Origin of the sequence: Mesorhizobium sp. ORS 3428 (assembly GCF_001854785.1) — a bacterium.
In the GTDB taxonomy this organism is placed as follows: Bacteria; Pseudomonadota; Alphaproteobacteria; order Rhizobiales; family Rhizobiaceae; genus Mesorhizobium.
On the sequence record NZ_MDFL01000133.1, the window covers coordinates 1 to 56,560 of the forward strand.

The window sequence follows — 56,560 nt, forward strand, 5'->3', positions numbered from 1 at the left end:
GGAAGTGGCCGCGCGCGGCGGCAAGATCATCCTCATCACCGACGCCAGGGGCGCCGCCCAGGCGAGCCTCAAGACGATGGAGACGATCATCTTGCCGCAGGTGCCGGAGATCATTGCGCCGATCGTCTACGCGCTGCCGATCCAGATGCTCGCCTATTTCACCGCCGTGTTCATGGGCACCGACGTCGACCAGCCGCGCAACCTGGCGAAGTCGGTGACGGTGGAATAGCGAGATTCTGATTAGTCACCATCTTCGCGCGAACAGCTGGAGGTCGACCTAGGCTTACAGTGATCGCCGCTTCAAGACCTAGCGTCCAACCATTGGAAAATCCATTGCACCGATCGGCGGTCCGGACGAGACAATATGGCAATGGCTCCCGCCGACCGTTGCCGTTCAAAGCAACGAAGTAAGATTTATCGCTTATAAATCAAAGTGGTGGGCGATGACGGGCTCGAACCGCCGACATCTTCGGTGTAAACGAAGCGCTCTACCAACTGAGCTAATCGCCCGCTCCGGGCCGGACCTTTAAGCAGTTAGGGTCGCATTCGCAAGGCCAAATGAACGGGCAGCGCGCCCGCTTGCCTGAGGGATTTCCCCAGCGCCGGCGCACTTGTCAAAAAACCTTCTCCAGTTTGCTGTTAAGCTCACATGCTGCGCTTGACACCCGCAAACGAACCCCTTATCCAGCGCCCCAACGACGAACACGCCTGACACGTGCTCGTCAGTGCGCGGGTGTAGCTCAGTCGGTTAGAGTGCCGGCCTGTCACGCCGGAGGTCGCGGGTTCGAGCCCCGTCACTCGCGCCATTCAATTCTCGGAAATCATTGCATTTATTTGTCCTGCCGCTTCGGCACGGAAAATCGTTCGATTTCCCGTGTCGGCACCATCTCCGCAGGAGAAGGCAAATGACGGCCGCTGTTGCAATGCATGGTTGCGCCGAAGGCTGCGGGGCGGATGCTGGCGATGGTCCGGCCGGCGGGATGACGCTTGTCTGCCGCGTCTTTGAAACGGCCGGCGTCGGGTTCATCCCGAGAGCGGCGGCGCCCGCGTGAGGTGAGGAAGGCCTGATGGTCAAGCACTTCTCCCTGCGAATCCCTGAGAGGATGCGCTGCTCACGCCGGCGGTCGCTTTATGATGTGTGTGTTTGTGTTTACGTCAGCCGTTCGGATAGTAGCCGCCGTCGGCACCGTCACCCATATAGGTGCCTTGCCCGGTGGCATTCTGGAGCCGCTGATCCAGCTCATTGATCTGGCTCAGCGCCGAACGGCCGCCGGAAGTCAACGCGGTACGCTGGATGGTATCCGCCCGCRCCATCAGGTCGCGGGCCTTGTCCGGCGTGATCTTGCCGGCTTGCCTTGCCTGCCGGATACCCTGCCYCACATTCAGCAACTGATCCATCGCCGCTTTCTCTTTTGGATCCGCCTGCACCGATCCCGTGATCGTGGTGTCGACCGGTGGCCTGTGACGGTGCACGGCATAGGCGCTCGAAAGTGGTATGGCCGCGAGGATAGATGCGGCCGCGATGATTTTGGGCTTGATAGAGCGCATGATGATATCTCCCTATGTTGGAGGAAGCGGTAAGCCGCTTTCCAAAAATGGGCCGTCTGGTCTCGTCGTGTCGCGGTGGGGCCATTCATCGCCGGCGATTCTCGRCCCATAGCGGCATATAGAGGCCGCTCCGGCGTTGGAATGAGATGGAACGCAAACGTTACCCAATGTGATCGAGCGCTGAATCGTGGCTGCAAGTACGCCTAAAGGCGAGGTCCGTCAGCGGCGAGGAGGGCGTATATTTCCGCGTCAGCCGGTGCCGTGTTTTGCTCCCGAGCCCTCGCCGGTCAGGCCCGGCCGTGCTGGCCTCAACCACGCCAGAGTGCCGGGCCGCTCCCGCTGTTCATCTACTYACCAACAGATCATTTCATACCGGGCCACGCGTTAGCCAGCCTGTGCTCTAGCTTCTCCTCAGCTGCCTCAAGAAAGCTGGCTCCCGGTATCCCATAGCTGTCATCGCTGTTTTTTCAGGATGCCTCCCTTGCCCAGTTTCCCCTTCTCCGAAGCGGACCCGATTCAATATCCCGGTCCTCCACCGAAAAGTTCGGACGTGGTGATTGTCGGCGGCGGCATTATCGGCGTGACGACGGCGCTTTTTCTTGCGCGGCGAAACATCTCCGTGACGCTGGTGGAAAAGGGACGGATTGCAGCCGAGCAGTCCTCCCGCAATTGGGGATGGATCCGCAAGCAGGGACGCGATGCGGATGAGCTGCCGATCGTGATCGAGGCATCCCGTCACTGGCGGCAGTTGGCCGGGGAATGCGGCGAGGACATCGGCCTGAACCAGACTGGCGTGACCTACCTGGCAAGCTCGGAGCGCGAAATGGCGGGCTTCGAAGCGTTCATGAAGATCGCCGGCGTCCATCAGATCGATACACGCCTTCTGAATGTGCAGGAAACCGCGGGCCTCATCCAAGGCATGTCGCGCAGTTTCAAGGGCGCCATGACAACACCTTCCGACATGCGCGCGGAGCCTTGGGTGGCCGTGCCCGCACTCGCGCGGCTGGCAGCCCGCAAGGGCGTCAAGATCGTCGAGAGTTGCGCGGCGCGAACCCTGGAAATCTCGGCCGGCAGGGTCAGCGGGGTGTGGACCGAGGCGGGTCGCATCGAGACCTCCAGCGTTCTGCTCGCTGGCGGCGCGTGGTCTTCCCTCTTCCTGAGGAGACATGGAGTTTCCATTCCCCAGCTTAGTGTCAGGTCGACCGCCGCCGCGACGGAGCCGATGCCCGAAATCCATGCAGGCGCCGCGGCAGAAGAGCATATCGCTTTCAGGCGCAGACAGGATGGTGGATACACACTCGCCCCGGGGGGCAGTCATTTGCTCTATCTGGGGCCAGACGCCTTCCGGCACGCGACGAAATACCTGCCCGCCCTCATGGCCAATCCGTTTGGGTCACGCTATGCGTCGGCTGCGCCTGCGGGCTACCCTGATGGCTGGTCGACGCCGCGGTACTGGACGCCGGATTCCCAAAGTCCGTTCGAAAGGATGCGGGTGCTCAATCCCGCCCCCGAATCCTCCGGGCTCCGTTCGATCGAACGCAATTTCAGACGCCTTTTCCCGCAGCTCGGGACAGTTCGCATCAAGGCGAGCTGGGCCGRCATGATTGACGCAATGCCCGACGTCGTCCCCGTCGTGGATCGCGTCCAGGCGATCAGCGGCCTTGTCGTCGCAACAGGCATGAGCGGTCATGGCTTCGGYATCGGGCCGGGAATCGGTCGGATCGTCTCCGACATGATCCAGGGAAACGAAATCGGGCACGATCTGACGCGCTTWCGCCTGTCGCGCTTTTACGATGGCAGCGCCATGCGGCCGGGCCCCGCCCTCTGAATTGGGCGGCTCCGCTGCGCTGAGCTACTCCAGGCTTCGTCCTTATGGATGCGTTCCGAGTACATTAGCAGAGGCGTATATTCAATTTCAGCCGGTGCCCTCTTAGCGAAGTCCCCGTACTAAGTCCCCGCCGGTTAGGCTCGGTGCCCGTTACTCCCCAAAAACCCAAACAACGGGTACCGGGCCGCTMCCGTGTCAGGTCTTCGTCCGCCGATCCGGCGGAATCCTCCTATTTCGCCGAGCACTGGCGGGGTCGGTGGTGCTCTCGGCGCTGTGAATTGTGATATTTGGCCGGGTTGCGCTCCTGCTGGCAACATTGCGCAGCACGGATCGAAAAATTGAATAAAATCGACCTGTTGATAGCTACGCCCTCTTCCGGTTCACGCGCCATGATCGCGCGCGCTCAGTGCGGCCGACCACGACAATCAAGATATTCGTCCGTCCCGCACTAGGACCATTGATGAGAGGTACCAGACCTCAGGTGCAATTGCCGAATCGGCGGCAAAGGGACACTTTCCTCCTGCGCCGGCTACCCCGCCCCCCAGCCCACGCCGGCGCAGCCCGGCTTGCTGCTATGTGCCGATATTTTCCGCCAAAGCAGGCCGGGCTTTTCAAACCCTTGGCTGGTTAGTGTTGCGACTTCAGTCACGCTGTGCACGCGTTCGATCGACGACGCCAGGGACGTGGCTAAACTTGCGTTCCAGGAATTACCGCGGGCGRGTGAAAGCGTGTCTATCCCGATCGAAGGATCGACCAGGGCCTCGGCGATGTACGCCCGACCGCAACCAAGGCGCAACGCTGAAACTGACCAGCAAGATTCTCCAGCGGCGTTCCGTCTGGTTCACTCGCCCAATACGACCCCGGAGGCGACGATCTGGGCGATCCGGGCGGTGAGCTTTTCACGCTTCACAAGAGTGGGCTTCTCATAAGGCTTTTTCATCTCACCGTTCCGGAACCGGCGCCGCCCTCAATCGATCAGCACAGTGAACGCGTTCGCTCCGGTTGCGTTCCGGTCGGCGAGACGGCGTAAAGACAGCTGGAAGTCTCAAGCCCTCGCCAGCAACTCCTCGACTTCCTGGAGCGTGGGCATGGAAGGCGCCGTGCCATGGCGCGTCACCGAAATGCCGGCAACGGCGCAGGCAAAGCGCACGGCCTCCAGCGGCTCGACGCCCCTGGCAAGCGCCGCTGCCAGGCCGCCATTGAAGGCATCGCCCGCCCCCGTGGTCTCGACCACCGGGCCGGCATTGACCGCAGCGACATGCTCGGAACGGTCCTTAGTATGCAGCAGCGCCCCCTTTTCGCCGAGCGTCACGATGACAGTGCCGACGCCCTTCGCCAGCAGTGCGTCGGCGGCGCGGCGGGCATCGTCGACCGAAGAGACGCTGATGCCGGTCAACCCCTCAGCCTCGGACTCATTTGGCGTGACGTAGTCGCAGAGCGCGTAGATGCCGTCCGGCAGGCTGGCGGCCGGCGCCGGATTGAGGATGGTCGTCACCCCTGCCCCACGCGCGATCTCGAGCGCCTTCAGCGCCGCCGCGATCGGCTGCTCCAGCTGCGTGACGAAGACTCCGGCCGACCGGATAAGATCGGAATGCGCCTCGATATCGGCGGGCGAGATCAGCATCGCCGCACCCGGGCAGACGATGATGGCGTTGTTGCCTGTGCCCTCCTCGACGAAGATATAGGCCGCGCCCGTGTAGCTGTCGGGCGTGTCGATGACCGCGCTCTTCACGCCCGCCCCGTTCCACGTCTGCTTTGCCATGTCGGCAAAGGCGTCAACCCCCAGCCTCGTCAGGAAGGTGATGTCGGCGCCGAGCTTGCCGGCCGCCACCGCCTGATTCGAGCCCTTGCCGCCCGGTCCGAGCTTGAACGAGTTGCCGAGGATGGTCTCGCCCATCCGCGGCTGGCGGTTGGCGCGATAGGCGGTGTCGGCGACGAAGACACCCAGGATGACGACAGGCTTGCCGGCGGCCATAGTCTTACTCCGCATCCGGCGGAATGACGCCCTTGCGGAAGGCGAAGCAGCCATAGAAGCGCCGCTCGCCGGTCTGGATGACGCAATAGGCCTTTTTGGCGCGTTCATAGAAGGCGTAGCGCTCGATCGAAATCATCGGCCAGGACTTGCCCTCGGCCGCGTCGATCTCCTTCTGCACTTCCTTCTGCACGGGCGGGATCTCGTTCGGCTTGCCGACGATCTCCATGCGCGCGGCCGCATCGTTGACGAAACTGTCCAGCGGATAGAGTGACAGCACCGCCYTTACAACCTCGGCCGCCGGGGCATCGATGCGCAGCAGCCTGCCGAGCACGGTCTGCCTGGCGACGGAATCGGACGGGAAATTGGTGTCGGCGATGACCAGGTCATCGCCGTGGCCCATCGCCCGCAGCGCCTGGAGCACGTCGGCATTGAGCAGCGGATTGATCCCTTTGAGCATGGTTCCCCTCTGGAAGTCTGTTTGCGGTCAGAGACGCTTGCCGGTCCCAGCGTCGAAGAGATGGACGTGGTCGAGCCTTGGCCGAAGCTTCAGCGTATCGCCCGGCTTGAAGTCGTGGCGCTCGCGGAACAGCGCCACCATCTCGCCCTCACCGAAGCGCACGAATACCAAGGTTTCCGAGCCCGTCGGCTCGACCACCGAAATCGTGGACGCGACGCCGTCGGGATGAATCTCCAGGTGCTCCGGCCGCACGCCATAGACGATGGCCTGGCCGTCAGCCGCTGTGACGCTGGTGGGCATTGGAAAGGCCGAGCCCGCTATGTCGACCGTCGGCTTCTCACTCTTTTTCACCGTGCCCTTCAGCAGGTTCATCGCCGGCGAGCCGATGAAGCCCGCGACGAACAGATTGGCTGGCCGGTCGAACAGCTCCAGCGGCGCGCCGATCTGCTCGATGCGGCCGTCGCGCATCACCACGATCTTGTCGGCCATGGTCATGGCCTCGATCTGGTCGTGGGTGACGTAGATGGTTGTGGTCTTCAGCCGCTGGTGCAGCTCCTTGATCTCGGTGCGCATCTGCACGCGAAGCTTGGCGTCGAGATTGCTGAGCGGCTCGTCGAACAGGAACACCTGCGGATTGCGCACAATGGCGCGGCCCATGGCGACGCGCTGGCGCTGGCCGCCGGAAAGCTGGCGCGGATAGCGCTTGAGATACGGATTGAGGTCGAGGATGTCGGCGGCACGCTTCACCTGCTCGGCGACGATGGCCGGATCGGTGCCGCGCAGCTTCAGCGCGAAGGCCATGTTCTGCTCCACCGTCTTGTGCGGATAGAGCGCGTAGTTCTGGAACACCATGGCGATGTCGCGTCTGGCCGGCGGCAGATGGTTGACGACGCGGTCGCCGATCGAAATCGTTCCGCCGGAGACCGATTCCAGCCCGRCCACCATCCTCAGCAGCGTGGACTTGCCGCATCCCGAGGGGCCGACCAGCACGACGAACTGGCCGTCGGCGATGTCGACACTGACCTCGTGCAGAACCTTGACGGTTCCGAATGCCTTGGCCACATTGGTGATCGCAACTTGAGCCATCGTCTCCCCTATCTTTTCGGTGAAGCTAGCCATTGCCAACGGCAAGGGCAAGTCAGTATCTTATCGATAAAAAGCCATTGTTGTTGACAAGGTAATCGATTACGCGAATAGTGGCGAGTGCCAATCCGACCGCCGGTCCTTATCCCGAAAATCGGAGCTCCAGGCGACRCAGGGTGGGGTCCCACGTCCCCGTATGATATAGGAGAATCGTAGACGTTTCGGCGTCCGAGAGATTGGCAATTCAATTCACGACTGAAGTTCTGGGAGGAACCATGAGATGAGAGTCGATCTTTACGAAAAACTGGTACGCGCCGGGGCGACCCGCCGCGATGTGCTGAAAGGCGCGGCCAGCATGGCCRCAATGGCCGCGGCGTCCGGCGCAGGGCTCGGCGCGCTGACGAAGCCAGCGACGGYGGCCGACGATCTGCGGGCGAAAATCGTGCAGATCCCAGGGGTCGGCAAGGGCCAACCGACGGATGCCGACTTCCAGAAGGTCGGCGAGCTTTGCCTGGAAGCGACCAAGGCCAACGTCAAGCAAGGTGAATTCGCCGGCGTCCAGCTCACCTTCATGGGCCTCAACAACCAGAACCTGCACAACGTGCTGTTCCGCGGCTTCCTGAAGCCGTGGGAGGCCTATACCGGCGCCAAGATCAGCTGGATCGACCTCGCCCAGGCCGACTATAACGCCCGCTTGCAGCAGTCCATCGCAACCAAGACCGTCGACTTTGACATCATCGAGATGGGTGCGCCCTTCGAGGGTGATGTCTGCGGCAAGGGCCTCACTTCCGAAATGCCTGACTGGGTCAAGAAGCAGATCGACTTCGATGACCTCGTCAACTACCTGAAGCCGCCGGTCGGCACCTGGAACGGCAAGCAATATCGCGTGACCATCGACGGCGACACGCACAACTTCAACTATCGCACCGACGTGTTCTCCGATCCTGAGCTCGCCGCCGCATGGAAGGCCGATAGCGGAGACAAAGCCGGCCTGACGGAATGGGGCGTGCCGAAGACTTGGCAACAGGTGCAGGTTGTCACCAAGTTCCTCAAGGGCAAGAAGTTCAAGGGCCAGGACGTCTACGGCTATCTTGATGCSCCCAAGCCCTGGGGCGGCTTCGGCTTCTACTTCCTCGGCAGCCGCGCCAGCGCCTATGCCAAGCACCCGGATGACAAGGCCTGGCTGTTCGATATCGATACGATGAAGCCGCGCATCAACAACCCGGCCTGGGTGCGGGCCATCCAGGACGTGATCGACGCCCTGCCGTCGGAGCCGCCGGACCAGATCAACGCCGACCCGAACACCACCGGCTTCCAGCAGTTCCTGGCCGGCACCGGTTCGATGATCCCGTGGTGGGGCGACATCGGCTCCAACGTCAAGACCAACGACTCCTCGGTCATCGGCGACGTCACCGGCTTCTCGATCCTGCCGGGCTCGGACGACGTCTACAACTCGAAGACAGGCAAGTGGGAGAAGCTGGCCAGCGGCCCGAACTATTCCCCCAACTGCGCCTATCTCGGCTGGGGCGTCTATGTCATGGCCCGCGTCGAGAGTGACGAGAAGAAGAAGAAGGCGGCATGGTCGGCCGCCGCCCATCTCGGCGGCAAGGACCTGTCGCTCTGGACGGCGATGTATCCGTCGGGCTTCCAACCCTACCGCAACTCCCATTTCAACATTCCGGAATGGGTGGCGGCCGGCTATGACGAGGCCTTCATCACCTCGTATCTGAAGTCGGAGGGCGACAGCTATAACCATCCGAACGCGGCGATCGAGCCGCGCATCCCCGGCATCTTCCAGTACTACAGCGCGGCCGAAGACATCCTGGCCAACACCTTCGCCGGCAAGATGAAGGCGCAGGAAGGTGCCGATGCCATCGCCGCCGCCTGGGAGAAGCTGACCGACCAGATCGGCCGCGAGAACCAGATCAAGCTCTACAAAGCCGCGCTCGGCATGTAGGCTGTCTCGTGAGAAAGTCGCGGCCCGGCGACGCCTCGTCGCCGGGCCGCATCTTGACCGGTTGTGGCCGGTCATTCGGGATTCGGACAAAGAGGCGAGAGGCGTGGCTGAGCAGACTTCGACTGCCAATGCGTGGCCGGCAAATTCCACAGCGACCGATCTGATTTCGCCCGGCCGCAAGCGCCTCGGCTGGGTCGTGCTGATCGCCGCGACGCTCGGACTGCTGGCACTGATCGTGGTGCAGATCCTCTACAAGACCGAGGTCGACACGATCGGCTTCTATACCTGGCGTCCCGTCGTCTATGCCTATGTGCTGTGGGGCGTGGCGCTCGGCGCCTGGCAGGTGCTGACGCGCGGCGAGGACGGCCAGCRCGCGCTGTTCCTGCTGCCGGCGCTGCTCTTCACCATCGCCATGGTGATCTTCCCGACGCTATTCGGCTTCTACATCGCGCTGACCGACTGGAATCTGAGCTCTTTCGCCGGCAGAAGGTTCAACGGGCTCGACAATTTCTGGGAGATGCTGGGCGACCCCTATTACCGCAACGCGCTGTTCAACATGGTGCTCTACGTGCTGGCGGTGCTGGTCGAATATGTCATCGCGTTCGGACTTGCGCTGCTGCTCAACGCGCAGATCCGCGCCAGAAAATTCTTCCGCGTGGTCTTCCTGCTGCCGCTGATGCTGTCGCCGGTCGCGGTCTCCTGGATGGTCGGCAAGTCGCTGATGGAATACCGGTTCGGACCGGCTTCGACGCTGGCGCGCCACCTCGGCTGGGACAATCCCGCCTTCTTCTCCGACCCGATCACCGCGCGCATTTCGATCATGGTGCTGGACGCCTGGACCTTCATTCCGTTCATGATGATCATGCTGCTCGCCGGTCTGCAGGCGATGTCGCGCGAGGTCATCGAGGCCGCGCGCGTCGATGGTGCTAACGCCTGGCAGACCTTCTGGCAGGTCACCTTCCCGCTGATGCTGCCGGTGTCGCTGACGGCGGTGATCCTGCGCATCATCTTCAAGCTGAAGCTTGCCGATATCATCATCACGGTGACGTCCGGAGGCCCCGGCGGTGCGACCGATTCCGTTTCGAGCTTCATCTATCGCGAGTATCGCGACCGTTCGAATGTCGGCTACGGCACCATGCTCGCCATGGTCTACCTGATCATCATCGTCGTGTTCGTCACCTGGCTGCTGAAGATCGCCAGCCGCTTCGTGCGCAACGTGAACTGAGCGGCATCATGAGCGTCCAAACCACCGAATACACCGTTTCCGAGATCCGCTCGCCGGCGGCCTTCCTCACCAGCCGCGTCTTCATCTACGGCGCGCTGGTGTTCTGGTCTTTCGTCTGCCTGTTCCCGATCTACTGGACGATAACCACCTCGTTCAAATCCGCGGTCGACGTGACGCAGGGCCACCTCATCCCCTTCGTCGACTTCCAGCCCGACTGGAAAGGCTGGCGTTCGCTCGGCCTGTCGCCGGACTCGATCTTCCAGACATCGACCGTGCGCGACGAGTTCCTCAAGCGCTTCATGAATTCGGTCATCGCCTCGGTCGGCGCGTCGAGCCTGGCCATCGTCATCGGCAGCCTCGCCGCCTATGGCCTCACCCGCTACCGCTATCACTTCGCCTGGTTCAAGAACGAGGACATCTCCTTCTTCTTCCTGTCGCAGCTCATCCTGCCGCCCGTCGTGCTGGCGCTGCCCTTCCTGGTGCTCTACCGGGAAGTGGCGCTGCTCGACACGCGCATAGGGCTCGTGCTGCTCTATACGCTGATGGTGCTGCCGATCGTCATCTGGATCATGCGCGACCAGTTCAACTCCATTCCCGTCGAGCTCGAGGAGGCAGYACTTGTCGACGGCCTGACCATTTGGGGCGCCTTTTTCCGCATTGTCATGCCGATCGCGCTTCCCGGCATGGTCGCCGCCTTCATTCTGGCGATGGTGCTGTGCTGGAACGAATATTTCTTCGCCGCGCTTCTGACATCCACGGACGCCAAGACCATTCCCGTCATGGTGGCGAGCCAGACCGGCTCGCAAGGCATCAACTGGTGGTCGATGGCCGCCCTTGCCACGGCCGCGATCGCGCCGCTGGCGATTATCGGCGTTGCGCTTGAGCGCTACCTGATTATGGGCATGACGGCGGGTTCGGTGAAATAGCGGAGCCAGCACTTCCCCTCCTCCCCTTGTGGGAGAAGGGGAAGTGCAACACCTAGCGAACCAATATCGCTCGCAGATGGTCGAGGATCATCGCGACACCCTTTTGCCCCAGCTCCGCCGAAGCCTCGGACGCGCTTTTCGTGTACCAGCCAGTATTGTCGGCGAAATGGCCGGCATCCACCGCCTCGGGGCATAGCGCCAGCATCAGCGATGTCTCACCGATCCCGGCGTGATCGAACGGATATTTGCCGTTCATGGCGGCCGACATCAGCGGATGCACCTGCACCCAGTTGAAGACGTTTTCGCCCTGGGCATGGCCGGCATAATAGTCGGCCATCTTGTTGGAACCCCACCAGCCCTCGCCGCGCTCCTTTTCCAGGAAGCGGAAGATCGCCTGGCGGYCGGCCGTCTTGAAGGCGAGATCGGTCGGCATGCCGGCGACGAAATTCTCGGTCTGGTGATGGATGATGGCGTGGATATTGCGGAAGCCGATGCGAAGCAGGCCGTAGAACAGTTCCTCCGCGAACGGCGCCAGCACCGGACCGCCGACCTGTACCGAACCGCTGCCTTCCGGCGGCGCAACGGCGTAGCTCGCCGCGCCATAGTAGAAGGGCGGCAGGATGACGATGTCCCTCTCCTTCTCGAAGAGTTCCAGCGTCTTGATCACGGCCAGCGTGTCCATGCCGACCGCCATGTGCTCGCCATGATATTCGAGCACGCCGAGCGGCAGCGCGACGGGCCAGTTCTCGTCGATCGCCTTGCGGATCTGGTGCGGCAGCATCAGTTCGTAGCGCATTGATCTTCACTCCATGTTGGTGTGCCGTGCGCGCATCGCTTCCGGCGTCGCGCCGGTGAGCGCCTTGAGTTTCAGCACAATCACTTCGAACAGCAGGAAAAGCGCCCCCTCGAACAGCGAGCCCATCGGCAGCACCGAGGTCCTGGCAGCGCCCTGGTCGCTGGCCATGGTCTGGGCCGGAACAAGCAGCGTGAAATCGGCGAGCTTCGCCGCGCTGCCCGCCGGTTCGGCCGTGAGCAGCAGCACCTTGGCGCCGGCCTCGCGGGCAACGCGCATCAAGGTGAGCACCGTGGTGGTCTCCCCCGGTCCGGAGCTCGCAAGTAAGACATCGCCCCGCCCTAGCGGCGGCGTGGTCATATCGCCGACAACCGAGACCGGCAAGCCAAGATGGTAGAGCCGCATGGCGAAGCCTTTGACCTGCAGCGCCTCGCGGCCGCAGCCGTAGGCGACGATTTTGCCGGCCCCGGCAAGCATCTCACAGGCGGCATCGATACGACCTTCGTCGACACGCGCCAGAACGCCGCCAAGCTCGTTGAGGGCGGTCTCGAACATCTGCGAGCCGGCTTGCGTCATCACAATTCACCTCGGCGCCGGGCTTGAGCAGGCAAGATAGCGCTCGCCGCGAAACGCTTGTTTTTGTTCATGCTATCACCGCGAAAATTCGTGTCCAACGAGCCTCGGCGCTTTTGCTGAGCCACCAGCGTGATAGTGTCATGTCAGACAAACAATCCAGGACATTCGAGGATATGAAGACACGGCATTTCGACCGCATCGGCAATGGCGGCATCACCTTCACCGAGCTCGGCTTCGGCACAGCGCCGCTCGGCAATCTCTACCGCGCCATCTCCGACGAGGATGCCCATGCCACGCTGGAAGCGGCATGGAAGACCGGCTGCCGCTACTTCGACACTGCTCCCCTCTACGGCCTCGGCCTCTCGGAGACCCGGCTTAACCCGTTTTTGCGCGGCAAGAAGCGCGACGACTATGTGCTGTCGAGCAAGGTCGGCCGCCTCATGCGTGTCTCTGCGCCCGACCAGCGCACCGGCATCGGCAAGTTCTTCGAGACGCCCTCGCGCAAGGAGGTCTACGACTACAGCTATGACGGCGTGATGYGCTCCTTCGAAGCGTCGTTGGAGCGTCTCGGCGTCGACCGGATCGACATTCTCTACGTGCATGATGTCGACATCTTCACCCATGGCAGCAAGGAGGCGTCGGACCGGCGCATAGAGGAATTCATGTCCTCCGGCTACTACGCGCTGCTTGCGCTGCGTGACCAGGGCGTGATCAAGGCCTTCGGCGGCGGCATCAATGAATGGCAGGTCTGCCAGACGCTCGCCGAGCGCGGCGATTTCGATCTCTTCCTGCTCGCCGGCCGCTACACGCTGCTCGAGCAGGAGGCGCTGGAATCCTTCCTGCCGTTTTGCGAGAAGCGCGGCATCGGCATCATTCTCGGCGGCCCCTATAATTCCGGCATCCTGGCGACGGGGCCGAAGCCGGGCRCTTTCTACAACTACAGCGAGGCGCCGCAGGATGTGCTCGATCGCGTGGCGCGCATCGAGGCGGTCTGCAAGCGCCATGGCGTGAAGCTTATCGAGGCTGCCCTGCAGTTCCCGCTGCAGCATCCCCTGGTGATGTCGGTCATCCCTGGCGGCCAGCGACCGGCCGAGGTCGAAAGCAACCGTGCGCTGCTTGACGTCAAGCTCCCGCCTGTATTGTGGGCGGATCTCAAACAGGAAGGCCTGATGCGGGCAGACGCGCCGACGGCCTGAGGCCCGGCAACAGTTGGGCAAAAAAGGAAGAGCCGGGCAAGCCCGGCTCTTCTGATCTTTAAGAAAAAGGTCTTAGTTAACCGCGTCCTTGAGACCCTTGCCGGCCGAAAACTTCGGCACGGTGCGCGCCGGAATCTTCACTTCCGCGCCGGTCTGCGGGTTACGGCCGGTCGAAGCAGCGCGTTTTGACACGGTGAAATTTCCGAAGCCGACAAGCCGGACATCGCCGCCCTTCTTCAGTTCGCCAGTGATCACGGAGAACACCGCATCGACGGCAGACTGCGCATCAGCCTTCGAAATGCTTGCGGCGTCGGCGACAGCGGACACCAGTTCGTTCTTGTTCATCAAAATTCCCTTCCATGAGAAAACCGGAACTACGACTCATCCGGCAGGAAACGGACTTTAGAAAGAAGCGCTCCGGAACCCAAGCCGAAAACCGCGGAATTCCGGGCTTTTTTCGACTTTTTCGGAGCTTTTCACATGAAAAAGCCGGGCTGGAAGCCCGGCTCTCTCCTTGTGCATCGCAATGTTAGAACGTTCTAATGGGCGAGCGACTTGCCGGCGTCGTCTCCGGCATCGACCGAGGCCGGCGCATTGACCGGCTCGACCCACTCAATCGGCTCCGGCATCCTGACCAGCGCGTGCCTCAGCACCTCGCCGACCCGCGAGACCGGAATGATCTCCATGTTGTTCTTCACATTGTCCGGAATCTCCGCCAGATCCTTGGCGTTGTCTTCCGGGATCAGCACTTTCTTGATGCCGCCGCGCAACGCGGCAAGCAGCTTCTCCTTCAGACCGCCGATCGGCAGCACCCTGCCGCGCAGCGTCACCTCGCCGGTCATCGCCACATCGGCGCGGACCGGAATGCCGGTGAGCACCGAGACGATCGCCGTCACCATCGCAACGCCGGCCGACGGGCCGTCCTTGGGCGTCGCACCCTCCGGCACGTGGACGTGGATGTCGCGCTTGTCGAACAGCGGCGGCTCGATGCCGAAATCGATGGCGCGCGAGCGGACATAGGAGGCCGCCGCCGAGATCGATTCCTTCATCACGTCGCGCAGGTTGCCGGTCACCGTCATGCGGCCCTTGCCGGGCATCATGACGCCTTCGACCGTCAGCAACTCACCGCCGACTTCCGTCCAGGCAAGACCGGTGACGACGCCGACCTGATCGTCGGCCTCGACCTGACCGAAGCGGAAGCGCGGAACGCCGAGATAGTCGGCGAGATTGTCCGCCGTGATCTTCACCGTCTTCTTCTTCGTCTTCAGGATCTCGGTCACCGCCTTGCGCCCGAGCTTCATCAGCTCGCGCTCCAAGCTGCGCACACCGGCTTCCCTTGTGTAGGTCTGGATGATGCCGCGGATCGCGTCCTCGCCGACCGAGAATTCGTTCGGCTGCAGCGCGTGGTCACGCATCACCTTGGGCAGCAGGTGCCGCTTGGCGATCTCGATCTTCTCGTCCTCGGTGTAGCCGGCGATACGGATGATCTCCATGCGGTCCATCAGGGGCGCAGGGATGTTCAGCGTGTTCGCCGTCGTCACGAACATCACGCTCGACAGATCGTACTCGACCTCGAGGTAGTGGTCCATGAACGTCGAGTTCTGTTCGGGATCGAGCACTTCCAGCAAGGCCGACGACGGATCGCCGCGGAAGTCCTGGCCCATCTTGTCGATCTCGTCGAGCAGGAAGAGCGGGTTGGACTTCTTGGCCTTCTTCATCGACTGGATGACCTTGCCGGGCATCGAGCCAATATAGGTGCGCCGGTGGCCACGAATCTCGGCCTCGTCGCGCACGCCGCCGAGCGCCATGCGGATGAACTCGCGGCCGGTCGCCTTGGCGATCGACTTGCCGAGCGAAGTCTTGCCGACGCCGGGCGGGCCGACGAGGCACAGGATCGGCCCCTTGATCTTCCTCTGGCGGCTCTGCACGGCGAGATAYTCGACGATGCGCTCCTTGACCTTGTCGAGGCCGAAATGATCGGCGTCGAGCACGTCCTGCGCATAAGCGAGGTCATGCTTGACCTTGGAGTTCTTGCCCCACGGGATCGACAGCAGCCAGTCGAGATAATTGCGCACGACGGTGGATTCCGCCGACATCGGCGACATCGACCGCAGCTTCTTCAATTCGGCCTCCGCCTTCTCGCGGGCCTCCTTGGACAGCTTGGTCTTCTTGATGCGCGCTTCGATCTCGGCGGCCTCGTCGCGGCCGTCCTCGCCCTCGCCGAGCTCCTTCTGGATAGCCTTCATCTGCTCGTTGAGGTAGTACTCGCGCTGCGTCTTCTCCATCTGGCGCTTGACGCGCGAGCGGATGCGCTTCTCCACCTGCAGCACGGAGATCTCGGCTTCCATGAAGCCCATCGCCTTCTCGAGACGCTCCTTGACGGAAAGCGTGGCGAGCATCTCCTGCTTCTCGGGGATCTTGATGGCGAGATGCGAGGCAACCGTGTCGGCGAGCTTGGAATAGTCGTCGATCTGGCTGGCGGCACCCACCACTTCGGGCGAGATCTTCTTGTTCAGCTTGACGTAGTTCTCGAAGTCGGTGACGACTGAGCGGGCAAGCGCCTCGATCTCGACCTCTTCCTCATCCGGCTCGACCAGCGCGGTGGCGCGGGCCTCGTGGAAATCGGCACGATCGGTGAACGAGACGATCTTGGCGCGCGAGGCGCCCTCGACCAGCACCTTCACGGTGCCATCGGGAAGCTTCAGGAGCTGCAGCACATTGGCGAGCGTGCCGATGTCAAAGATGGCATCGGGCTCAGGATCGTCGTCGGCTGCGTTCATCTGGGTGGCAAGCAGGATCTGCTTTTCCTGACCCATCACTTCTTCCAGCGCCTTGATCGACTTTTCGCGCCCAACGAAGAGCGGAACGATCATATGCGGAAACACCACAATGTCGCGCAGTGGGAGGACCGCGAAGACACCGTCGCCGGAAGCCCTGGATATTTTGGCCATTGTCCAACCTTTCATGTCRCGGCTGCTAATCAAGCCACCCGCGAATCTCATATTAACGACCGAGTGTCGTTCCGCCTACCACCGTTTGTGACGGGAGTTTTACAGCACAGAATTCGGCGCCTCGGCCTTCCGCTGTTAGGTGGATGCGGGTGGTGCAAAGATCAAGGGTTAACATGGTCAGCTCATGCATTCCATCACCTACCAGTAACCCCTTCACAGCAAAACGGCGCCGCGCGGGCGCCGTTCCATGAAAAACTGCAGGATCAGCCRCCATTTCTCAGGCGCTGACATTGCCCTTCTTTTCCTTCTGCTCGGAATAGATGTAGAGCGGCCGGGCGTTGCCGGAGACCACCTCTTCGGAGATCACCACTTCGCGCACGCCTTCCAGCGCCGGAAGCTCGAACATCGTGTCGAGCAGGATCGCTTCCATGATGGAGCGCAGACCGCGCGCGCCGGTCTTGCGCTCTATGGCACGCTTAGCGATGGCCGACAGCGCGTTCTCGTGGAAGGTGAGGTCAACATTCTCCATCTCGAACAGTCGCTGATACTGCTTGACCAGCGCGTTCTTCGGCTCGGTCAGGATCTGGATCAGCGCCGGCTCGTCGAGGTCCTCGAGCGTCGCCAACACCGGCAGGCGGCCGACGAATTCCGGGATCAGGCCGAACTTCAGCAGATCCTCCGGCTCGACCTGGCGGAACAGGTCGCCGGTGCGGCGATCCTCGGGCGAGGCAACGGTCGCGCCGAAGCCGATCGAGGTCTTGCGGCCGCGATCCGAGATGATCTTGTCGAGCCCCGCGAAGGCGCCACCGCAAATGAACAGGATGTTGGCGGTGTCGACCTGCAGGAATTCCTGCTGCGGGTGCTTGCGACCGCCCTGCGGCGGCACGGAGGCGACGGTGCCTTCCATGATCTTGAGCAACGCCTGCTGCACGCCCTCGCCCGACACGTCGCGGGTGATCGAGGGGTTGTCCGACTTGCGCGAGATCTTGTCGATCTCGTCGATATAGACGATGCCGCGCTGCGCGCGCTCGACATTGTAGTCGGCCGACTGCAACAGCTTCAGGATGATGTTCTCGACATCCTCGCCGACATAGCCCGCCTCGGTCAGCGTCGTGGCATCGGCCATGGTGAAGGGCACGTCGATAATGCGGGCCAGCGTCTGCGCGAGCAGCGTCTTGCCGCAGCCTGTCGGACCGATCAGCAGGATGTTCGACTTCGCCAACTCGACATCGTTGTTCTTGCCGGCATGGGCGAGGCGCTTGTAATGGTTATGGACGGCCACCGACAGCACCCGCTTGGCGTAGGGCTGACCGATGACATAGTCGTCGAGGACCTTGAGGATTTCCTGCGGGGTGGGCACGCCCTCGCGCGACTTCACCATCGAGGTCTTGTTCTCCTCGCGGATGATGTCCATGCACAGTTCGACGCATTCGTCGCAAATAAAGACGGTCGGACCGGCAATCAGCTTGCGTACTTCGTGCTGGCTTTTGCCGCAAAACGAGCAATAGAGCGTGTTTTTTGAATCACCGCCATTGTTGCCTACCTTGCTCATTTTTCTGTCCTTTCACCGCCTGCCCGCCGATAGTCTGGCTGCATGGGCGTCTCACCAATCTATCGCCGGAATCCGCCGCCGCCAGTGTCCCGGCTCACACAGCGTATTCCGTACGAAACACCAATCAGAAAACGCGACAACGATTCGCAACAACCCCACTCAAAGCTAAGCCGTCGAAAATCAACATAGCCTTAACGTAGGCAATCCCGACCCCTGAGGGAACAGGCAATTGTGGCCGAAATGCCGCAAGCCGCGCCAAAAGCGCGTTATCCCGCCAATCAGCTGCCAATCAAGGCCTATATGATGGCGACTTCGCCCAGCTCGCGGGTCGTGATGACCTTATCGATCAGGCCGAAATCCTTGGCCTCGTCGGCACTCATGAAATGGTCGCGGTCGAGCGTCCGCTCGATCTCGTCATAGCTCTTGCCGGTGTGCTTGACATAGACCTCGTTCAAGCGGCGCTTCAGCTTGATGATGTCCTGCGCATGACGTTCGATGTCCGACGCCTGGCCCTGGAAGCCGCCGGACGGCTGGTGGACCATGATACGGGCGTTCGGCGTGGCAAAACGCATGTCCTTGTGGCCGGCGCAAAGCAGCAGCGAGCCCATCGAGGCGGCCTGGCCGATGCAGAGCGTCGACACTGCCGGCTTGATGAACTGCATGGTGTCGTAGATCGCCATGCCCGAGGTGACGACGCCGCCCGGCGAGTTGATATAGAGGTTGATCTCCTTCTTGGGGTTCTCCGCCTCGAGGAACAAAAGCTGTGCACAAACCAGCGTGGCCATGCCGTCCTCGACCGGCCCGGTGATGAAGATGATGCGTTCCTTCAAGAGGCGCGAGAAAATGTCGTAGGCGCGCTCGCCGCGATTGGTCTGTTCGACCACCATCGGAACGAGGTTCATGTAGGTCTCGACGGGGTTCTTCATGGACTACCCTTGTTGGTATGGATTCCGGCGCCGTGAAAATATGAGCAGTCGAGCGGAATCGGTTCTGGATCGTTATGTCCTAAATAGGATGCCGGCTCACCCTAGCGCAAGGCCGCCTCTCCTAGCCACCTGGTTAAGTCGAATCAAGCGCCTCGGCCCAAGCAATACCGAAGGTTGCGCCGGAGAAAGGCCTTCCTCAAAACCGTCCCGGCGTGAACCAACCGCAAAGGTAGCAGTTTCTTAACCGCGCCGCTTAACGACAAGCCTTGAAATCGCTGTCCGGCGGCGGACCTTCCGATACACTCCTGCGTTGAACCGGCGTCCTTTCAACGGGGGAATGTCATGTTTCGCAACGGTTCCACATCGCTCGCCGCGGCCAGCCTGGCAATGCTTGCCACCGTTTCGGAAACCGCGGCCGGCGGCCGTGCGCTCGAATGCTACGAGCCGGTGCACAGGCCGGCGCTCTACGACACTGTCTATGAACAGGTGATKGTGAGCCCCGGCAGGCAGCTCGTCGACTACGATGCGCCGATCTATGGCACACTTGAGAGCCTGGAGCAGATCGCCCCGCCGCGCGTCACCTATGAGGTTGTGCCTGCCGTCACCCGCACCGTCTATCACACCGTCAAGGTGGACGACGGCGGCTATGCCTGGGAATGGYGCGTCATCCACGGCCGCAAGGTGCTCTGCAAGGTATGGCGCAGGGCGCGCTACGCGCGGGTCGCCGAAACCGTGGTCGTCGAGCCGGAGCGCATCCGGCGCGTCGTCCTTCCGGCGGAGTATGAAAACGTTGCCCGCGAGGTGCTGGTACGGCCCGAGCTGCGGCGCATCACCGAAATTGCGCCCTCATATCGGACAGTGGCGCGTCGGGTGGTGGTGCGGAAAGGCTCGACCAGCTGGCGGCGTGTGCACATCCCGCGGCACTGTCCGGACTAGGCGGTGGCCGGGCTGCCCCGCCGGGCGCCCGGACAAAAAATCCCGCTTAGCCGAGATCGACGTCGAGGATCGCCATCGAGAAATTGTAGTCGCCGTCGTCCTCGTCCTTGAAGACGATGCCGAGGAATTCGTCGCCGACATAGACCTCGGCCGAGTCTTCCTTGCGCGGACGCGCCTTCACCTGGAGCTTGGGGTTCTGGAAGACGCGCTTGAAATAGGCGTCCAGCTTTCTGATTTCGTCCGGCTTCAAGGTTTTCTCCGAAATGTCGGCTTACTCGTTGGAACGCGCTTCTGACACGCAGACGAGGGCCATGTAAAGGCAAGCCGGCAGGATAACACGGGGCAACCGGCACCTGCGGCTGGAATCCGGCCGCCGTCGATGACAGCTGAACTCAGATGTCGAAGCTGACGACGTGGTCCATCGACTGCGAGGGCAGGAGCTGGTCCATCTGCCGCGATGGCTGGTCGCAGCCGGTCTCGCCAACGACACGCGCCGGCACGCCGGCGACTGTCTTGTTGTGCGGCACCGGCGACAGCACCACCGAGCCGGCAGCGATCTTCGAGCAGTGGCCGATCTCGATATTGCCGAGGATCTTGGCGCCGGCGCCGATCAGCACGCCGCGGCGGATCTTCGGATGGCGGTCGCCGCTGGCCTTGCCGGTGCCGCCGAGCGTCACCCCGTGCAGGATCGACACATCATCCTCGATGACGGCCGTCTGCCCAACGACCAGGCCGGTGGCGTGGTCGAGGAAGATACCCTTGCCGATGCGCGCGGCCGGGTTGATGTCGGTCTGGAACACCGAGGACGAGCGGCTCTGCAGATAGAGCGCGAAATCCCTGCGGCCCTGGTTCCAGAGCCAATGCGCCAGCCGGTGCGTCTGGATGGCATGAAAACCCTTGAAATAGAGCACCGGCATGATGAAGCGGTCGCATGCCGGGTCGCGATCGTAATAGGCCTGGATGTCGACGCGCACCGTCGTGCTCCATTCCGGATCGTCGGCAAGCATGGCCTTGAACGTCTGCCGGATGAGATCGGAGCCTATGTCCTGATGCGCCAGGCGCTCGGCCAGCCTGTGGATGACCGCCTCCTCCAGGTTCTCCTGGTTGAGGATGGTGGAATAGAGGAAAGCGGMAAGCAGCGGGTCGCGGTTCACCGCCTCCATCGCTTCATCGCGGATCGCGCGCCAGATCGGATCTACCGGCTRCACCATGCTGGGACGGGCTATCGTAACGCTGTTCATCGACGGTCTCCGGCCTGCTCATTCTCCGGCGGCACATATAGGCCAGATCATAGCACGGTTGAACTCAATTTTCCTTAGTGCTTTGTCAAATGGACTTGGTTCACGCAAATTCAAGCGGCGATGGGAAACGAACCCTTGATCGACGAAGCGCTGAAAAGCGAGCTTTCCGCACTCTATCAGGCCGAGGATCGGCACTACCACAGCCTTGCCCATATCGAGGCCATGCTGGCGCTGGCAGCGGATTACAGGGACCTGCTGCACGACCCGGAGGCGGTCGAGGCGGCAATCTGGTTCCACGACGCCGTCTATGACAGCCGCGCCAAGGACAATGAGGCCAAAAGTGCTGCGCTTGCTGAGAAGAAACTGGCCGGCCGCCTCGATACCGAGCGCCTTGGCCGCATTGCGGCGATGATCAACGCCACCGCCAACCATCAGTTGCCGCCGCTCGACGACGAGAAGGCGGCACGTGATGCGGCCCTTTTCCTCGACATGGATCTGGCGATCCTCGGCGCGGACCCCGACGCCTTCGATGCCTATGAGAAAGCGGTGCGGCGCGAGTATGGCTGGGTCGAAGAGCCGATGTGGCGCGCCGGCCGCGCCGCGGTCCTGAAGAGTTTCCTGGCCCGCCCGCATATTTTCCATACGGATTCGTTCAGACGGCGATTCGAGGCGCAGGCCAGGGAGAATCTCGCTCGTTCGCTGCAAGAGCTGCAGGGCCAGGCTTGATAGGCCCATATTCCCGTCGCTGCTTGTCCCTATACGGCAATTGCAGGTGCTGCGATCACTACCGGCCGTGAATTCCTCTGAGATGACCGACACCATGGACAACAGCTTCTTCCAACCCGTCGACGCCGCGCAGGTGCCGCGCTTTGCCGGGCTTCCGACCTTCATGCGGCTGCCGGCCGTGCCCACCGCCAAGGGGCTCGACATCGCTCTCGTCGGCATTCCGTGGGACGGCGGCACCACCAACCGCGCCGGCGCCCGCCACGGCCCGCGCGAGATCCGCAACCAGTCGAGCCTGATGCGCCGCGTCCACCATGTGTCGGGGACCGAGCCGTTCAGCATCGCCAATGTCGCCGATGTCGGCGACCTCTCGGTCAATCCCATCAACCTGCTGGACGGGTTGAAGCGCATCGAGGACGGCATCGCCGCGATCGTGGCCGAGGGCGCGCTGCCTCTGGCCGCGGGCGGCGATCATCTGACGACGCTGCCGGTGCTGCGCGCCGCGGCCCGCAAGGAACCGGTCGGGATGATCCATTTCGACGCGCATTCCGATACCAACGACCGCTATTTCGGCGACAATCCCTACACGCATGGAACGCCTTTCCGTCGCGCGATCGAGGAAGGGTTGCTCGACCCGAAGCGGGTGATCCAGATCGGGATTCGCGGTTCGATCTACGAGCCGGGCGAGCACGACTGGGCAAGGGCCCAGGGCCTGCGCATCGTCTACATGGAAGAATTCGTCAGGCGCGGCGCAGCGGCCGTCATGCAGGAGGCGCGCGGCCTCGTCGGCGACAGTCCCACCTATGTGACCTTCGACATCGATTGCATCGATCCCTCGATGGCCCCGGGCACCGGCACGCCGGAGCTCGGCGGCTTCACCACGCGCGAGGCGCAGGAGATGGTTCGATTGCTCGACGGATTGAATTTCGCCGGCGCCGATGTCGTCGAGGTCRCTCCGCCTTTCGACCTTGGCGGCATGACGGCGCTGGCCGGCGCCACGATGATGTTCGAGCTGCTGTGCGTGATGGCGAAATCTGTCGCTGACCGGCGAGCACGCGGCTAGTCTGGAAAGTTTTCCATCCGCTGCGCGTAGGCCTTGAACCCCGCGTGTCGGTAAACCGACTGCGCGGCCGGATGATCATGGGTATCGGTATGAAGCCAAAGCCGTTCCGGCCGGTGCGACCATGCCGAGCGCAGCGCCCGGTCGAGCAGGAACGGACCCAACCGCCGCCCGTGGAATGCGGGAACCAACCCGAAATGAACGAGCTCGACGGCCGGCTGGCCGACATCGTTGAACTCGCAGAAGCCCGCGGCTTGGCCGTCGACGCGCAGCACATGGATATGCGTCGCGGCGCTGGCGAGCAGCGTTTCGAGCGCAGCCTTGGGCATGCGCAACCGCTGGTCCCATTGCACCGGTCCGCCGACGGCGCGGTAGAGATCGAGATAGCTTGAAAGATCAGGCGTCTCGCGCCCCACGGCGGCGCCGGGCAGCGGAACCGCGAGCGGCTCGCCAGACGGCGGCGCGGTCATCTCCATGTAGGTGACGAGAAGATCGACCATGGTCGGCAGGAAACGCGCCACTGCCCGCTCAGAGCGGGTTTTCGGCATAAAACTCCAGCACGCGCTGCTTGAAGCTCTTGTCGCCGACGGCGAGCATGTGGTCGCGGCCCTCGATGTGAAAGGCTCTTGCGTTGGGCATCAGCGCCGCAAGCTCGTCTGGCGAGCCGCCGATGTCGTCCTTCGTGCCGACGGCAATCAGGGTCGGCTGGGCGATGCGCGCCATGTCGTCCTCGGTCAGCAGTTCGCGGGATGTGGCGATGCAGGCGGCGAGCGCGCGACGGTCGCTGCGCGTCTGGTCGGCGAAGGCCCGGAACGAACGGCCGCGCGGGTGCGTGGTCACGGCGGGATCCTCCGCCAGCAGCGCCGCCGCGATCGGATCCCAGTCGCCGACGCCGTCGACCATGCCGATACCGAGGCCGCCGAACACCAGCGTCGCCACCTTGTCGGGATCGGAAAGCGCCAGGAAGGCCGAGATGCGCGCGCCCATCGAATAGCCCATGACATGGGCGCGTTCGATGCCGAGGTGATCGAGCAGCGCGGCGGCGTCGGACGCCATCTTGGCCGGCGTGTAGTCGGCTTCGTCATAGCTCTTCGATGAGGAGCCATGGCCGCGATTGTCGAAGGCGATGGCGCGGTAGCCGGCATCGTTCAGCGTCTTGAACCAGCCGGGCGAGACCCAATTGACGTAGTGGCTTGAGGCAAAGCCATGGATCATCAACACCGGATCGCCCGCCCCGGACGCCGGCTGGCGGTCGAGAAAGGCAATGTCGAAGCCGTCGTGGGAAAAAAACTGCATCGGCGCCGCTGCGGTCAATTGGAACCGTCGCCCGACGCCTTGGCGATCACCGGGTGGCGCAAGAGGTCGCCGTCCCTGAGACCTTGCTTGGCGGCTGTTCCCGCCTTCAGCTCGAGCACGAAGCTCAYGGGCTGTCCCGATGAGATGATCGCCTCGGACTCCGGCTCGCCGCGCTTGATCGCCTTGATCTTCCCGTCCCGACCGATGAAGACGAGATCGAGCGGCATCGGCGTGTTTTTCATCCAGAAATTCAAGTCGCCAGGTTTTTCGAACACGAACAGCATGCCGTGATCGGCGGCCATGTCCTTGCGAAACATCAGCCCGGCCTCGCGCTCGTCGGAAGTGTCGGCGATCTCGATGGAGAAGGAACGCTCGCCGGAGCCGGTCACCGCGACCAGCGGTGTCGGATCAACCGGCAGCATCATGGCCTGGCCGTCGGCCGAACTCGGCTTCAAGCCGCTGAAATAGACAGCCAAAAGGATGGCGGCGCAAAGCGCGCCTGCAGTCAGCCAGTTGCGGTGAGCCATCTGATACCTCGTCCAAGCCTCCTCCTAGACCATGATCCAGCCGAGTGGAACCGGTTTTCGGACAACATTGACCTCGCACGAGACGGGGCCAGCTCGATTTTGGCGGGAAGCCTAAAGCATGTCTCCCGAAAGTGGGAACCGGTTTCGGGACAAAGACATGCGTAAAATCAAAAGCCTAAAGCGCATGGAGCGAGTCTGAAAGATCGCGGCACGCTTTAATGCATGTCGCCCAGGAGTGCGAAGCGGTCTTGGGAGAACGACATGGCACAAAGACCCAAAGCGCGTCGCGACGCGCTTCAGTGCGAGATCGGCAAGGTGCCCATATCGGGGTGAATCTCGGCGGCCATAAGGCCCTTCTCGCCGCGCCCGAAGCGAACCAGCACGACCTGGCCCGGCCTCAATTCGGTAATGCCGTAGCGGCGGAGCGTCTCCATGTGCACAAAGATGTCCTCGGTGCCCTCACCCCGGGTCAGGAATCCGAAACCCTTGGTGCGGTTGAACCACTTCACCAGCGCCCGCTCGAGGCCGCTCTCCGCCGTCACGGTGACATGCRTGCGCTGCTCCTGCTCGGCCGGATGCACGGCGGTCGAGGCATCCATGGAAAGGACGCGGAAAGCCTGCAGGCCAYGCTCGCCTTGCTTGACGAGGCAGACGACACGCGCCCCTTCCAGTGCGGTCTGGAAACCGTCCCGTCGAAGACATGTCACATGGAGGAGAATATCACCCGAGACGCCGTCGTCCGGAAGAATGAAGCCGTAGCCCTTTGCCACGTCGAACCATTTGATCGCCCCGGCGATCTCGATAAGCTCGGCGGAGTCGCCGCCGTTGTCCCGCTTCAAGGCGTCGTCAGGGCTTCCGTCCCGCCTCATGAAAGAGGCTTTTTCCCCCATAAGAATGCCCCCTTTTTCAACTGAAACCRCAACTGATTCTTGGCATCAGATTAACACTGCGGCTTCCTGGGTGTGCAAGACCTGACGTGCCTTTTTTCACCGTTGAACACCAGAAACCACTGATTGTTGTTTGCCGGCGCCATTGCACGCAAATGGCGCAGCTTCAAACCGGCCATTTCCGCCGCCGCGGTCGGCGATTGCCCTTTGGCCGAGCGACTCCTATGGTGCGGCGCAATGCAACCCTCCGAGGAGCCCGATATGCGCTATCTCCATACAATGGTCCGCATCGCCGATATCGATCAATCGCTCGATTTCTACTGCAACAAGCTCGGCCTGAAGGAGGTGCGTCGACACGAGAGCGAGCAGGGACGCTACACGCTGATCTTCCTCGCCGCGCCCGAAGACGAGCAGAGCGGCATTTCGGCCAAGGCGCCGCTGATCGAACTGACCTACAATTGGGATCCGGAAGAGTATAAGGGCGGCCGAAATTTCGGTCACCTCGCCTATGAGGTCGACGACATCTACGCCACCTGCCAGAAGCTGATGGACAACGGCGTGACGATCAACCGGCCGCCGCGCGACGGCAACATGGCCTTCATCCGCTCCCCAGACGGCATCTCGATCGAGCTCCTGCAGAAAGGTCCGGCCAAGGCGAAAGCCGAGCCATGGGCCTCGATGCCGAACACGGGAAGCTGGTAGGCGTCGGTCATCCACGCGGATCTAAAGCGCGTCGCGCTGAAACGTACTCAGGCGACGCGCTTTAAGTTTTTGTTTTGATGCATGTCGTTCTCCCAAAACCGCTGCGCACTTTTGGGCGACATGCATTAGCCGCGGACCGATGGCACTTCGCCGCACAACGCCTATCTATTTGCGAACGGCGCCAGCCTGAGACGGGGCTGGCCTTTCTTTTGATCCACGGGAGAGAATATCATGCTGGCCAGCCGCGCCGATGTCGCCACCGAACATGCCAGCCGCTATCTGCAGCAGCTCTGCAAGCATTGGGCGCACAAGTTTCCGGTCGAGTTCGACCCGCATCACGGCGCCATCCAGCTTTCGCTCGGCCGCACCCTGATGGATGCCGACGACAAGGCTCTCCACATCGCGGTCGCCGCCGATGATGCTGCCTCGCTCGAGCGTCTGGAAACCGTCGTCGCCGACCACATCAAGCGCTTCGCCTTCCGCGAGGAACTGACTTTCGACTGGCAGAAGATCGCCTGAGCGTCAGCCGTCGGCCTTGCCCGCCATTTCGAGCAAGGCGAGCACGCTGCGCCAGTTACGCGCGGTGCCCGGCACTTTCAGCGTGCGCGGAATGAGGTTGGCGAAGACCGATTTGCCGAGCCCGTCGGGCGCATGCAGGTAGAGCACGTCGCCCTTGATTTCGAAGCGCTCCGGGCCGGTGCATTTTTCCGCAAGCCGCTTCGTCTCTTCCGCGGTCGGCTCGCGCTCCAGCACATAGGCGTGCAGCTTGGTCGGCTCGCCCGCAACCTCCGGGTAGGGATTGTCCTGCGCCAGCCGCTCGAACCAGCCGGCGTCGTGCACCATGATGCGCGAATTGAACCCCCATTGCTTCTCGAAGGCCGCTTCGAGTTGCTTCGCCAGCGATGCCGCGTCGCCCTTCTTCGCGCGAAACACGACATTGCCGCTCTGCACATAGGTCGCGACGTCGCTGAAGCCTAACTCCTCGAAGAACGACCTGAGCTCGGCCGTCTTGACGATGCGGTTGCCGCCCACGTTGATGCCGRAAAACAGCGCCACGAAGACGGTTCCCTTGTCGCTCATTGTCGGCCCGCTCATATGATGAACCCCGCCAGCGTCTCGTTGTCGGTGATGTCCTGATACTGCACGCCCTCGGCATCGAAATTGGCCTTCAGCAGGTCGAAGTTGCGCCGGTCCTTGGTCTCGATGCCGATCAGCACCGAACCGAAATTGCGTGCCGACTTSTTGAGGTACTCGAAGCGCGTGATGTCGTCGTCCGGGCCGAGCATTTCGAGGAAATCGCGCAATGCACCCGGCCGCTGCGGGAAGCGGATGACGAAATACTTCTTCAGCCCCTCGAAGCGCAGCGCCCGCTCCTTCACGTCCGGCAGGCGCTCGAAGTCGAAATTGCCGCCGGAAACCACCGCGACGATGGTCTTGCCCCTGATCTCCTTGCGCGAAAAATCCTTGAGCGCATCGATCGCCAATGCGCCGGCCGGCTCCAGCACCACTCCTTCGACATTGAGCATTTCGATCATTGTCGCGCAGAGCCGGTTCTCCGGGACGAGGCGCACGGCGTCGGCGGTGAATTCCTTGAGATGGCGCAACGGCTCGCGGCCGATCTCGGCCACCGCCGCGCCGTCGACGAAATTGTCGACCTTGGCGAGCTTGACCCGCTTGCCGCTGGCGAGGCTCTCGCTGAGGCTCGGCGCGCCCGCCGGCTCGCAGAACACGAAGCGGGTTTCGCGATGCCGGTCGGAAAAATAGTGCGTCACTCCCGCGGCCAGGCCGCCGCCGCCGACCGGCAGCATGACGATGTCAGGCATGCGCTCGCCGGGCATTTGGGCGGCGATCTCAAAGGCGACCGTCGCCTGGCCTTCGATGATGTCCTTGTGGTCGAAGGGCGGCACCATATGCGCGCCGGCGCTCTCGGTGAATTCGAAGGCGGCACGGTAGCAATCGTCGAAGAAGTCGCCGACCAACCTGATCTCGACGAAATCGCCGCCGAACAGCCGCGTCTTGTCGATCTTCTGCTGCGGCGTCGTGACAGGCATGAACACCACGCCCTTTTTGCCGAAATGCCGGCAGACATAGGCGAAACCCTGGGCGTGATTGCCGGCCGAGGCGCACACRAACAGCTCCGCATTGTTGCCGGCGGCGAGCGCCTTGCGAAAGAAATTGAAGGCGCCCCTGATCTTGTAGGAACGCACCGGCGTCAGGTCCTCGCGCTTCAAGAGGATCCGGGCACCTGTCTTCTTCGACAGGTAGTCGTTCTCCTGCAACGGCGTCTCCGGAAAGATCCCGCGGATCGCCTCGGCGGCATTGGCGACGCGGGAAGAGAAGCTGTTCATGAGGAAACTGCCCTAGGACGTTATCGGGTTCGAACCGCCAGCCTATTGCACGAATCGATGTTTGCGGCCACCGACCGGGCTCGGTGCTCCGGCGGAAACGATATCGCTGCCCCACTTTGGCTTTCGCGCAACAGTGACTTGRCCGTCGTCAGGCGCTGACCAGATTTCCGCTGGACAGGACTTACTTCCGCCGCACTTCGCCTGTCCGGGGGAATTCGCGGAGGTGGATGGCCAATTGCGGCCGGAGTGGATGTGTTCGACGTGCATTTGAAGACGATCTTGATCATGGCCCTGGCGCTTTTGATGGCCGGTTGCGCGGGTCAGCAGACACATGAAATCCTGGGCAGCGTTGTCGTGCCGACGACGGCGACCGAGATAGCAGGCAACCACTCGATCTTCATCGCCACCACGCGCAAGCGCTCCGACGATCCGAACAAGGTTTTCGACGGCGAACGCTCGGCGACTCTCAACTACGCCCGCGTCAATGTCACTGTGCCGCCGGTTCACCAGACCGGCCAGATCGAGCGGCGCTCGCGCGGCAAGTCGGACGATCCGACCAAATATTTCATGGCTTCCGAGGTCGTCGGCTACGACACGCAGCCGAAATTCGCCAGCGCGCTCAACGCCGACATCGACGCCCGCGGCGGCCGCGTCATGGTCTTCGTCCATGGCTACAACACCGGGTTCGACGACGCGGTCTACCGCCTCACCCAGATCGTCCACGATTCCGGCTATCCCGGCACGCCTGTGCTGTTTTCCTGGGCCTCGGGCGCCAGGACCACCGACTATGTCTATGACAAGGAAAGTGCCGCCGCCGCTCGCGACCAGCTGGAGGTGACGCTGAGGATGCTCGCGCAGACGGGCGCGCGGCGCATCGACATTGTCGCGCATTCGATGGGCACCTGGGTGACGATGGAGACGCTGCGCCAGCTCGCCATCACCGGCGACCGTGATCTCGGCGGCAAGCTCGGCGACGTCGTGCTGGYCTCGCCCGACATCGATGTCGACGTCTTCAAGAGCCAGATGCGCCGCTACGGCAAGCCCGACAAGCCGTTCATCCTGCTCCTGTCGGACGACGATCGCGCGCTCCGGCTCTCCGGCCTGATCGCGGGCTCGCGGCCGCGCGTCGGCGATTACAGGGATGCCGCCGACCTCGCCTCCTATGGCGTGACCGTCGTCGACCTCTCCAAGATCAAGGGCAACGACAGCTTCAACCACACAAAATTCGCCGACAATCCGGTGCTGGTGAAGATGATCGGCCAGCGGCTGCGCGAGGACGACGGCTTTGCCAGCGACCGCGACGTCACCGACCGCATCAGCCAGCTCGGCGCTCAGTAACCGTGTTTCRCCGACTGCATCGTGCTTGCCGCGTTGCGTCGACTTTGAACTGGACCGGGCCGGCCTCTGGCTTTAACGGAGTAAAGAGAGAGGTTTGCCGCCCTTGGGGGACCCCGGGTGATCGTGCGTTCGAAAATCCTCCTCGGCCTTGCCGTTGCGCTCGCCCTGACGGGCTGCGCCGGTCAGAGCGCGCATGACCTGCTCAACCGGACGGCGGTTGCGGTGCCGGCATCGGACATAGCGGCCAAGCACGAAATCTTCGTCGCCACGACCCGCCAGCCGGCAACCAAGGATCCTCGTCAGGTATTCGGCGGCGACCGCTCGCTGACCACCAGCTACGCCCGCGTCGACGTCACCGTTCCCAAGCTGCATCAAGTCGGCGCGATCGAGCGCGCCAAGGGCTCGGCCGACAGCAATCCGGCCAAGCAGTTCACCGCCACCGATGTGGCCTACTACAAGGACGCATCGCAGTTCGCCAAGGCCGTCGGCGCCGATATCGCCTTGCGTGGCGATCGCGCCCTGGTGTTCGTGCACGGCTTCAACAACGGTTTCGACGACGGCGTCTACCGGCTGACCCAGATTGCGCACGATACGAACTATCCGGGTACGCCTGTGCTGTTCTCATGGGCATCGAGCGGCAAGACGACCGGCTACATCTATGACAAGGACAGTTCCACTGCCGCGCGCGACGACCTTGAAGCGACGCTGAGGATGCTTGCCAGGACGCGGGCCAAAAGCATCGACATCATTGCCCATTCGATGGGAACCTGGCTGACGATGGAGGCCTTGCGGCAGCTCGCCATCACCGGCGACCGCGATCTGGGCGGCAAGCTCGGCTATGTCATCCTTGCCTCGCCCGACATCGATGTCGACGTCTTCAAGAAGCAGATGATCCGTTATGGCAAGCCCGACAAGCCGTTTGCCATCCTGCTGTCCGGCGACGACCGGGCGCTCAAGCTGTCCAGCTTCATTTCCGGCGACAAGCCGCGCGTCGGCGACTACGGCAACGCTGCCGATCTCGCCAACTATGGCGTGACGGTCGTCGACCTCACTCAAACCAAAGGCGCCGACCGGTTGAATCACGCCAAGTTCGCCGACAATCCGATCCTGGTGCAACTGCTTGGCAACCGGCTGCGCACGCCGGCCGGCCTGGCCTCCGATGAGCCCGATCCGGCGCAGCTCAACAATATCGGCCAGGGTCTCGGYAAGGCGGTCGGGTCCGTCGCCGAGGTGGTCATCACCACGCCGTTCAAAGTGCTGACCATCGCCACCGGCGGCTAGYCGGCAGCGCTTCAAACAAACAGGTCGACCTTCCGGAACGTCGTCACGTCGACCAGGCCGACGTCCGAAATCCTGAGTTCAGGAATGACCACCAGCGCCAGCAGCGAATGCTGCATGTAGGCGTTGTTGAGCGAGCAGCCCATCTTGCGCATGGCTTCCGTCAGTTGCTCGGCCTTGGCGGCGACGATCTCGGCGCGCTCATCCGACATCAGCCCGGCGATCGGCATTTCGACCAGCGCCAGTTCCTTGCCCTTCGAGTAGAGCACGACGCCGCCGCCGACCTCGCTCAGCCGATTGACGGCGAGCGCCATGTCTTCCTTATTGGTGCCGACGACGATGATGTGATGCGCGTCATGCGCCACGCTCGAGGCCATCGCGCAGTCCTCCACATAGCCGAACCCGGACACGAAGGCGTTGGTGACGCCGCCCGTGCCCCTGTGGCGCTCCACCAGGGCGATCTGGCAGATGTCGTTGCGGCGATCCATGCCGACCAGCCCGTCCTCGACCGGCAGGTCGGCTTCAAGTGCCCGCGTCGGCGCCTGGTTCTCGATCACGCCGATGACGCGCGCTCGAACCTCGTTGGCGCCCTGCGGCGCCGTGAGGTCGAAGTCCGCGGCCTTGAGCCTCTTGCCGAGCTTGACCGTGTTCTTGGCTGTCTGCGGATAGTCGTACGCCGGAATGTCGATCTCGAGTTTGCCGGCCTTCGCCAGCCGGACGCCGCGCCCATAGACCTCGTCTATTGCCATCTGGGCGAGATCGGAGACGATCAAAAGGTCGGCCAGYCGGCCCGGCGCGATCGAGCCGATCTCGCGCTCCAGCCTGAAATGCTGGGCGGTGTTGAGCGTCGCCATCTGGATCGCGGTCACCGGCTTCAGGCCCTGGCTGATGGCGTGCCGCACCACGCGGTCCATATGCCCCTCATGCACCAGCGTGCCGGAATGGCTGTCGTCGGTGCACAGGATGAAGTTGCGCGGGTCGATGCCGCCCTCGGTCACCGCCTTGATCTGTGCCGCGACGTCATACCAGGCCGAACCCAGCCTCAGCATCGCCTTCATGCCCTGGCGCACCCGGGCGATCGCGTCCTCAGCGCGCGTGCCTTCATGGTCGTCCTCTGCGCCGCCCGCGGCATAGCCGTGGAAGGGCAGGCCGAGATCGCGCGAGGCATAATGGCCGCCGACCGTCTTGCCGGCCTTGACCGTCGCGGCGATCTCTCCCGACATCACCGGATCATTGGCGGCGACGCCCGGAAAATTCATTACCTCGCCAAGGCCGATGATGTTCTCCCAGGTCATCGCCTCGGCAACGTCGGCGACCGTAAGTTCCGCGCCGGCATGTTCCAGGCCCGGCGCCGAAGGCACGCAGGACGGCATCTGCACATGCACGTTGATCGGCATCGCCACCGCCTCGTCATGCATCAGCCGAACGCCCGGCAGGCCCAGGACATTGGCGATCTCATGCGGGTCGATGAACATCGAGGTGGTGCCGTGCGGGATCACCGCGCGGCAGAATTCCGTCACCGTCACCATGCCGCTCTCGACATGCATGTGCGCATCGCACAGCCCAGGCACCAGATAGCGGCCGCCGGCATCGACCACCTTGGTCCCCAGCCCGATCGCGTGGTCTGCATTGGGCCCGCAATAGGCGAAACGGCCGGCAGCGATAGCAATATCCGTGCCGGGAATGATCTCGCCCGAATGGACATTCACCCAGCGTCCGTTGCGGATCACGAGGTCGGCCGGCTTGCGCCCCATCGCGACGTCGACCAGATGCGTCGCCACCTCGGTCCAGGACCTCGGGTTTGCACCGCTTGCGGGTTCCATATTGGTCATTTGCTGCGTCCTCTGTTGCGTCCAGTCTCGCAAATGTCGGCGTGCTGAGCCAGAGCCCTTCGCCTGCCGATCATCGGCGAAACGCCGGGCTTGTTGACTATTCCAGGCAGAAGGCGATTCTGAGCTCGAAGGGAACCGTCGGAGGGAAAATGACCCGTCTCTGGAAAGCGTTCGCTACCGTCATCCTGTTCGTCGCATCGACCGCGCTCGCCACCGCCGAGGAACGGTGGCAGACGCTGCCGGAGCCTGCACCGATGCCGAAGCCTGAGCAAAGCGGCTATGCGCCGGTCAACGGCATCCAGATGTATTACGYCGTTTTCGGCAAGGGCGACCCGGTGCTGCTAATCCATGGYGGTCTCGGCCATGCCGATATCTGGGCGAGCCAAGTGGCCACCCTCTCCAAGACCCACAAGGTGGTCGTCGCCGATAGCCGCGGCCATGGTCGCTCGACGCGGACCGATGAGCCCTATGGCTACGATCTGATGGCTTCGGATTACCTGGCGCTGCTGGATTATCTCAAGATAGACAGGACCGCCCTTGTCGGCTGGAGCGATGGCGGCATCATCGGTATCGACATTGCACTCCATCATCCGGAGCGCCTGACGCGGCTTTTTGCGCAAGCCGCAAATGTCACCACCGATGGGGTGGACCCGGGCGTCCTGACCAACAAGACCTTTGCCGCCTACATCGATCGCTCCGGACGCGACTACAAGAGACTGTCCAAGACGCCGGACCAGTATGACGCCTTCGTCGCGCAGATCAGCCACATGTGGGAGTCGCAACCGGCCTGGACGAAGGAACAGTTGGGCAAGATCACGACGCCGACCGCCATCGTCGCAGGCGACCATGACGAGGCGATCAAGCGCGCGCACACCGAATACATGGCCTCCGCCATTCCCGGCGCGAAGCTGATCATCCTTCCCAACGCCAGCCATTTCGCGATGCTGCAGGCGCCGGACGAATACAGTAAGGCGGTGCTGGATTTCATTGACGCCAAATAACCCGGAATTGAAGCCGGCCGATGCCGGCTTCCTGATCGGTCGGATTGGCAAGAGATGGCACAGAAGATCAGGTTGGCAATTTTCGCGCTGTCGGCCGCTCTCGCGGGTCTGGCCTTTTTCGCCTTGCATTCCTTCTGGACTTGGGTCGCGCCAGTCCTGATCCTCGTCGCCGGCTCTATTCTTGCCGAATATGCCTTCAGCCGGCTTGCCTCGAAGGAAGAAAGGCAGCGCGATCTGGAAGACCGCGTCCGCAATCCACCGACGTAAACCACTGTTGCAGAAACGCAATACCGTTTTGCTGTGAATAAGGTTAGGTTGCGCCGAGGAGACTTTCGGAACCGCCATTTCGGAGCGCTCGATGCGTCGGCTGACACTTGCCAGTGCCGGCTTTTTTGCCCTGCTGTCCGGGTCGGCCCTGGCAGCGGACTTAGGCGCGGACCTACCCATGACTGCGCCCGGTTTCGACTGGACAGGCTACTACGCCGGTCTTCAGGCCGGCTATGGCTGGGGCCGCTCCGACATTTCCGGCACGGAAGGCGCGCCGTTCGCCGCTTCGCCGGATCTCGATGGCGGCTTTGTCGGTGGCCATGTCGCCGGTCTCTGGCAGTTCAACCAGGCAGTAATCGGTGCGCGGGCCGAGCTCAGCTATTCCTCGATCGACGGTTCGGCCCTGCTCGCACCCGCAAATTCCGTCGGCACTGACGTCAAATGGCTGGGATCGGTCAATGCCGAGGCCGGGTTCTCGGTCGATCGCTGGCTGATCTACGGCGTCGGCGGCGTCGCCTTTGCCGGTATCGAAACCTCGCAGAACGCCGGCGCCAGCTTCGCCAAGACACGCACGGACGCCGGCTGGACGATCGGCGCCGGCGTCGATTATGCGCTCACCAACAATGTCGTCGTCGGCGCGCAGTACCGCTACTACGATTTCGGCAAGGAACATTTCGACGCCCCGGACGGCTTCTCCGACCGCGACCAGGACCTGAAGCTGCACACGCTAGGCGTGAACTTCAGCTACAAATTTTGAACTGCGGGAGAGCAGCGCAATTGGAGTGGCCGGCGCCCGCAGGGGGCGGGGGAATGGGTAGGGGAACCTGAAAGACGCCGGCCTCGGCGGATCAAGTCCACCGCGAGGGCGACCCTAGCGCGGCGTTTGGAATCCGAAATTCCGTGATCGCGCCACTATCCCGGGCCATCCCTGCGGCTAAGGCGATAAGCCGGCCGATCGTCGCCGCACTGGCCTTTTTGAACTCTTCGGAATCGGGCCGAAATCGCCGCGGCGGCATTTTGAATTGTCGTGCTTTTGCACAGTCGAACATCGTCGTTGCTGGTGCGGACGACGGGAATCGAACCCGTACGATCAGAGATCGAGGGATTTTAAGTCCCTTGCGTCTACCAATTCCGCCACGTCCGCAGGCGAGCCCTTTTCAGATGCCAGACATGAACCGTCAAGCCATGATATTGTGGCGAAGCCGCCCTTCAAGCGTAAGGTTCACGGCCCTTCATGCGACGATCGGGTTCAACTTCAGGTGCTGGATCAGGATGATGGTCTTGGCGTCGACGATGCGGCCGTCGGCAATCGCGGCGAGCGCGTCGTCGAGTGACATCTCCAGAACTTCGATGTCCTCGCCCTCCTCCGGCGCTCCGCCGCCGTCGGAGATGCGGTCGGCCGGCGAATAGCGCGCAACGAAGAACCAGAGTCGTTCCGTCACGCTGCCGGGACTCATGAACGGCGTGAACAGCCGCTCCACGTCCTTGAGCCGATAGCCGAGTTCCTCTTCCGCTTCCTTGCGGATGCAGGTTTCGGGATCATTTTCATCAAGCAGGCCGGCGCAGGCCTCGATCAGCGGCTCGCGATGGCCGCTGACATAGGCCGGATAGCGGAACTGCCGCACCAGAAGCACCGTCGAACGCTCCGGATCGAAGGGCAGGATCACCGCGCCGTCGCCGCGGTCATAGGTCTGGCGGATCTGCGTCTCCCAGCGCCCGTCGCGGCGGCGATAGTCGAATACTGTCTTCTTCAGCACAGCCCAGTCATCGGACAGAACTTCTTCAGAGCGGATGCGGACACGATCTTCCATGGCGAACTCCTTGCCGACGGTAGCAACGGTTAGCGACGAACCGGCACCGGCACAATCCGGGAACCGTCTGGTCCAGCAAGACTTTCACCGGCTCGCGTCTGGCGCGAACTGCCGCAACTTCCTAGATAGCGATATCTCCCAGGAGCCCGCTTCATGACCTCATCGCTTTTCCAGCCGATCACCCTCGGCGACCTCACCTTCCCAAACCGCATAGCGGTAGCGCCGATGTGCCAGTATTCTGCGAAGGACGGCTCCGCCAGCGACTGGCATCTTTACCACTGGATGAACCTGGCCTTGTCCGGCGCCGGCATGGTGACCGTCGAGATGACCGACGTCGAGCGGCGCGGCCGCATCTCGCATGGCTGCCTTGGCCTTTACTCCGACGACAATGAGGCGGCGGCCAAGCGCACGCTCGATGCCGCCAGGCGCGTCGCCGCGCCCGGTACCCAATTCGGCGTCCAGCTCGCCCATGCCGGGCGCAAGGCCTCTTGCCGGCGCCCATGGGAAGGCGGCGGGCCGCTGGAGCCGGACCAGGATCCCTGGCCGATCGTATCGGCCTCGGCGATCGCCTACGACACGGGCTGGCAAGTGCCCCACGCCCTGGAGGAGGACGAGATCCAGCAGGTCATCCAACGCTTCGCCGACGCGGCCAAGCGGGCGGAGCGCGCCGGCTTCGACTTCATCGAGCTGCACGCCGCGCACGGCTATCTGATCTTTCAGTTCCTTTCGCCGCTTTCCAACCAGCGCGCCGACCGCTGGGGCGGATCGCTGGAGAACCGCATGCGCTTCCTTATCGAGATCGTCAGGGCGGTAAAGACAGCTGTTCCGAACCTGATGCTTGGCGCGCGCCTTTCGGTGAAGGAATGGGTAGACGGCGGCTTCGACGTCGAAGATGCGATCGAGGTGGCCAACGCGCTGAAGGCGGAGGGCGTCGCTTATCTCTGCTGCTCCAGCGGCGGCAATTCGCCATTGCAGAAGCTGCCCGGCGGTCCCGGCTATCAGGTGCATCTGGCGGAGGCCGTGCGCAAGGGCGCCGGCATCCCGACCCGCGCGGTGGGACTGATCGATGATCCCAAACAGGCCGAAGCGATCGTCGCCGACGGGCGTGCCGACATGGTCGCGCTGGCGCGCGCATTCCTCGCCGATCCGCGCTGGGGCTGGCGCGCGGCGGCGACGTTTGGCGAGCAAATCCGCCCGGCGCCGCAGCTGGCGCGCTCGGTGACGACGATGCAGCACTGGATGAAGGCGGCCGGCTGAGTTTCCGGAGCAATTGCAGGAAAAGTGCGAAGCGGTTTCCCGTCCGGAATTGCGATAACAAGAGTGCAATTCCAGGACAGTGCGAAGCGCCTTGAATGCGCAAAATCAACACGCGGACGAGATCGGCGCCCCGTTGAAAAGCTGAACCGGTTGGCCCGACGCAGGGGCTGAGACCTTTGGGCGCAGGGGTCCCGCCACGATTGCAACCAAATCGGCCGTTTTGCGTTGGCGCGCCATGACAGACAGCAAGCCATTTGAAAAGCCGGTGGTGGTCGAGCTCGGCCATGTCGGCAAATATCGCCACATCCGCAGCACCTGCGAAGCCGCCGAGTGCCTGATGACGGTATGGCCGCTCAATCGCGGTCAGCGGCATCGTGATGCTCTCGACACTTGCCTCAAGGCGCTGGAAGGTTATCGTTCGACGGCGGATGCACGCCGCGCATTGATCGAGGCAGCCGAGGAATCCGAAGTGCTGGTTCCCGAAGACAGGTTGCCTGACGAACAACTGCATTGAGCAAGCAGTGGTTTYTCGACCGGAGGATTCCATGGCGAAACTGACTTACAAGATCGTCGAGCATGACGGCGGTTGGGCCTACAAGGTCGGCTCGACTTACTCAGAAACATTTCCCACGCATCAGGACGCGTTGCGCGCCGCCGAAATTGCGTCGGCCGAGCAGCAGGTGGCCGGCACCACCGACGGCATCCAGTATGAGGATTCCGAAGGTGTCTGGCACGACGAACTGGCCGACGGCCGCGACCGACCCCAGACCGAAGTCTCGGACTGACGACCACAGTCTCGGATTAATGCCGAGGCGTCATGCCGGCGCCGCGACCGACGAAGCCCAACCTTAGCGTCGACCGCCCCGCCGGCACATCCGGACCGGCGCACCTTGCCTGCAACGGTCTCTGCCACAAGAGCCCATACGCTTGCTGATTGCGGCGGGCTGCCCGCCGCGCTATTTCAGGCGGCCTTGTTGCCGGAGTGAGCCATGCCTGAAATCGTCACCGCCGCCATGCTCGTCATCGGCGACGAGATTCTCTCCGGCCGCACCAAAGACAAGAACATCGGCCATCTCGCCGATATCATGACCGTGATCGGCATCGACCTTAAGGAAGTGCGCATTGTCCCCGACGAGGAGGACGAGATCGTCGCCGCGGTGAATGCCCTGCGCGCCCGCTACACCTACCTCTTCACGACGGGCGGCATCGGCCCGACGCATGACGACATCACCGCCGATTCCGTCGCCAGGGCCTTCGGCGTGCCCTGCGAATACGACGCCAAGGCCTATGCCATGCTCCAGGCAAGCTATGCCCAGCGCGGCATCGAATTCACCGAGGCGCGCAAACGCATGGCGCGGATGCCGCGCGGCGCCGACCACATCGACAATCCGGTATCGATGGCGCCCGGCTTCCGCATCGGCAATGTTCACGTGATGGCGGGCGTGCCGTCGATCTTCCAGGCGATGCTCGACAATGTCGTGCCGACACTGAGGACGGGCGCCAAGATGTTGTCGGCCACCGTGCATTGCCCGTTCGGCGAAGGCTTGATCGGCGGGCCGCTGGCCGACATCCAGAAGGCGCATCCCGACACAATCATCGGCTCCTATCCGAAATATGGCGACGGCAAGTTCTGGACCGAACTCGTGGTCCGCGCCCRCAGCGGAGAGGCTCTCGAGGCCGCGCGCAGGGACGTGGAAGCGATGGTGGCGGGCCTGTCGGCCGCGAGCTGACCGCCCRGCGGCGAAGCTCCCGGCCAACCGGAACCAAGCAGGATGCGCTGGCGTTTTCTTGCCGGGATGCAACGCGCGGAAAGGCACGCRCGCGTTGGCAATTGAGGGCCGGAGGCGCATGATGTCGCGCCGACACTTCTTTTGAGGATGTCATGCGCTTCAAGACAATCGTCGCCATTCTCCAGAACGAACAGGACGCCGAGCGCGTGCTCGATTGCGCCATTCCGCTTGCCGAGCGGTTCGAGAGCCATCTCATCGGCATCCATGCGGAGGCGCTTCCGGTCCCCTATACCTCGGCCACTGGTTTCCCCGATACGGAATTCCTGCAGGTCTCGGCCGAGATGAACAAGGAGCGCGCCGGCAAGCTGCGGGCGGTCTTTCTCAGCCGCATCGAGGATTCCGGCCTGTCCTACGAATGGCGCAGCCTGGAAAGCTTCTCCGGCGACAGCGCGCTGACCGGCATATCGAACGTGCGGGCGGYGGATCTGATTATCGCCGCGCAGCGCGAAACCGGAGGCGATCCGGGCGCCGACGTCGACACGCTGGTCTACGACGCGGGCCGGCCAGTGTTGGTCGTGCCGCATGCGGGGCCGCGCGTCACAACCTTCAGGCGCGTGCTGCTTGCCTGGAACGGCAGCAGGGAGGCCGCGCGCGCCGCCTTCGACGCCCTGCCCTTCATCAGCGAAGCGGACAAGACGGATATCCTCGTCATCGATCCGCCGGAGACGCTGGACGAGGCTCCCGAGGCGGCGGGTGCCGAGATCGCGGCGGCCATGTCCCGCCACGGCGCCAATGTCAGCGTTTCGGTGCAGAAATCGGGCGGAGCCTCGATCGACGACATCATCCAGGAGAGGATCGCCGAATCCGGCGCCGATCTTCTGGTGCTCGGCGCCTACAGCCACTCCTGGCTGCGCCAGCTTCTGTTCGGAGGCGTTACCCGCACCGTGCTGCGCACGGCAAACATAGCCGCTTTCCTGTCGAGATAAGCATGTCTCCCGAAAGTGGGAACCGGTTTCGGGACAAAGACGTGCATCAAACAAGATCTTAATAGCGCTGCGCTTGAACGCGTTTCAGCGCGACGCGCTTTAAGTCCACAGCCATCGCCCGCTGCCACCTTGCCAAGGCTGGCGCTTTCCGGCTAATTCCGCCTGCATTCCATTGTATTTGCGCGCTACGGCGCGCCTGCGGAGTGCGCGAGCCATGTCCCTTCCCGAAAAAGCCTTCCCTGTCTCATGGGACCAGTTCCACCGCGACGCCCGCGCGCTCGCCTGGCGGCTCTCCGGCACCGCCAAAGGCCAGTGGAAGGCGATCGTCTGCATCACCAGGGGCGGCCTTGTGCCCGCCGCTATCATCTCGCGCGAGCTTGGCATCCGCGTCATCGAGACGGTTTGCGTCGCCTCCTACCACGACTACACGAGCCAGGGTCAGCTGCAGGTGCTGAAGGAAATCTCACCCTCGCTTCTCGCCGAGGAAGGCGCCGGCGTCCTCATCATCGACGACCTGACCGACACCGGCAAGACGGCGGGTATCGTGCGCGCCATGATGCCGAAAGCGCATTTCGCGACCGTCTACGCCAAGCCGAAAGGCCGGCCGCTGGTCGATACATTCGTCACCGAGGTCAGCCAGGACACCTGGATCTACTTCCCGTGGGATATGGGCTTCACTTACCAGAAGCCGATCGCCGACGATCACGCCGGCTGAGCGGACCGTATTTTCCAAGGAGCCCGGGTTCGAAGGCAGGCTCATGCCCCGGAATGGCGCCTTGTGAGCACAATTACTTTGTCACATCGACTTTTTCTGGTGGAATTTTCCCAGTCGAGTGAAGTTTTTTACTTTTAAAGCTAATAATCCGCCGTAAGATTCTTGAGTTGGCAAACGATTCTGGGGCTGAGGCAGCTTCTTCGATGTTGACGAGGCCGGCAACGCACAACCACATGGCCGAAAGGGTCCGGCGGCTCTTCGGCACGGCGCCCTGTCGCCTGCAGGTCGCCGCCCTGCCCTGGCGCGAGACGGAGCGCGGCGTCGAGATCATGCTGATCACCAGCCGCGACACGGGACGCTGGATTCTGCCCAAAGGATGGCCGGAGGCCAGAGAGCCGCTTTGCGAGGCGGCCGCCCGGGAAGCGGGCGAAGAAGCAGGGTTGCACGGCGCCGTCTCCCATCTCGAGGCCGGCCGGTATTTCTACGGCAAGGTGCTCGCATCCGGCGAGGAGGTGCCTTGTGAAGTCCTGGTGTTTCCGCTCAGGGTCGACCGCGTTGCCGACCGGTGGAAGGAGAAGCGTGCACGCACACGCAAATGGGTCGGCTCCGCCGAGGCCGTTCGCATGGTGAACGAGCCCGATCTTTGCCAGATCATCGCCTATTTCTGCGCCGATCCGCATAGATTCGCCTAAGTCGCCGATATATAATTAAATATGCAGCCTGATGGGCAGTCCCCGCATTGCCGTGCGGGGATATCGATGGTTTGGTTGCTGCGAAATGCCGATTCGGCCAACGACGTTGATCAATGACCAATACCGCACAACCACTCGAAGAGCAGTCGGGCGAAAGCCGGCGCGAGCACCGCCAGCGCGTGCTCAAAGGCGGCACGATCATCACCAGCATCCAGAACTCCGAGGTGCGCTGCACGTTGCGGAATCAACACGCTGGAGGCGCCGAACTGAAAGTGGCGCCRGAATCGCGCGTTCCCGATCGTTTCCTGCTCTATGTGCCGGTCGATGGCGTGGCCTATCGGGCCGAAGTCTGCTGGCGCCGCAGCGACCGCGTCGGCGTGAAGTTTACCGGCACTGAGCCCAAGCCCAAGCTGCATTACGGCTGACGGCCGGCTTGTGAAGGCAAGAGGCATCCGGCCGAAGCCGGATGCCGACCTTTCTACATGACGAGTCCCTTGGTCAGTTCGAGCGCCTGGCGCTCGAACAGGCGCCGATAGACGCCGCCATTCAGGCGGATCAATTCGTCATGCGAGCCCTCCTCGATGATGCGGCCGCGGTCGAAGACCAACAGCCGGTCGAGCGCCCRCACGGTCGAGAGCCGGTGTGCGATGACCAATGTTGTGCGTCCGACCATCAGCCGCTCCATCGCCTTCTGGATAAGCACCTCCGATTCCGAATCGAGGCTCGATGTCGCCTCGTCGAGGATCAGGATGYGCGCATCGGCAAGGAAGGCGCGCGCGATTGCCACGCGCTGGCGCTCGCCGCCCGACAGTTTCACGCCGCGCTCGCCGACCAGGGTTCCGTAGCCCTTGGGCAGGTTGACGATGAAGTCGTGCGCGCTGGCGAGCTTCGCCGCATGTTCTATCTCGGCCTGCGTGGCTCCCGGCCTGGCATAGGCGATGTTCTCGGCCAGCGACCGGTGGAACAGGATCGGCTCCTGCTGCACGATGGCGATCTGGCTGCGCAGCGATGCCTGCCCAACCTGTGAGATGTCCTGGCCGTCGATCAGGATCCGGCCCCCATTAACGTCATAGAGGCGCTGGATCAGCTTGACGAAGGTCGTCTTGCCCGATCCCGAATGGCCGACCAGTCCGATGCGCTCGCCCGCGGCGATCGCGGCCGAGAAGTCGCGATAGAGCGGCAGCCGGTGATTGCCGTAATGGAACGTCACCTTGTCGAACATGATGCGGCCGTCGGTGATCCGGATCGGCGCAGCACCAGGCCGGTCCTCGATGCCGAGCGGCTCGGACTGGAAGTCGACCAGTTCCTCCATGTCGTTGATCGAGCGCTGCAGGTTGCGGATATGCGTGCCGATGTCGCGCAAATAGCCTTGCAGGACGAAGAACGACGTCAGCACGAAGGCGACATCGCCGGCGCTCGCCTGGCCCCATGACCACAGCATGAGGGCGAGACCGATGACGGCGGCCCTCAGCAGCATCAGCATGGTGCTCTGCGTGGTGCCGTTGACCGTGCCGCGCACCCAGGTGCGGCCGGTGCGCAGGCGCCATTTGGCGACGACGCGGGCAAGACGCGCCTCCTCGCGGACTTCGGCGCCAAAGCCCTTGACCACCGCGTTGCAGCTCACAGCGTCGGCCAGCGCGCCGCCGAGGCGGGTGTCCCAGCTGTTGGCGAGCCGCGCCGCCGGAGYGACATAGCCGAGCGACAGCATGGTCGTGCCTGCGATGAACAGCAGCGAGCCGGTGGCGACCGCCAGTCCCATCATCGGCCAGAACCAGCCGAGCAGCAGCGTCGAGCCGACCAGCATGACGACCGACGGCAGCAGCGCTATCAGGATCGTGTCGTTGAGCAGGTCGAGCGCCCACATGCCGCGCGTGATCTTGCGCACCGTCGATCCGGCAAAGCTGTTGGCGTGCCAGTCCGTCGAGAAGCGCTGCACCCGGTGGAAGGCGTCGGCTGCGATGTCCGACATCATTTTGAGCGTGAGCTCGACGATCCCGATGAAAGCGGCGTTGCGCAGCACCACGCCGGCAAGCGCCAGCGCCATCAGGACGGAGAATGCCGTCATTGCTGCGTGCCACGCGACCTCGTCGGCGCCGGCGCTGCTGGCGACGGCATCGACCAGCCGCCCGGAATAGAGCGGCGTCAGCACGTCGGCGAGCGTCGAGAGCAGGAATGCGCCCATGATGAGCGACAGCCGCCACGGCTGGCGGCTCCAATGGCCGAACGTGAAGCCGAGCACGCTGCGAAAGGCGCTCGCGCGCAGATCGATCTTGAAACGAGTCATAATGTCATCCGGGCGCAGACAGGCCCGGTCCCGGCAAAGTCAAATTGGAAAATCCGCGTCGGCGCGATGGGCGCCTGGGAATGCGGAGGTTTGGTATGGTTGGACGCCCGCCCGCGGGCGGCGACCGGCAGCGAAAGCCTGTTCTGCGTCCGGCTTTCCGAAGAGGCTTCGGGCAGCCAGTGCGGAGCTAAGCTTCGCGGCCTCGCGTGACGATGTCGAATCCTGCCATACGGTCCTCCCAGAGGGGAATCGCGGAAGGGCTCTTATAGGGATGCTTCGGTTGGCGCCAAGCCGAGCAGTCGTCAAAACGGCATCTGGTCCAACCACTGGGACTATTTTGCAACAACGGCCGGTTGTGGCGGGAGCCGCAGGCGTGCACTCCAGCCGTATGTTGGGTTCGCTAGCCGCGATCCCGGAACCGGTTGGTGATCGGGTAGCGGCGGTCGCGGCCGAAATTCTTCTTGGTGATCTTCACGCCGGGCGCGGCCTGCCGGCGCTTGTATTCGGCGATGTAGAGCAGGTGCTCGACGCGGCTCACCGTCTCCCGGTCATGCCCGCGCGCGACGATCTCGTCGACGCCCATCTCGTTCTCGACCAGGCACTCCAGAATGTCGTCCAGTGCCGGATAGGGCGGCAGCGAATCCTGGTCGGTCTGGTTTTCGCGCAGTTCCGCCGACGGCGCCTTGTCGATGATGTTCTTCGGGATCACTTCGCCCGACGGGCCGAGCGCGCCCGGCGGCACATGCTCGTTGCGCCAGCGCGCCAGCGCATAGACCTGCATCTTGTAGAGGTCCTTGATCGGATTGAAGCCGCCGTTCATGTCGCCATAGAGCGTGGCGTAGCCCACCGACATCTCGCTCTTGTTGCCGGTCGTGACGACCATAGAGCCGAATTTGTTGGAGATCGCCATCAGGATCGTGCCGCGCGCCCGGCTCTGCAGGTTCTCCTCGGTGATGCCCTCCTGCGTGCCGTCGAAAAGCTGGGTGAGCGCATGCTTGAAGCCTTCGACCGGCTCGGAGATCGGCACGATGTCGTAGCGGCAGCCGAGCGCACGCGCGCAGTCCTCGGCATCCTTCAGCGAGTCCTTCGACGTGTAGCGATAGGGCATCATGACGGTGCGGAGCCGCTCCTCGCCGAGCGCGTCGACGGCGAGCGCCGCACAGATCGCGGRGTCGATGCCGCCGGAAAGGCCGAGCACTACGTTCTTGAAGCCGTTCTTGTTKACGTAGTCGCGCAGGCCGAGCATGCAGGCGCGGTAGTCAGCCTCTTCCCGTTCGGGGATCTTCGACATCGGCCCTTCCGAGCAGACCCAGCTCTCGCCCTTTCGCCTCCAGGTGGTGACGTCGACCGCTTCCTCGAACTGGCTCATCTGGAAGGCCAGCCGCTTGTCGGCVCCGATCGCGAACGAAGCACCGTCAAAGATCAGCTCGTCCTGGCCGCCGAGTTGGTTGGCGTAGATCATCGGCAGGCCGCATTCGATGACCTGCCTTATGACCACCTGGTGACGCACATCGACCTTGGCGCGGTAGTACGGCGAACCGTTCGGCACCAAGAGGATCTCGGCGCCGCTTTCGGCCAGCGTCTCGCAGACGGCGATGTCGCCCCAGATATCCTCGCAGATCGGAATGCCGAGCCGTACGCCACGGAAATTGACCGGCCCTTGCAGTTCGGGTCCCGCCTGGAAGACGCGTTTCTCGTCGAACTCGCCATAGTTCGGCAGGTCGAGCTTGTAGCGTTCCGCGATGATCTTGCCGCCGTCGGCGAAGACGATCGAATTATGCGTTCCCGTCTTGCGCTTCAGCGGCGTGCCGATGATGACGCCTGGGCCGCCGTCCGCGGTGTCTTTGGCAAAGTCCTCCGCCGCCTTTTCGCAGGCTCTGAGGAAGGCCGGCTTCAGCACCAGGTCTTCCGGCGGGTAGCCGGCGAGGAAGAGCTCGGTATAGAGCACGAGGTCGGCGCCCTGGCGGGCCGCATCCGCCCTCGCCTCGCGCGCCTTGGCAAGGTTGCCGGCCACGTCGCCGACAGTCGGATTGAGCTGGGCGACGGCGATGCGCAGGATATCGGGTGCGTGGGTCATGCAGCCGGTTTAGCGTGGCCGAATTCTTCGGGCAATGCCGATTGCTTGTGCCAAATCGGCTGTGCCCGGGGATACGATCAGGCCTCCTCGCCCATATACGCGCGCAGCGCTTCCGGCGGATGGTTCTCGCCGATCGACATCGCCAGGATGCGCGAGATGTGCCGGCGCGGCAGCCCTGTTTCGGCCGACCATTGGTTGAGCTGGGCCTGGATCTTGTCCAGGTCCCGCTTCGAGGTCGGGCTTTCGGCGATGTCGAGGCCGGCGTCGCGCAACGCCGCCGCCATGTCGGCCGAGACGATGAAAGTGTCCCATTCCAGCCAGCGCAGCAAATACTGGCCGGTGTTGCCGCCAAGCCGGCTGCCGTGCTTGCCGAGATAGGCGGTGAGCCCGACCTGGTCGTCGGCCGGCCATTCGGCCAGGAACTTGCCGAAGCCGCCATGCTCCTTCGAGACCCGATCGACGAAGGCCGCATTGTCGCGGACGGATTTGATCTTTTGCGGGTTGCGTACGATGCGCTTGTCGGATGCCAGCTCGTGCCAGAAATCGTCCGGCTGGAAGAGGAGCCGCTTCGGCTCGAAGCCAAGGAAGGCCTCCTCGAAGCCCGGCCACTTCTGCTCGATGACGCGCCAGACGAAGCCGGCGGCAAAGATGCGCTCGGCCATGGTGGAGAGGATGCGGTCGTCGGGGATTTTCGCCACCGCCGTATTATCGGGCATCGGCCCGAGCAGCGACGCCAGCGCTTCTTCACCGCCCTTGCGCTTTGCCGCCCGGGCACGGATTTTCTGGAAATCGGCCATCTCCACCCTCGCCTGTTCAGATCAATCTATCACTTCCCGTCCGGGCCGGCAGCCTCTACCTGTATAAGCAATCTCTATACGCAATTCCGGGAAAGGCCGCGGGGTTCCGCCCGGAATGGCGTGGAAACAAGTAAGCAGGCCCGACGGATGATGGAGGGACCATGAACAAGACGATCGACGATCTGGCAAAGCGTTGGCTGAAGCGGAAGCCCGACGGCCTCTCGGCCCTGGAGAACCGTGTCCTGCAGAGCGCGCTCGACCGCACCACCGTTTCCCGGGACACCAACAAGGCCGTCGCTTTCCACCAGACCTATGGCGACCGCATTGCCGACACCATCGCCCGGATCGGCGGCTCCTGGTCGTTTATCCTCGGCTTCATCGCTTTCCTGGTCCTTTGGACCTTCGRCAATGTCTGGCTGCTCTCGCGCGACGCGTTCGACCCCTATCCGTTCATCTTCCTCAACCTCGTGCTCTCCATGATCGCCGCATTGCAGGCGCCGGTGATCATGATGTCGCAGAACCGCCAGACCGAGCGCGACCGCATCGACGCCGCCCACGACTACGAGGTCAATCTGAAGGCGGAGATCGAGATCATGGCCCTGCATGAGAAGCTCGATGAGCTGCGCCACAGCGAGATCATCGGTATGCGCGACGAGATCCTGCGCATGGCCGAGCAGATCAGACGGATCGACGAGAAGCTCTCGTCACGGCCCGCGCCGCAATGAACGAAGTCATCCATCGCCTCATCGAGCAGTACGGCCTGATCGCGGTCTTCCTGGGCTGCGTCGCCGAGGGCGAAAGCGCCGCCATCCTCGGCGGCTTCTTCGCGCATCAGCAGATTTTCGTACCTTGGCAGGTTTTCCTGACGGCCTTCCTCGGCGCCTTCGCCGGCGACACTTTCTTCTTCATCCTTGGCCGCAACTTTGCCGACCATCCCTATGTGGTCAGGCTGCGCAAACGGCCCGGCTTCCGGCACGCCTATAGGCTGCTCAACGCCCATCCCAACATTTACGTGCTGACGAACCGCTACATCTACGGCATGCGCCTTGTCGGCGGTATCGCCGCCGGGCTGTCGACCGTATCGGTCCCGCGCTTCGTCATCCTGAACGCCATTTCATCGGCGGTCTGGGCGGCTCTCTTCGGCACGATCGGCTATGTCTTCGGACTGGGTGCGGAGCGCATGGTCGGCCAGGCGCTCATCCGTCACGAACGCCTGCTCGTCGGGCTGGCGGTCGGCCTCGGCGTCGCGATCCTCGCTTGGCTGATCGCCCATCACTTCGCCGCAAAGGAACGTGTCAATGATGAGCGGGAGGATCAGTCAGATCGCTGATCCTGGCGTTCGCTTGCCGGCAAGATCAGATCGGCGCCCCGACGATGCGTTCGATCAGGGCCATGCCCCAGACGCCGGCGGCGATCACGATCGAGATCAGCACCGCCAGCGAGCCGCAATCCTTGGCAAGTTGGATGTCGATGTGGAATTCGCGGGAAATGGCGTCGCACGCCGCCTCGATGCCCGTATTGATCACTTCGACCATGATCATCAGGAGAACCGCGCCGATCAGTAAAGCATAGCCGCGCCAGGACACCGAAATGAACCAGCCGGCCGGCAGGGCGAGAGCGAGCAGTATCAGTTCCTGCTGGAACGCCTCTTCGTGGGCAGCCAGCTTGCGGAAGGCCCGCACCGAATTGATGAAAGCATCTAACAGCCGCTGCATGCCCAGCCCTTTCCAACTCACCGGCAGGGGATATCGCAACGGCCGGATCAAGGGAATAAGGCAGCCGCTTCAAAAATCATTCATCCGCGACCTTGATTGACGGCGTCGATTTTTCGAACTGCGGCAGTCCGTCGTCGATCGAGTAATAGTCTCCCTTGTCGCCAACGAAGATGTGGCATTCGCCGCGCAGGCTGGTCGGTTCGTTGAACGACCCAGCCAGAACCGATACATATCCATTGTGTCTTGGCTTCCAAAACAGCAGCGAGCCGCATGTCTTGCAAAAGCCGCGCTTGGCAAAAGCGGAAGCTTCATACCAGGTGAGGTTTTCCGCGCCGTCGATCTCGATATCGGCATCTGAAACATTGGTCGCGGCATAGAAATGTCCGCTCTGCTTTCGGCACTGCGAGCAATGGCAATAGACCACCCCGCGCAACGGCCCCTTCGTGCTGAAGCGAACCGCCCCGCACAAGCACGATCCATTGTGATCTCCGTCCATCCCGGCCTCCCTCGACATCCTTCGCCTCGGTCTTAGGCGGACAGAATTCCAGTTTTGCGCGCGCTGTGCACAGGCAAATGCGACACCGAAAGGGTGTGTCGCAAAAGCGTTGCAAAAGCTGCGCCTGTGGCAGTGTACAGCCTCTGGTAGCAACAACAATGAGGAAATGCAGGCCGTTAAGGAAACTTTAGCGCTGCTTCATTTATGGTTCCTGCAAGCGATGGTCGTGTTGGGGACRCGTCATCACATTCGCATTTCTGATTCAAATCCCCGCGTGGGCGACTTTCGGCGGTGGCAGGTCTCCGGTCGCAGTGAAGGGGTAGAGTGAAACAGAACAATGCAGCCGGCAGCCGTCCYGATCGACAGGAATAGCGATATCGCCACCACCGTTGTGGCAACCATGCGCCAGCTCGGCGTACTCGGTCTGCCGCGCAACTACGAAATCTTCTACGAAGCGCTCAGCGGCAGCAACCACGAGCTCAGCCTCGCTGTTGTCTCCTTGAGCAACCGGCCGACGCAGGAGGATCTCGACCGCATCGGGCGCGCCTTCTTCCCGCAGCACCACGGCCCCGCCATTGTCGAGCATGCCCGCGAGACGGTCGCCAAGGAACTCGAGGATATCGCCGCGCTGTTGCGCAGCGAGCGCACGCATATCGAGAAGTACGGCCGTATCCTCGACGAGACGTCGAGCGGCTTGAGCAATCGAAGCCTGCTTTCACAGRACCTGCTGCAAAAGATCGCCGGCGCGATGTCGGCTGCYACCAACTCGACGCTGGACCACAACCGCCACGTCTCCGGCACGCTCAGCGAAAAGACCGCAGAGCTCGAAAGCGTCAAGTCGAAGCTGGAAGAATACAAGCGCCTCGCCGATACCGACCCGCTGACGCAAATCTGGAATCGCCGCGCCTTCGACAAGGAAATCACGCGCATCTACAACAGCAACCGCGGTATCCTGTTCAACGCGCTGATCCTTGCCGATATCGATCGTTTCAAGGATATCAATGACCGCTACGGCCATCCGGTCGGCGACAAGATCATCCAGATCGTGGCCGAGATCTTGCAATCCAGCGTCCGCGCCGGCAGTTTCGTCGCCCGCACGGGCGGCGAGGAGTTCGCGCTCATCGTCGAAGGCGCCAGCGAGGACGCCACTTACGAGATCGCCGAGCGCATCCGCGTGCTGATCGAACAGACGCCATTCACCAGCAGCCAGACCGGCATGAATTACGGGACGGTGACCGTCTCCATGGGCATCTGCATGGCTTCCCAGGCCGACGGCCCCGAAGACCTCTACAGCAAGGCCGACCGGGCGCTTTACCGCTCCAAGGTCGGCGGCCGCAACCGCGTCACCAGGCATTCCACCATGGTCGGACGCGCCGGCAAGGGTTGGCTGCTCTACAAGAAAGACTGATATTCCGGCATCCTTCGCATCCCTTTCCAAATGAACTTTTGTGGACTATATTTTCCACAGAAATGAAGGGTGCGCTCATGCAACGACCAGTCGCTGCCGCGACGGCGGCGGAGAATGCCGTCATAACCAAGGCCACGCTGCGCGCGGCCGACCTGCTCGACATCACCGCCAGGACGCTCGCTCTGGTCATCGGCGTCTCGGAGGCGACGGTCTCGCGCATGCGCAAGCAGGAATACCTGCTCGAGCGCGGCACCAAGCCGTTCGAGCTTGCGGTACTGTTCGTCCGGCTGTTCCGCTCGCTCGACGCCATCGTAGGCGGTGACGAGACCGTCGCCCGGGCATGGCTGAAGAATCCGAACACGGCGCTCGACGGCACGCCGCTGGAAAAAATCCTGACGATTGCCGGACTTGTCGATGTCATCGCCTATCTGGACTCCCGACGCGCTCTCGTCTGAGGCCGTCAGGCTCGAAGGCAAGTACTGGCGGATGGTCGAGGCACAGCACCGCGTCTCGACGCTGAAGCTTGTCGACAGGCTCGACGAGCAGGGCCTGCTGGAGKACCTTATCGAGGAGACCAAGCCGCAGATCCCGCTGGAGTGCCGCCATCTCCACTATCTTCTGGCGACTCCGTTCCGCTACGGCTCGATCTATCCGCATGGCTCGCGCTTCCGACGCGCCGGCAAGACCAAAGGCGTCTACTACGCCGCCGAGACGGTGCTGACGGCGGTGGCGGAAATGGCGTTCTACCGCCTGCTGTTCTTCGCAGAATCGCCGCAGACGCAATGGCCGAATGACGCGGCCGAATACACCGCCTTTACCGCCTCGATAAAATGCGGGAAGGCTGTCGACCTCACCCGGCCGCCGCTTGATCGCGACGAGAAGGCATGGACGCATCCGACCGACTATGCCGCCTGTCAGGCCATGGCCGATATCGCCCGCGAGGTCGAGATGCAGGCGATCCGCTACCGTTCGGCGCGCGATCCGAAGGGCGCCAACATCGCGCTCCTGACATGCAAGGGCTTTGCCAAGGCCAAGCCGCTGGAACCGCAGACCTGGCGCATCCGCATCGGCTCGTTCGGCGTCCAGGCGATCTGCGAATTCCCGGACAAAAGGGTGGAATTCTCACGCACTGCCTTTGCCGATCCGCGACTGGCCAACATGCGTTGGGAGCGCGGGCGCTGACGGCCCTGCCCTACGCCAGGATGTTGACGGCACGCGCTGCCACGAGCGCGATCGTCAGCAGTGAGATCATCGCCTCTGCCATCATCAACAGCTTGGCGCGCTGGCTGAGCGGCAAGGTGTCGGTCGGCGAGAAGGCCGTAGCATTGGTGAAGGCCAGGAAGACGTAGTCAACGAAGCCGGGCAGCCATTCGCGGGTTTCGCGATCGGGAAGCGTCATCTGCGGAAACAGAAAATCGGCATGCGCGCGCTTGACGAGGCCGCAGGTCGGCGGACCGCCACGGTCGGTGCTCCAGAACCACAGGGCGAAGACGATGACGTTGGTGACCCAGATGTTCAATGCGTCGACGAGCAGCGTCGTGCCGGCGCCCGCATGGCCTTCGAGCAGCGCCCGCACCAGCAGGATCAGCGACCCGCAGTTCATGACGCTGATGACGCCGGTCATCACCAGCGCGGTGCGGCGGATGAAGACGCGAAACCGGCCGATCGCGTACCAATGTTCGTGGTCGACGGCCTTCTGTGTCTGCATTTGCGTCCAGGCCGTCGCAATCGACAGTGGCGCGAGCAGCGCCGCCTCGATGGCGGGCGCGAGCCAGCGCGGTCCGAACGACAGGTTGTTGATGACAAGAAACTGCAGGCAGATGATGACGACGACCGCGCCGCGCGCAGCCCAGAAGTCGAGGGCGCGATGGTGAACGATGGCATGCTCGTGGCGCATGGTAGAATTGTGCGGTGGCGCAGAGTGGGCTCGAGCTTGCGGATGGTCATGCATGGGCCTGATCCCRGCATTTGTCAGACATAGGCGAAGCCCGCCGCGATTATGCCCAGAGCGCCGAGCAGTAATGACCCCTTCCATGGCCAGCGCTTGCCGCGGGTAATGATCGACAGCGTCGCGACGGCGATGGAAATGTGCAGCAGGGTGACCGCAAACGTCAGCACGTGGTCACGATGCTCACGGATGTCGCTGTCGCGCAGCTTTTCGTCGACCTGCTTTTCGAATTCAGTCGCCTTGGCCTGTATCTCCACACCGTCGTTTTCATTGCGTTTGGCGGTGGCCCGGAACTGATCGGCGGTAGGTCCCCCCATGGCCGCCGCGATCTCGTAGCTGTTCTTTTTAATGCTTTTGGCCTCGAAGAAGCTCCACTGGTCGCTGGCCTTGTTCTGCAGATAGGCCGCCTCGCTCTTGTCGTTGATCGCCGCAGCACTCTCCAGCGACTCGAAACTGCCGACTGTTGCGGCCAGGACGGCCAGCACCGCTATGGTCACCGAGACCGTGGTCAGAAAAGGACTGCCTTCATGCGCGGCATGCTCGGCATGCTCAGCGTGTTCCAGGTGCTCCTGAGTTGCGTCTTCCATTRCCATCCCCAGCCCTTGTCGGACCATGTAATTCGACGGCGACACCTCCACCTCAATCTTGGTCATGCGATGGTCGTGTAAACATAAATTTTCGTAAGGTTTGGCGGACGGCGCCTCGCAGCGCCCCGTCCCCGAACGAAAAAGGCGCCGGAGTCTCCGGCGCCGTGAACTGTCAAAATCAGATGAAAAATCAGATGAGAAGCGGCCTCAGGCGTTGGCGGCCTGCTTTTGCTGGACCGGATGACTCTTCTTCAAGAGGTCCGATACCAGGAAGGCCAGTTCGATCGCCTGGTCGGCGTTAAGGCGCGGATCGCAATGGGTGTGGTAGCGATCCTGCAGGTCCTCGGCGGTGATCGCGCGCGCGCCGCCCGTGCATTCGGTGACGTTCTTGCCGGTCATCTCGACATGGATGCCGCCTGGATGCGTGCCTTCGGCGCGATGCACTTCGAAGAAGGTCTGCACTTCCTTGAGGATGCGGTCGAAAGGCCGCGTCTTATAGCCGGCCGCCTCGATCGTGTTGCCGTGCATCGGGTCGGACGACCAGACCACGCTGCGGCCTTCCTTCTTCACGGCCCGCACCAGCTTCGGCAGATGCTCGGCGACCTTGTCGGAGYCGAAGCGTGCGATCAGCGTCAGCCGGCCGGGCTCGTTCTCGGGGTTGAGCAGGTCGATCAGTTCCAGCAGACCGTCCGGCGTCAGCGACGGCCCGCATTTCAGGCCGAGCGGGTTCTTGATGCCGCGGCAATATTCGACATGCGCATGATCGGGCTGGCGGGTACGGTCGCCGATCCAGATCATGTGGCCCGAGGTCGCGTACCAGTCGCCCGAGGTCGAGTCGACGCGGGTCAACGCCTCCTCATAGCCGAGCAGCAGCGCCTCGTGGCTGGTGTAGAAATCGGTCTCGCGCAGCGCGAAATTCGTTTCGGAGGTGATGCCCACCGCGCGCATGAAATCCATGGTCTCAGTGATGCGGTTGGCGAGCGACTCGTATTTCTCGCCCTGCGGGCTGTCGGCGACAAAGCCCAGCATCCAGCGATGCACGTTCTCCAGGCTGGCGTAGCCGCCCTGCGCGAAGGCACGCAGCAGATTGAGCGTCGCCGCCGACTGGCGGTACGCCATCTCCTGCCTTGCCGGATCCGGAACGCGCGACGTGGCGTCGAACTCGATGCCGTTGATGATGTCGCCGCGATAGCTCGGCAGCGTCACGCCGCCCTTGGTCTCGCTGTCAGAAGAGCGCGGCTTGGCGAACTGGCCAGCGACGCGGCCGACCTTCACCACCGGCTGCGCGCCGGCGAAGGTGAGCACCACCGACATCTGCAGGAAGACGCGGAAGAAGTCGCGGATGTTGTCCGCACCGTGCTCGGCGAAGCTCTCGGCGCAGTCGCCACCCTGGAGCAGGAACGCCTCACCGGYAGCAACCGCCGCCAACTGCTTCCTCAGCTTGCGCGCCTCACCGGCAAAAACCAGCGGCGGGTAGGTGGCGAGCCGCGCTTCCGTGGCCTGCAGCGCCGCAAGGTCCGGATAGGCCGGAACCTGCTTGATCGGCTTTGCTCTCCACGAATTCGGCGACCATTTCGTCATCGATGCACCCAAACGCCCTTTCAGAGCAATTCCAGGAAAACTGCGAGACGGCTTTCCGTCCGGAATTGCATCAAACAAACAAGCAGGCGCCCTCGCCTGCAATCCACCCTCTATCGGGATCGCGGCTCCTTACACGAAGCCGATTTCCTATTCTAGACACGAATTTCAGCAGTGGCGAATGGCTTCCTCTGCCAGGTAGTTCGAGATTCAGGTCAGGCCGAACGTGCGTGAGTACCGGAAGCGCGGGAAAGCGCGGTTTGCAGGCCGGCGTCACCTGAATATCGACCTGCCTACGCGRCCTTGTCGACCAGGCGCGCCAATTGCGTCATCACCACGGCCGAGCCCGCCAGGCGCTTCTCGGCGTTCGGCCAGTCGCGGATGAAGACGACGCTGTGGTCGGCCCTGATCTTGGCCAGCGAGCCCTGCTCGCCGATGAACTTGACCAGACCGACCGGATTGGGGAACTCGCGCTTGCGGAAATGGATGACCACGCCCTTGGGACCGGCATCCAGCTTCTCGACATTGGCCTTGCGGCAGAGCGCCTTGATGAAGACGATCTTCAGGAGATGCGTCACCTCCTCCGGCAGCGGCCCGAAACGGTCGATCAGCTCGGCGCCGAAGGCATCGATCTCCTCGGTCGTTTCAAGGTCGCCGAGGCGGCGATAGAGCGCCATCCTGAGCTGCAGGTCCGGCACATAGCTTTCCGGAATCATCACCGCCGTGCCGACCGCGATCTGCGGCGACCAGCCGCCATCCTGAACTTCGCCTGAATCCTTCACCTCGGCCACCGCTTCCTCCAGCATCTGCTGGTAGAGCTCGAAACCGACCTCCTTGATGTGGCCGGACTGCTCTTCGCCGAGAAGATTGCCGGCGCCCCTGATGTCGAGGTCGTGGCTGGCGAGCTGGAAGCCGGCGCCAAGCGTGTCGAGCGACTGCAGCACCCTCAGCCGGCGCTCGGCCGTGTCGGTGAGCTTGCGGTTGGCCGGCAGCGTGAACAGCGCATAGGCGCGCACCTTGGAGCGGCCGACGCGGCCGCGCAGCTGGTAGAGCTGGGCAAGGCCGAACATGTCGGCGCGATGGACGATCAGCGTGTTGGCGGTCGGGATGTCGAGGCCGGATTCCACGATGGTCGTCGACAGAAGCACGTCGTACTGGCCGTCATAGAAAGCGTTCATGATGTCGTCGAGCTCGCCGGCCGGCATCTGGCCGTGGGCGACCGCCACTTTCAGCTCGGGCACGGATTGCTGCAGGAAATCATGGATTTCGGCGAGATCGCTTATGCGCGGCACGACATAGAAGGAATGGCCGCCGCGATAGCGTTCGCGCAGCAGCGTCTCGCGTATGACCAGCGGATCGAAGGGCGACATGAACGTGCGCACCGCCATGCGGTCGACGGGCGGCGTGGYGATCAGCGACAGTTCGCGCACGCCGGTCAGCGCCAGCTGCAGCGTGCGCGGGATCGGCGTTGCCGACAATGTCAGCACATGCACGTCGTTCTTGAGTTCCTTCAGCCGCTCCTTGTGCTTGACGCCGAAATGCTGCTCCTCGTCGATGATCAGCAGGCCGAGATTCTTGAACGAGATCGAGCTGCCGAGCAGCGCATGCGTGCCGACGACAATGTCAACCGTGCCTTCGGCAACGCCCTTCTTGGTTTCGGCCAGCTCCTTGGAGCCGACCAGGCGCGAGGCCTGCGCGACGCGGATCGGAAGGCCCGAGAAGCGCTGCGAGAAGGTCTTGAAATGCTGGCGCGCGAGAAGCGTCGTCGGCACCACGACCGCGACCTGGAACCCTTCCATCGCCGCGATGAAGGCGGCGCGCAGCGCCACCTCCGTCTTGCCGAAGCCGACATCGCCACAGATCAGCCGGTCCATCGGCTTGCCGGCTCCGAGATCGTCCATGACGGCGTCGATCGCCGTCTGCTGGTCGTCCGTTTCCTCATAGGGAAAGCGCGCGGCAAACTCGCCATAGAGGCCGTCGGCCGGAACCATGGCGGGAGCGGCCCGCATCTGACGCTCGGCGGCGAGCCGGATCAGCTGTCCGGCCATGT

59 protein-coding genes, 3 tRNA genes and 1 pseudogene (1 of these 63 cut by a window edge) are annotated in these 56,560 nt (G+C 62.9%); 30 read left to right on the forward strand and 33 right to left on the reverse strand.

Annotated elements, in window-relative coordinates; genetic code table 11:
• Nucleotides 1–229, forward strand: a pseudogene (locus ORS3428_RS22520) (glutamine--fructose-6-phosphate transaminase (isomerizing)); the annotation flags it as partial.
• Nucleotides 230–434: 205 nt separating this feature from the next.
• Here the strand turns inward: ORS3428_RS22520 and ORS3428_RS22525 are convergent.
• Nucleotides 435–510, reverse strand: a tRNA-Val gene (locus ORS3428_RS22525).
• Between the two features lie 219 nt (nucleotides 511–729).
• Between ORS3428_RS22525 and ORS3428_RS22530 the strand changes: the two genes are divergently transcribed.
• A tRNA-Asp gene (locus ORS3428_RS22530) sits at nucleotides 730–806 on the forward strand.
• 24 nt (nucleotides 807–830) lie between these two features.
• Here ORS3428_RS22530 and ORS3428_RS22535 read toward each other — a convergent pair.
• Together ORS3428_RS22535 and ORS3428_RS22540 are read right to left on the reverse strand one after the other, a co-directional pair.
• Nucleotides 831–1,079, reverse strand: a complete 249-nt coding sequence (locus tag ORS3428_RS22535; protein WP_071100502.1) for a hypothetical protein — start codon at nucleotides 1,077–1,079, stop codon at nucleotides 831–833.
• Nucleotides 1,080–1,155: 76 nt separating this feature from the next.
• A complete protein-coding gene (locus ORS3428_RS22540) occupies nucleotides 1,156–1,548 on the reverse strand; it encodes a hypothetical protein (RefSeq protein ID WP_071100503.1) in 393 nt (130 codons plus the stop codon).
• A gap of 481 nt (nucleotides 1,549–2,029) precedes the next feature.
• Between ORS3428_RS22540 and ORS3428_RS22545 the strand changes: the two genes are divergently transcribed.
• Complete coding sequence (locus tag ORS3428_RS22545; protein ID WP_108723137.1) at nucleotides 2,030–3,376, forward strand: NAD(P)/FAD-dependent oxidoreductase; 1,347 nt, start codon at nucleotides 2,030–2,032, stop codon at nucleotides 3,374–3,376.
• A gap of 841 nt (nucleotides 3,377–4,217) precedes the next feature.
• On the opposite strand, the gene ORS3428_RS33690 is transcribed toward ORS3428_RS22545, so the two are convergent.
• The 4 genes from ORS3428_RS33690 to ORS3428_RS22560 all read right to left on the reverse strand — a co-directional run bounded on the left by ORS3428_RS33690 (nucleotide 4,218) and on the right by ORS3428_RS22560 (nucleotide 6,894).
• Nucleotides 4,218–4,316: a putative RiPP precursor gene (locus ORS3428_RS33690; protein WP_201788337.1), complete on the reverse strand. Its 99-nt coding sequence runs from the start codon at nucleotides 4,314–4,316 to the stop codon at nucleotides 4,218–4,220.
• A 105-nt stretch (nucleotides 4,317–4,421) separates the two neighbouring features.
• Nucleotides 4,422–5,351, reverse strand: coding sequence for a ribokinase (gene rbsK, locus ORS3428_RS22550; protein WP_071100505.1), 930 nt, complete (start codon nucleotides 5,349–5,351; stop codon nucleotides 4,422–4,424).
• A 4-nt stretch (nucleotides 5,352–5,355) separates the two neighbouring features.
• Nucleotides 5,356–5,808 carry an RbsD/FucU family protein gene (locus ORS3428_RS22555; protein WP_071100506.1) on the reverse strand — a complete coding sequence of 151 codons (453 nt, stop codon included), beginning with the start codon at nucleotides 5,806–5,808 and terminating at the stop codon, nucleotides 5,356–5,358.
• 27 nt (nucleotides 5,809–5,835) lie between these two features.
• Entirely contained in the window at nucleotides 5,836–6,894 is a 1,059-nt protein-coding gene (locus tag ORS3428_RS22560; protein ID WP_071100553.1) for an ABC transporter ATP-binding protein, read from the reverse strand.
• A 277-nt stretch (nucleotides 6,895–7,171) separates the two neighbouring features.
• Between ORS3428_RS22560 and ORS3428_RS22565 the strand changes: the two genes are divergently transcribed.
• The 3 genes from ORS3428_RS22565 to ORS3428_RS22575 all read left to right on the forward strand — a co-directional run bounded on the left by ORS3428_RS22565 (nucleotide 7,172) and on the right by ORS3428_RS22575 (nucleotide 10,999).
• Nucleotides 7,172–8,848, forward strand: coding sequence for a sugar ABC transporter substrate-binding protein (locus ORS3428_RS22565; RefSeq protein ID WP_071100507.1), 1,677 nt, complete (start codon nucleotides 7,172–7,174; stop codon nucleotides 8,846–8,848).
• A 103-nt stretch (nucleotides 8,849–8,951) separates the two neighbouring features.
• Entirely contained in the window at nucleotides 8,952–10,073 is a 1,122-nt protein-coding gene (locus tag ORS3428_RS22570) for a carbohydrate ABC transporter permease (RefSeq protein ID WP_071100508.1), read from the forward strand.
• An 8-nt stretch (nucleotides 10,074–10,081) separates the two neighbouring features.
• Nucleotides 10,082–10,999, forward strand: a complete 918-nt coding sequence (locus ORS3428_RS22575) for a carbohydrate ABC transporter permease (RefSeq protein WP_071100509.1) — start codon at nucleotides 10,082–10,084, stop codon at nucleotides 10,997–10,999.
• A gap of 52 nt (nucleotides 11,000–11,051) precedes the next feature.
• Here ORS3428_RS22575 and ORS3428_RS22580 read toward each other — a convergent pair whose 3' ends face one another.
• Nucleotides 11,052–11,795, reverse strand: coding sequence for a creatininase family protein (locus ORS3428_RS22580; protein WP_071100510.1), 744 nt, complete (start codon nucleotides 11,793–11,795; stop codon nucleotides 11,052–11,054).
• A 6-nt stretch (nucleotides 11,796–11,801) separates the two neighbouring features.
• A complete protein-coding gene (locus tag ORS3428_RS22585) occupies nucleotides 11,802–12,368 on the reverse strand; it encodes an SIS domain-containing protein (protein ID WP_071100511.1) in 567 nt (188 codons plus the stop codon).
• Between the two features lie 173 nt (nucleotides 12,369–12,541).
• On the opposite strand from ORS3428_RS22585, the gene ORS3428_RS22590 reads away from it, so the two are divergent.
• Nucleotides 12,542–13,564 carry an aldo/keto reductase gene (locus ORS3428_RS22590; protein ID WP_071100512.1) on the forward strand — a complete coding sequence of 341 codons (1,023 nt, stop codon included), beginning with the start codon at nucleotides 12,542–12,544 and terminating at the stop codon, nucleotides 13,562–13,564.
• A gap of 72 nt (nucleotides 13,565–13,636) precedes the next feature.
• Here ORS3428_RS22590 and hupB read toward each other — a convergent pair whose 3' ends face one another.
• The 4 genes from hupB to clpP form a co-directional block, all read right to left on the reverse strand.
• On the reverse strand, nucleotides 13,637–13,909 hold the full coding sequence (gene hupB, locus ORS3428_RS22595) for a DNA-binding protein HupB (protein ID WP_040969493.1): 273 nt from the start codon (nucleotides 13,907–13,909) through the stop codon (nucleotides 13,637–13,639).
• A 194-nt stretch (nucleotides 13,910–14,103) separates the two neighbouring features.
• Nucleotides 14,104–16,515 carry an endopeptidase La gene (gene lon / locus ORS3428_RS22600; RefSeq protein ID WP_071100513.1) on the reverse strand — a complete coding sequence of 804 codons (2,412 nt, stop codon included), beginning with the start codon at nucleotides 16,513–16,515 and terminating at the stop codon, nucleotides 14,104–14,106.
• A gap of 277 nt (nucleotides 16,516–16,792) precedes the next feature.
• Nucleotides 16,793–18,067 (reverse strand): ATP-dependent Clp protease ATP-binding subunit ClpX, encoded by a 1,275-nt coding sequence (clpX, locus tag ORS3428_RS22605; protein WP_040969491.1) that lies wholly within the window; start codon nucleotides 18,065–18,067, stop codon nucleotides 16,793–16,795.
• A 296-nt stretch (nucleotides 18,068–18,363) separates the two neighbouring features.
• A complete protein-coding gene (clpP, locus tag ORS3428_RS22610; protein ID WP_071100514.1) occupies nucleotides 18,364–18,993 on the reverse strand; it encodes an ATP-dependent Clp endopeptidase proteolytic subunit ClpP in 630 nt (209 codons plus the stop codon).
• 342 nt (nucleotides 18,994–19,335) lie between these two features.
• Between clpP and ORS3428_RS22615 the strand changes: the two genes are divergently transcribed.
• A complete protein-coding gene (locus ORS3428_RS22615) occupies nucleotides 19,336–19,929 on the forward strand; it encodes a hypothetical protein (RefSeq protein ID WP_071100515.1) in 594 nt (197 codons plus the stop codon).
• Nucleotides 19,930–19,975: 46 nt separating this feature from the next.
• On the opposite strand, the gene ORS3428_RS22620 is transcribed toward ORS3428_RS22615, so the two are convergent.
• The gene (locus tag ORS3428_RS22620; RefSeq protein WP_071100516.1) at nucleotides 19,976–20,179 is read right to left on the reverse strand and encodes a DUF3126 family protein; all 204 of its coding nucleotides are present in this window, start codon (nucleotides 20,177–20,179) and stop codon (nucleotides 19,976–19,978) included.
• Nucleotides 20,180–20,321: 142 nt separating this feature from the next.
• Entirely contained in the window at nucleotides 20,322–21,170 is an 849-nt protein-coding gene (gene cysE, locus ORS3428_RS22625; protein WP_071100517.1) for a serine O-acetyltransferase, read from the reverse strand.
• Between the two features lie 120 nt (nucleotides 21,171–21,290).
• Here cysE and ORS3428_RS22630 point away from each other — a divergent pair, with 120 nt between their 5' ends.
• Nucleotides 21,291–21,896 (forward strand): HD domain-containing protein, encoded by a 606-nt coding sequence (locus ORS3428_RS22630; RefSeq protein ID WP_071100518.1) that lies wholly within the window; start codon nucleotides 21,291–21,293, stop codon nucleotides 21,894–21,896.
• 94 nt (nucleotides 21,897–21,990) lie between these two features.
• Entirely contained in the window at nucleotides 21,991–22,956 is a 966-nt protein-coding gene (gene speB / locus ORS3428_RS22635; protein WP_071100554.1) for an agmatinase, read from the forward strand.
• Here the strand turns inward: speB and ORS3428_RS22640 are convergent.
• From ORS3428_RS22640 to ORS3428_RS22655, 4 genes are all read right to left on the reverse strand, one after another.
• Nucleotides 22,953–23,501, reverse strand: coding sequence for a GNAT family N-acetyltransferase (locus ORS3428_RS22640; protein ID WP_244508069.1), 549 nt, complete (start codon nucleotides 23,499–23,501; stop codon nucleotides 22,953–22,955). The two genes, speB and ORS3428_RS22640, sit on opposite strands and share 4 nt — an antisense overlap.
• Complete coding sequence (locus ORS3428_RS22645) at nucleotides 23,482–24,249, reverse strand: alpha/beta fold hydrolase (RefSeq protein ID WP_071100519.1); 768 nt, start codon at nucleotides 24,247–24,249, stop codon at nucleotides 23,482–23,484. The genes ORS3428_RS22640 and ORS3428_RS22645 overlap by 20 nt, the downstream gene beginning before the upstream one ends.
• Before the next feature lie 14 nt (nucleotides 24,250–24,263).
• Complete coding sequence (locus tag ORS3428_RS22650; RefSeq protein WP_071100520.1) at nucleotides 24,264–24,776, reverse strand: DUF192 domain-containing protein; 513 nt, start codon at nucleotides 24,774–24,776, stop codon at nucleotides 24,264–24,266.
• Between the two features lie 296 nt (nucleotides 24,777–25,072).
• Entirely contained in the window at nucleotides 25,073–25,645 is a 573-nt protein-coding gene (locus tag ORS3428_RS22655; protein WP_172833718.1) for a cold shock domain-containing protein, read from the reverse strand.
• Nucleotides 25,646–25,924: 279 nt separating this feature from the next.
• Between ORS3428_RS22655 and gloA the strand changes: the two genes are divergently transcribed.
• Entirely contained in the window at nucleotides 25,925–26,365 is a 441-nt protein-coding gene (gloA, locus tag ORS3428_RS22660) for a lactoylglutathione lyase (RefSeq protein ID WP_071100556.1), read from the forward strand.
• A 231-nt stretch (nucleotides 26,366–26,596) separates the two neighbouring features.
• Complete coding sequence (locus tag ORS3428_RS22665) at nucleotides 26,597–26,884, forward strand: DUF2218 domain-containing protein (protein WP_071100522.1); 288 nt, start codon at nucleotides 26,597–26,599, stop codon at nucleotides 26,882–26,884.
• A gap of 3 nt (nucleotides 26,885–26,887) precedes the next feature.
• On the opposite strand, the gene ORS3428_RS22670 is transcribed toward ORS3428_RS22665, so the two are convergent.
• Together ORS3428_RS22670 and ilvA are read right to left on the reverse strand one after the other, a co-directional pair.
• Complete coding sequence (locus ORS3428_RS22670; protein ID WP_071100523.1) at nucleotides 26,888–27,445, reverse strand: DUF1697 domain-containing protein; 558 nt, start codon at nucleotides 27,443–27,445, stop codon at nucleotides 26,888–26,890.
• An 11-nt stretch (nucleotides 27,446–27,456) separates the two neighbouring features.
• Nucleotides 27,457–28,713 carry a threonine ammonia-lyase IlvA gene (gene ilvA, locus ORS3428_RS22675; RefSeq protein WP_071100524.1) on the reverse strand — a complete coding sequence of 419 codons (1,257 nt, stop codon included), beginning with the start codon at nucleotides 28,711–28,713 and terminating at the stop codon, nucleotides 27,457–27,459.
• 285 nt (nucleotides 28,714–28,998) lie between these two features.
• Here ilvA and ORS3428_RS22680 point away from each other — a divergent pair, with 285 nt between their 5' ends.
• Both ORS3428_RS22680 and ORS3428_RS22685 read left to right on the forward strand, forming a co-directional pair.
• Nucleotides 28,999–30,051 (forward strand): alpha/beta hydrolase, encoded by a 1,053-nt coding sequence (locus tag ORS3428_RS22680; RefSeq protein WP_071100557.1) that lies wholly within the window; start codon nucleotides 28,999–29,001, stop codon nucleotides 30,049–30,051.
• A 117-nt stretch (nucleotides 30,052–30,168) separates the two neighbouring features.
• The gene (locus tag ORS3428_RS22685; RefSeq protein ID WP_071100525.1) at nucleotides 30,169–31,332 is read left to right on the forward strand and encodes an alpha/beta hydrolase; all 1,164 of its coding nucleotides are present in this window, start codon (nucleotides 30,169–30,171) and stop codon (nucleotides 31,330–31,332) included.
• 11 nt (nucleotides 31,333–31,343) lie between these two features.
• On the opposite strand, the gene ade is transcribed toward ORS3428_RS22685, so the two are convergent.
• Complete coding sequence (gene ade, locus ORS3428_RS22690) at nucleotides 31,344–33,161, reverse strand: adenine deaminase (protein ID WP_071100526.1); 1,818 nt, start codon at nucleotides 33,159–33,161, stop codon at nucleotides 31,344–31,346.
• 149 nt (nucleotides 33,162–33,310) lie between these two features.
• Here ade and ORS3428_RS22695 point away from each other — a divergent pair, with 149 nt between their 5' ends.
• From ORS3428_RS22695 to ORS3428_RS22705, 3 genes are all read left to right on the forward strand, one after another.
• A complete protein-coding gene (locus ORS3428_RS22695) occupies nucleotides 33,311–34,162 on the forward strand; it encodes an alpha/beta fold hydrolase (protein ID WP_071100527.1) in 852 nt (283 codons plus the stop codon).
• Between the two features lie 54 nt (nucleotides 34,163–34,216).
• Nucleotides 34,217–34,429: a hypothetical protein gene (locus ORS3428_RS22700; protein ID WP_071100528.1), complete on the forward strand. Its 213-nt coding sequence runs from the start codon at nucleotides 34,217–34,219 to the stop codon at nucleotides 34,427–34,429.
• A 91-nt stretch (nucleotides 34,430–34,520) separates the two neighbouring features.
• Nucleotides 34,521–35,186 carry an outer membrane protein gene (locus ORS3428_RS22705; protein ID WP_071100529.1) on the forward strand — a complete coding sequence of 222 codons (666 nt, stop codon included), beginning with the start codon at nucleotides 34,521–34,523 and terminating at the stop codon, nucleotides 35,184–35,186.
• Between the two features lie 301 nt (nucleotides 35,187–35,487).
• On the opposite strand, the gene ORS3428_RS22710 is transcribed toward ORS3428_RS22705, so the two are convergent.
• Nucleotides 35,488–35,573: transfer RNA gene (locus ORS3428_RS22710), tRNA-Leu, on the reverse strand.
• Between the two features lie 88 nt (nucleotides 35,574–35,661).
• Nucleotides 35,662–36,240, reverse strand: coding sequence for an NUDIX domain-containing protein (locus ORS3428_RS22715; RefSeq protein WP_071100530.1), 579 nt, complete (start codon nucleotides 36,238–36,240; stop codon nucleotides 35,662–35,664).
• A gap of 153 nt (nucleotides 36,241–36,393) precedes the next feature.
• Here ORS3428_RS22715 and ORS3428_RS22720 point away from each other — a divergent pair, with 153 nt between their 5' ends.
• From ORS3428_RS22720 to ORS3428_RS22755, 8 genes are all read left to right on the forward strand, one after another.
• Nucleotides 36,394–37,497, forward strand: coding sequence for an NADH:flavin oxidoreductase/NADH oxidase (locus ORS3428_RS22720; protein ID WP_071100531.1), 1,104 nt, complete (start codon nucleotides 36,394–36,396; stop codon nucleotides 37,495–37,497).
• A 235-nt stretch (nucleotides 37,498–37,732) separates the two neighbouring features.
• Nucleotides 37,733–38,011, forward strand: coding sequence for a DUF982 domain-containing protein (locus ORS3428_RS22725; RefSeq protein WP_071100532.1), 279 nt, complete (start codon nucleotides 37,733–37,735; stop codon nucleotides 38,009–38,011).
• Nucleotides 38,012–38,042: 31 nt separating this feature from the next.
• A complete protein-coding gene (locus ORS3428_RS22730) occupies nucleotides 38,043–38,282 on the forward strand; it encodes a DUF2188 domain-containing protein (RefSeq protein ID WP_071100533.1) in 240 nt (79 codons plus the stop codon).
• Between the two features lie 204 nt (nucleotides 38,283–38,486).
• Nucleotides 38,487–39,227: a competence/damage-inducible protein A gene (locus ORS3428_RS22735; RefSeq protein ID WP_071100534.1), complete on the forward strand. Its 741-nt coding sequence runs from the start codon at nucleotides 38,487–38,489 to the stop codon at nucleotides 39,225–39,227.
• A 152-nt stretch (nucleotides 39,228–39,379) separates the two neighbouring features.
• Nucleotides 39,380–40,213, forward strand: coding sequence for a universal stress protein (locus ORS3428_RS22740; protein WP_071100535.1), 834 nt, complete (start codon nucleotides 39,380–39,382; stop codon nucleotides 40,211–40,213).
• Between the two features lie 214 nt (nucleotides 40,214–40,427).
• Entirely contained in the window at nucleotides 40,428–40,928 is a 501-nt protein-coding gene (gene gpt, locus ORS3428_RS22745) for a xanthine phosphoribosyltransferase (RefSeq protein ID WP_071100536.1), read from the forward strand.
• 203 nt (nucleotides 40,929–41,131) lie between these two features.
• Nucleotides 41,132–41,620, forward strand: coding sequence for an NUDIX hydrolase (locus ORS3428_RS22750; protein WP_071100537.1), 489 nt, complete (start codon nucleotides 41,132–41,134; stop codon nucleotides 41,618–41,620).
• Between the two features lie 113 nt (nucleotides 41,621–41,733).
• Nucleotides 41,734–42,045, forward strand: coding sequence for a PilZ domain-containing protein (locus ORS3428_RS22755; protein WP_071100538.1), 312 nt, complete (start codon nucleotides 41,734–41,736; stop codon nucleotides 42,043–42,045).
• A gap of 53 nt (nucleotides 42,046–42,098) precedes the next feature.
• Here the strand turns inward: ORS3428_RS22755 and ORS3428_RS22760 are convergent, their stop codons facing one another.
• The 3 genes from ORS3428_RS22760 to ORS3428_RS22770 form a co-directional block, all read right to left on the reverse strand.
• A complete protein-coding gene (locus ORS3428_RS22760) occupies nucleotides 42,099–43,904 on the reverse strand; it encodes an ABC transporter ATP-binding protein (protein WP_083355259.1) in 1,806 nt (601 codons plus the stop codon).
• A gap of 400 nt (nucleotides 43,905–44,304) precedes the next feature.
• A complete protein-coding gene (locus ORS3428_RS22765) occupies nucleotides 44,305–45,981 on the reverse strand; it encodes an NAD+ synthase (protein ID WP_071100540.1) in 1,677 nt (558 codons plus the stop codon).
• A gap of 77 nt (nucleotides 45,982–46,058) precedes the next feature.
• Nucleotides 46,059–46,778, reverse strand: a complete 720-nt coding sequence (locus tag ORS3428_RS22770; protein WP_071100541.1) for a DNA-3-methyladenine glycosylase I — start codon at nucleotides 46,776–46,778, stop codon at nucleotides 46,059–46,061.
• 161 nt (nucleotides 46,779–46,939) lie between these two features.
• Here ORS3428_RS22770 and ORS3428_RS22775 point away from each other — a divergent pair, with 161 nt between their 5' ends.
• A complete protein-coding gene (locus tag ORS3428_RS22775) occupies nucleotides 46,940–47,503 on the forward strand; it encodes a DUF1003 domain-containing protein (protein WP_071100542.1) in 564 nt (187 codons plus the stop codon).
• Nucleotides 47,500–48,108, forward strand: coding sequence for a DedA family protein (locus ORS3428_RS22780; RefSeq protein WP_071100543.1), 609 nt, complete (start codon nucleotides 47,500–47,502; stop codon nucleotides 48,106–48,108). Before ORS3428_RS22775 ends, ORS3428_RS22780 begins: the two co-directional genes overlap by 4 nt.
• A gap of 25 nt (nucleotides 48,109–48,133) precedes the next feature.
• On the opposite strand, the gene ORS3428_RS22785 is transcribed toward ORS3428_RS22780, so the two are convergent.
• Together ORS3428_RS22785 and ORS3428_RS22790 are read right to left on the reverse strand one after the other, a co-directional pair.
• On the reverse strand, nucleotides 48,134–48,493 hold the full coding sequence (locus ORS3428_RS22785; RefSeq protein WP_071100544.1) for a diacylglycerol kinase: 360 nt from the start codon (nucleotides 48,491–48,493) through the stop codon (nucleotides 48,134–48,136).
• A gap of 76 nt (nucleotides 48,494–48,569) precedes the next feature.
• Nucleotides 48,570–48,989, reverse strand: coding sequence for a GFA family protein (locus ORS3428_RS22790; RefSeq protein ID WP_071100558.1), 420 nt, complete (start codon nucleotides 48,987–48,989; stop codon nucleotides 48,570–48,572).
• Between the two features lie 337 nt (nucleotides 48,990–49,326).
• Between ORS3428_RS22790 and ORS3428_RS22795 the strand changes: the two genes are divergently transcribed.
• The 3 genes from ORS3428_RS22795 to ORS3428_RS22805 all read left to right on the forward strand — a co-directional run bounded on the left by ORS3428_RS22795 (nucleotide 49,327) and on the right by ORS3428_RS22805 (nucleotide 51,579).
• Entirely contained in the window at nucleotides 49,327–50,397 is a 1,071-nt protein-coding gene (locus ORS3428_RS22795) for a GGDEF domain-containing protein (RefSeq protein WP_071100545.1), read from the forward strand.
• 77 nt (nucleotides 50,398–50,474) lie between these two features.
• Nucleotides 50,475–50,852, forward strand: coding sequence for an antitoxin Xre/MbcA/ParS toxin-binding domain-containing protein (locus ORS3428_RS22800; protein ID WP_071100559.1), 378 nt, complete (start codon nucleotides 50,475–50,477; stop codon nucleotides 50,850–50,852).
• Nucleotides 50,812–51,579 (forward strand): RES family NAD+ phosphorylase, encoded by a 768-nt coding sequence (locus tag ORS3428_RS22805; protein WP_071100546.1) that lies wholly within the window; start codon nucleotides 50,812–50,814, stop codon nucleotides 51,577–51,579. The genes ORS3428_RS22800 and ORS3428_RS22805 overlap by 41 nt, the downstream gene beginning before the upstream one ends.
• A 10-nt stretch (nucleotides 51,580–51,589) precedes the next feature.
• On the opposite strand, the gene ORS3428_RS22810 is transcribed toward ORS3428_RS22805, so the two are convergent.
• The 4 genes from ORS3428_RS22810 to mfd all read right to left on the reverse strand — a co-directional run.
• Entirely contained in the window at nucleotides 51,590–52,294 is a 705-nt protein-coding gene (locus tag ORS3428_RS22810) for a hypothetical protein (protein ID WP_071100547.1), read from the reverse strand.
• A 74-nt stretch (nucleotides 52,295–52,368) separates the two neighbouring features.
• Nucleotides 52,369–52,998 carry a DUF4337 domain-containing protein gene (locus ORS3428_RS22815; protein ID WP_244508072.1) on the reverse strand — a complete coding sequence of 210 codons (630 nt, stop codon included), beginning with the start codon at nucleotides 52,996–52,998 and terminating at the stop codon, nucleotides 52,369–52,371.
• A 141-nt stretch (nucleotides 52,999–53,139) separates the two neighbouring features.
• Nucleotides 53,140–54,513, reverse strand: coding sequence for a class II 3-deoxy-7-phosphoheptulonate synthase (locus tag ORS3428_RS22820; RefSeq protein WP_071100548.1), 1,374 nt, complete (start codon nucleotides 54,511–54,513; stop codon nucleotides 53,140–53,142).
• A gap of 290 nt (nucleotides 54,514–54,803) precedes the next feature.
• On the reverse strand, nucleotides 54,804–56,560 hold the 3' portion of the coding sequence (mfd, locus tag ORS3428_RS22825; protein ID WP_071100549.1) for a transcription-repair coupling factor. It continues 1,741 nt past the right edge of the window; the window shows 1,757 of its 3,498 coding nt (coding positions 1,742–3,498); its start codon lies beyond the right edge, outside the window; the stop codon is at nucleotides 54,804–54,806.

Bases quoted from the DNA above. Each gene is read 5' to 3' on its own strand.
- ORS3428_RS22640 (WP_244508069.1), bottom strand. From the start codon at position 23,501: ATGCCGAAAACCCGCTCTGAGCGGGCAGTGGCGCGTTTCCTGCCGACC.
- ORS3428_RS22800 (WP_071100559.1), top strand. From the start codon at position 50,475: ATGCAACGACCAGTCGCTGCCGCGACGGCGGCGGAGAATGCCGTCATA.
- ORS3428_RS22645 (WP_071100519.1), bottom strand. From the start codon at position 24,249: ATGCAGTTTTTTTCCCACGACGGCTTCGACATTGCCTTTCTCGACCGC.
- ORS3428_RS22700 (WP_071100528.1), top strand. From the start codon at position 34,217: ATGGCACAGAAGATCAGGTTGGCAATTTTCGCGCTGTCGGCCGCTCTC.
- ORS3428_RS22750 (WP_071100537.1), top strand. From the start codon at position 41,132: ATGTTGACGAGGCCGGCAACGCACAACCACATGGCCGAAAGGGTCCGG.
- ORS3428_RS33690 (WP_201788337.1), bottom strand. From the start codon at position 4,316: ATGAAAAAGCCTTATGAGAAGCCCACTCTTGTGAAGCGTGAAAAGCTC.
- ORS3428_RS22785 (WP_071100544.1), bottom strand. From the start codon at position 48,493: ATGCAGCGGCTGTTAGATGCTTTCATCAATTCGGTGCGGGCCTTCCGC.
- clpP (WP_071100514.1), bottom strand. From the start codon at position 18,993: ATGAAGAACCCCGTCGAGACCTACATGAACCTCGTTCCGATGGTGGTC.
- ORS3428_RS22720 (WP_071100531.1), top strand. From the start codon at position 36,394: ATGACCTCATCGCTTTTCCAGCCGATCACCCTCGGCGACCTCACCTTC.
- rbsK (WP_071100505.1), bottom strand. From the start codon at position 5,351: ATGGCCGCCGGCAAGCCTGTCGTCATCCTGGGTGTCTTCGTCGCCGAC.
- gloA (WP_071100556.1), top strand. From the start codon at position 25,925: ATGCGCTATCTCCATACAATGGTCCGCATCGCCGATATCGATCAATCG.
- ORS3428_RS22780 (WP_071100543.1), top strand. From the start codon at position 47,500: ATGAACGAAGTCATCCATCGCCTCATCGAGCAGTACGGCCTGATCGCG.
- hupB (WP_040969493.1), bottom strand. From the start codon at position 13,909: ATGAACAAGAACGAACTGGTGTCCGCTGTCGCCGACGCCGCAAGCATT.
- gpt (WP_071100536.1), top strand. From the start codon at position 40,428: ATGTCCCTTCCCGAAAAAGCCTTCCCTGTCTCATGGGACCAGTTCCAC.
- ORS3428_RS22810 (WP_071100547.1), bottom strand. From the start codon at position 52,294: ATGCGCCACGAGCATGCCATCGTTCACCATCGCGCCCTCGACTTCTGG.
- ORS3428_RS22585 (WP_071100511.1), bottom strand. From the start codon at position 12,368: ATGACGCAAGCCGGCTCGCAGATGTTCGAGACCGCCCTCAACGAGCTT.
- ORS3428_RS22705 (WP_071100529.1), top strand. From the start codon at position 34,521: ATGCGTCGGCTGACACTTGCCAGTGCCGGCTTTTTTGCCCTGCTGTCC.
- ORS3428_RS22715 (WP_071100530.1), bottom strand. From the start codon at position 36,240: ATGGAAGATCGTGTCCGCATCCGCTCTGAAGAAGTTCTGTCCGATGAC.
- ORS3428_RS22790 (WP_071100558.1), bottom strand. From the start codon at position 48,989: ATGGACGGAGATCACAATGGATCGTGCTTGTGCGGGGCGGTTCGCTTC.
- ORS3428_RS22725 (WP_071100532.1), top strand. From the start codon at position 37,733: ATGACAGACAGCAAGCCATTTGAAAAGCCGGTGGTGGTCGAGCTCGGC.
- ORS3428_RS22630 (WP_071100518.1), top strand. From the start codon at position 21,291: ATGGGAAACGAACCCTTGATCGACGAAGCGCTGAAAAGCGAGCTTTCC.
- ORS3428_RS22770 (WP_071100541.1), bottom strand. From the start codon at position 46,778: ATGGCCGATTTCCAGAAAATCCGTGCCCGGGCGGCAAAGCGCAAGGGC.
- ORS3428_RS22665 (WP_071100522.1), top strand. From the start codon at position 26,597: ATGCTGGCCAGCCGCGCCGATGTCGCCACCGAACATGCCAGCCGCTAT.
- clpX (WP_040969491.1), bottom strand. From the start codon at position 18,067: ATGAGCAAGGTAGGCAACAATGGCGGTGATTCAAAAAACACGCTCTAT.
- ORS3428_RS22730 (WP_071100533.1), top strand. From the start codon at position 38,043: ATGGCGAAACTGACTTACAAGATCGTCGAGCATGACGGCGGTTGGGCC.